This is a genomic window from Mycobacterium sp. GA-1841, from assembly GCF_001954135.1.
In the GTDB taxonomy this organism is placed as follows: Bacteria; Actinomycetota; Actinomycetes; order Mycobacteriales; family Mycobacteriaceae; genus Mycobacterium.
Window position 1 is genome coordinate 1 of sequence record NZ_MBEQ01000044.1, and the last position, 49,701, is coordinate 49,701.

General features: G+C 66.4%; 49 protein-coding genes. 27 read left to right on the forward strand and 22 right to left on the reverse strand.

Annotated elements, in window-relative coordinates; genetic code table 11:
- Positions 1 to 146: 146 nt before the first annotated feature.
- Together A5740_RS10815 and A5740_RS10820 are read right to left on the reverse strand one after the other, a co-directional pair.
- Positions 147 to 680, reverse strand: coding sequence for a dihydrofolate reductase family protein (locus tag A5740_RS10815; protein WP_076193900.1), 534 nt, complete (start codon positions 678 to 680; stop codon positions 147 to 149).
- A 50-nt stretch (positions 681 to 730) separates the two neighbouring features.
- A complete protein-coding gene (locus A5740_RS10820) occupies positions 731 to 955 on the reverse strand; it encodes a DUF2945 domain-containing protein (protein ID WP_076193981.1) in 225 nt (74 codons plus the stop codon).
- Between the two features lie 76 nt (positions 956 to 1,031).
- Between A5740_RS10820 and A5740_RS10825 the strand changes: the two genes are divergently transcribed.
- The gene (locus A5740_RS10825; protein ID WP_076193902.1) at positions 1,032 to 1,559 is read left to right on the forward strand and encodes a DUF488 family protein; all 528 of its coding nucleotides are present in this window, start codon (positions 1,032 to 1,034) and stop codon (positions 1,557 to 1,559) included.
- Positions 1,560 to 1,575: 16 nt separating this feature from the next.
- Here the strand turns inward: A5740_RS10825 and A5740_RS10830 are convergent, their stop codons facing one another.
- From A5740_RS10830 to A5740_RS10840, 3 genes are all read right to left on the reverse strand, one after another.
- Positions 1,576 to 2,403, reverse strand: a complete 828-nt coding sequence (locus tag A5740_RS10830; RefSeq protein ID WP_076193904.1) for an arylamine N-acetyltransferase — start codon at positions 2,401 to 2,403, stop codon at positions 1,576 to 1,578.
- 67 nt (positions 2,404 to 2,470) lie between these two features.
- Positions 2,471 to 2,866, reverse strand: coding sequence for a type II toxin-antitoxin system VapC family toxin (locus tag A5740_RS10835; protein ID WP_076193906.1), 396 nt, complete (start codon positions 2,864 to 2,866; stop codon positions 2,471 to 2,473).
- Complete coding sequence (locus tag A5740_RS10840; protein ID WP_076193983.1) at positions 2,863 to 3,099, reverse strand: type II toxin-antitoxin system Phd/YefM family antitoxin; 237 nt, start codon at positions 3,097 to 3,099, stop codon at positions 2,863 to 2,865. The genes A5740_RS10835 and A5740_RS10840 overlap by 4 nt, the downstream gene beginning before the upstream one ends.
- A 209-nt stretch (positions 3,100 to 3,308) precedes the next feature.
- Here A5740_RS10840 and A5740_RS10845 point away from each other — a divergent pair, with 209 nt between their 5' ends.
- The 3 genes from A5740_RS10845 to A5740_RS10855 all read left to right on the forward strand — a co-directional run bounded on the left by A5740_RS10845 (position 3,309) and on the right by A5740_RS10855 (position 6,976).
- Positions 3,309 to 4,118 (forward strand): 1-acyl-sn-glycerol-3-phosphate acyltransferase, encoded by an 810-nt coding sequence (locus A5740_RS10845; protein ID WP_076193908.1) that lies wholly within the window; start codon positions 3,309 to 3,311, stop codon positions 4,116 to 4,118.
- A gap of 61 nt (positions 4,119 to 4,179) precedes the next feature.
- Positions 4,180 to 5,760, forward strand: coding sequence for an acyl-CoA ligase FadD12 (fadD12, locus tag A5740_RS10850; protein WP_217696692.1), 1,581 nt, complete (start codon positions 4,180 to 4,182; stop codon positions 5,758 to 5,760).
- Positions 5,753 to 6,976, forward strand: a complete 1,224-nt coding sequence (locus tag A5740_RS10855; RefSeq protein ID WP_076193911.1) for an alpha/beta hydrolase — start codon at positions 5,753 to 5,755, stop codon at positions 6,974 to 6,976. The genes fadD12 and A5740_RS10855 overlap by 8 nt, the downstream gene beginning before the upstream one ends.
- An 11-nt stretch (positions 6,977 to 6,987) precedes the next feature.
- Here the strand turns inward: A5740_RS10855 and A5740_RS10860 are convergent, their stop codons facing one another.
- From A5740_RS10860 to A5740_RS10870, 3 genes are read right to left on the reverse strand one after another with little or no spacing between them, the layout of a single operon-like run.
- The gene (locus tag A5740_RS10860; RefSeq protein ID WP_076193912.1) at positions 6,988 to 8,691 is read right to left on the reverse strand and encodes a nitric oxide reductase activation protein NorD; all 1,704 of its coding nucleotides are present in this window, start codon (positions 8,689 to 8,691) and stop codon (positions 6,988 to 6,990) included.
- The gene (locus A5740_RS10865; protein WP_076193914.1) at positions 8,688 to 9,509 is read right to left on the reverse strand and encodes a CbbQ/NirQ/NorQ/GpvN family protein; all 822 of its coding nucleotides are present in this window, start codon (positions 9,507 to 9,509) and stop codon (positions 8,688 to 8,690) included. Before A5740_RS10865 ends, A5740_RS10860 begins: the two co-directional genes overlap by 4 nt.
- Positions 9,496 to 10,674, reverse strand: coding sequence for a spirocyclase AveC family protein (locus A5740_RS10870; RefSeq protein WP_076193916.1), 1,179 nt, complete (start codon positions 10,672 to 10,674; stop codon positions 9,496 to 9,498). The genes A5740_RS10865 and A5740_RS10870 overlap by 14 nt, the downstream gene beginning before the upstream one ends.
- Positions 10,675 to 10,800: 126 nt before the next feature.
- Here A5740_RS10870 and A5740_RS10875 point away from each other — a divergent pair, with 126 nt between their 5' ends.
- Complete coding sequence (locus A5740_RS10875) at positions 10,801 to 11,403, forward strand: TetR/AcrR family transcriptional regulator (RefSeq protein ID WP_076193918.1); 603 nt, start codon at positions 10,801 to 10,803, stop codon at positions 11,401 to 11,403.
- Here the strand turns inward: A5740_RS10875 and A5740_RS10880 are convergent.
- Both A5740_RS10880 and A5740_RS10885 read right to left on the reverse strand, forming a co-directional pair.
- On the reverse strand, positions 11,400 to 12,542 hold the full coding sequence (locus A5740_RS10880; RefSeq protein WP_076193920.1) for an amidohydrolase family protein: 1,143 nt from the start codon (positions 12,540 to 12,542) through the stop codon (positions 11,400 to 11,402). The two genes, A5740_RS10875 and A5740_RS10880, sit on opposite strands and share 4 nt — an antisense overlap.
- Before the next feature lie 10 nt (positions 12,543 to 12,552).
- Positions 12,553 to 14,013 carry an aldehyde dehydrogenase gene (locus A5740_RS10885; RefSeq protein ID WP_076193922.1) on the reverse strand — a complete coding sequence of 487 codons (1,461 nt, stop codon included), beginning with the start codon at positions 14,011 to 14,013 and terminating at the stop codon, positions 12,553 to 12,555.
- Positions 14,014 to 14,158: 145 nt separating this feature from the next.
- On the opposite strand from A5740_RS10885, the gene A5740_RS10890 reads away from it, so the two are divergent.
- From A5740_RS10890 to A5740_RS10930, 9 genes are all read left to right on the forward strand, one after another.
- Positions 14,159 to 15,424, forward strand: coding sequence for an SRPBCC family protein (locus A5740_RS10890; protein WP_076193924.1), 1,266 nt, complete (start codon positions 14,159 to 14,161; stop codon positions 15,422 to 15,424).
- 4 nt (positions 15,425 to 15,428) lie between these two features.
- Entirely contained in the window at positions 15,429 to 15,755 is a 327-nt protein-coding gene (locus A5740_RS10895; RefSeq protein ID WP_076193926.1) for a hypothetical protein, read from the forward strand.
- On the forward strand, positions 15,752 to 17,011 hold the full coding sequence (locus A5740_RS10900) for an amidohydrolase family protein (protein ID WP_076193928.1): 1,260 nt from the start codon (positions 15,752 to 15,754) through the stop codon (positions 17,009 to 17,011). Before A5740_RS10895 ends, A5740_RS10900 begins: the two co-directional genes overlap by 4 nt.
- A gap of 51 nt (positions 17,012 to 17,062) precedes the next feature.
- Entirely contained in the window at positions 17,063 to 17,515 is a 453-nt protein-coding gene (locus A5740_RS10905) for a MarR family winged helix-turn-helix transcriptional regulator (protein ID WP_076193930.1), read from the forward strand.
- Positions 17,516 to 17,584: 69 nt separating this feature from the next.
- Positions 17,585 to 18,652 carry a ferredoxin--NADP reductase gene (locus A5740_RS10910; RefSeq protein WP_076193932.1) on the forward strand — a complete coding sequence of 356 codons (1,068 nt, stop codon included), beginning with the start codon at positions 17,585 to 17,587 and terminating at the stop codon, positions 18,650 to 18,652.
- A 10-nt stretch (positions 18,653 to 18,662) separates the two neighbouring features.
- Complete coding sequence (locus tag A5740_RS10915) at positions 18,663 to 19,409, forward strand: SDR family NAD(P)-dependent oxidoreductase (protein ID WP_256386360.1); 747 nt, start codon at positions 18,663 to 18,665, stop codon at positions 19,407 to 19,409.
- Between the two features lie 56 nt (positions 19,410 to 19,465).
- Positions 19,466 to 20,740, forward strand: a complete 1,275-nt coding sequence (locus A5740_RS10920) for an aromatic ring-hydroxylating dioxygenase subunit alpha (RefSeq protein ID WP_076193934.1) — start codon at positions 19,466 to 19,468, stop codon at positions 20,738 to 20,740.
- On the forward strand, positions 20,737 to 21,072 hold the full coding sequence (locus tag A5740_RS10925; RefSeq protein WP_076193936.1) for a hypothetical protein: 336 nt from the start codon (positions 20,737 to 20,739) through the stop codon (positions 21,070 to 21,072). The genes A5740_RS10920 and A5740_RS10925 overlap by 4 nt, the downstream gene beginning before the upstream one ends.
- A 29-nt stretch (positions 21,073 to 21,101) precedes the next feature.
- Positions 21,102 to 21,947 carry a TauD/TfdA family dioxygenase gene (locus A5740_RS10930; protein WP_076193938.1) on the forward strand — a complete coding sequence of 282 codons (846 nt, stop codon included), beginning with the start codon at positions 21,102 to 21,104 and terminating at the stop codon, positions 21,945 to 21,947.
- Positions 21,948 to 22,029: 82 nt separating this feature from the next.
- Here the strand turns inward: A5740_RS10930 and A5740_RS10935 are convergent, their stop codons facing one another.
- The 3 genes from A5740_RS10935 to A5740_RS10945 all read right to left on the reverse strand — a co-directional run bounded on the left by A5740_RS10935 (position 22,030) and on the right by A5740_RS10945 (position 25,078).
- Complete coding sequence (locus A5740_RS10935; RefSeq protein ID WP_076193987.1) at positions 22,030 to 22,218, reverse strand: ferredoxin; 189 nt, start codon at positions 22,216 to 22,218, stop codon at positions 22,030 to 22,032.
- Positions 22,219 to 22,390: 172 nt separating this feature from the next.
- On the reverse strand, positions 22,391 to 23,827 hold the full coding sequence (locus A5740_RS10940) for a wax ester/triacylglycerol synthase family O-acyltransferase (protein ID WP_076193940.1): 1,437 nt from the start codon (positions 23,825 to 23,827) through the stop codon (positions 22,391 to 22,393).
- 27 nt (positions 23,828 to 23,854) lie between these two features.
- Positions 23,855 to 25,078, reverse strand: a complete 1,224-nt coding sequence (locus A5740_RS10945) for an alpha/beta hydrolase (RefSeq protein ID WP_076193942.1) — start codon at positions 25,076 to 25,078, stop codon at positions 23,855 to 23,857.
- Between the two features lie 123 nt (positions 25,079 to 25,201).
- Between A5740_RS10945 and A5740_RS10950 the strand changes: the two genes are divergently transcribed.
- Positions 25,202 to 27,364 (forward strand): acyl-CoA dehydrogenase, encoded by a 2,163-nt coding sequence (locus A5740_RS10950; protein ID WP_076193944.1) that lies wholly within the window; start codon positions 25,202 to 25,204, stop codon positions 27,362 to 27,364.
- 98 nt (positions 27,365 to 27,462) lie between these two features.
- Complete coding sequence (locus A5740_RS10955) at positions 27,463 to 28,365, forward strand: alpha/beta hydrolase (RefSeq protein WP_076193946.1); 903 nt, start codon at positions 27,463 to 27,465, stop codon at positions 28,363 to 28,365.
- A 246-nt stretch (positions 28,366 to 28,611) separates the two neighbouring features.
- Here A5740_RS10955 and A5740_RS10965 read toward each other — a convergent pair whose 3' ends face one another.
- Entirely contained in the window at positions 28,612 to 30,147 is a 1,536-nt protein-coding gene (locus A5740_RS10965; protein ID WP_076193950.1) for an APC family permease, read from the reverse strand.
- 185 nt (positions 30,148 to 30,332) lie between these two features.
- On the opposite strand from A5740_RS10965, the gene A5740_RS10970 reads away from it, so the two are divergent.
- Genes A5740_RS10970 through A5740_RS11015 form a run of 10 tightly spaced genes read left to right on the forward strand, consistent with a single transcriptional unit; the run spans position 30,333 to position 38,208 of the window.
- The gene (locus A5740_RS10970) at positions 30,333 to 31,613 is read left to right on the forward strand and encodes an aspartate aminotransferase family protein (protein WP_076193952.1); all 1,281 of its coding nucleotides are present in this window, start codon (positions 30,333 to 30,335) and stop codon (positions 31,611 to 31,613) included.
- Complete coding sequence (locus A5740_RS10975; RefSeq protein WP_076193954.1) at positions 31,610 to 33,157, forward strand: aldehyde dehydrogenase family protein; 1,548 nt, start codon at positions 31,610 to 31,612, stop codon at positions 33,155 to 33,157. The genes A5740_RS10970 and A5740_RS10975 overlap by 4 nt, the downstream gene beginning before the upstream one ends.
- 4 nt (positions 33,158 to 33,161) lie before the next feature.
- On the forward strand, positions 33,162 to 33,761 hold the full coding sequence (locus tag A5740_RS10980; RefSeq protein WP_076193956.1) for a BMC domain-containing protein: 600 nt from the start codon (positions 33,162 to 33,164) through the stop codon (positions 33,759 to 33,761).
- The gene (locus A5740_RS10985; RefSeq protein WP_076193958.1) at positions 33,758 to 34,321 is read left to right on the forward strand and encodes a hypothetical protein; all 564 of its coding nucleotides are present in this window, start codon (positions 33,758 to 33,760) and stop codon (positions 34,319 to 34,321) included. Before A5740_RS10980 ends, A5740_RS10985 begins: the two co-directional genes overlap by 4 nt.
- Positions 34,315 to 34,566, forward strand: coding sequence for a EutN/CcmL family microcompartment protein (locus A5740_RS10990; RefSeq protein WP_076193960.1), 252 nt, complete (start codon positions 34,315 to 34,317; stop codon positions 34,564 to 34,566). The genes A5740_RS10985 and A5740_RS10990 overlap by 7 nt, the downstream gene beginning before the upstream one ends.
- Positions 34,567 to 34,578: 12 nt before the next feature.
- Entirely contained in the window at positions 34,579 to 34,860 is a 282-nt protein-coding gene (locus A5740_RS10995) for a BMC domain-containing protein (protein ID WP_067768022.1), read from the forward strand.
- 2 nt (positions 34,861 to 34,862) lie between these two features.
- A complete protein-coding gene (locus A5740_RS11000; protein ID WP_076193962.1) occupies positions 34,863 to 35,528 on the forward strand; it encodes a microcompartment protein in 666 nt (221 codons plus the stop codon).
- 28 nt (positions 35,529 to 35,556) lie between these two features.
- A complete protein-coding gene (locus tag A5740_RS11005; RefSeq protein WP_076193964.1) occupies positions 35,557 to 36,591 on the forward strand; it encodes a phosphotransferase enzyme family protein in 1,035 nt (344 codons plus the stop codon).
- 20 nt (positions 36,592 to 36,611) lie between these two features.
- Positions 36,612 to 37,391, forward strand: coding sequence for a 3-oxoacyl-ACP reductase FabG (fabG, locus tag A5740_RS11010; RefSeq protein ID WP_076193966.1), 780 nt, complete (start codon positions 36,612 to 36,614; stop codon positions 37,389 to 37,391).
- A gap of 49 nt (positions 37,392 to 37,440) precedes the next feature.
- Positions 37,441 to 38,208: a GntR family transcriptional regulator gene (locus A5740_RS11015; RefSeq protein WP_076193968.1), complete on the forward strand. Its 768-nt coding sequence runs from the start codon at positions 37,441 to 37,443 to the stop codon at positions 38,206 to 38,208.
- A gap of 18 nt (positions 38,209 to 38,226) precedes the next feature.
- Here A5740_RS11015 and A5740_RS11020 read toward each other — a convergent pair whose 3' ends face one another.
- Together A5740_RS11020 and A5740_RS11025 are read right to left on the reverse strand one after the other, a co-directional pair.
- The gene (locus A5740_RS11020) at positions 38,227 to 40,326 is read right to left on the reverse strand and encodes a catalase (protein ID WP_076193989.1); all 2,100 of its coding nucleotides are present in this window, start codon (positions 40,324 to 40,326) and stop codon (positions 38,227 to 38,229) included.
- 52 nt (positions 40,327 to 40,378) lie between these two features.
- Complete coding sequence (locus A5740_RS11025) at positions 40,379 to 41,380, reverse strand: alpha/beta hydrolase (protein ID WP_083654038.1); 1,002 nt, start codon at positions 41,378 to 41,380, stop codon at positions 40,379 to 40,381.
- Positions 41,381 to 41,460: 80 nt separating this feature from the next.
- Between A5740_RS11025 and A5740_RS11030 the strand changes: the two genes are divergently transcribed.
- Entirely contained in the window at positions 41,461 to 42,108 is a 648-nt protein-coding gene (locus A5740_RS11030) for a UdgX family uracil-DNA binding protein (protein WP_076193972.1), read from the forward strand.
- Here A5740_RS11030 and A5740_RS11035 read toward each other — a convergent pair.
- The 6 genes from A5740_RS11035 to fadD4 all read right to left on the reverse strand — a co-directional run bounded on the left by A5740_RS11035 (position 42,078) and on the right by fadD4 (position 49,466).
- On the reverse strand, positions 42,078 to 43,535 hold the full coding sequence (locus A5740_RS11035) for an aminotransferase class I/II-fold pyridoxal phosphate-dependent enzyme (protein WP_076193991.1): 1,458 nt from the start codon (positions 43,533 to 43,535) through the stop codon (positions 42,078 to 42,080). The genes A5740_RS11030 and A5740_RS11035 overlap by 31 nt on opposite strands.
- Before the next feature lie 51 nt (positions 43,536 to 43,586).
- On the reverse strand, positions 43,587 to 44,864 hold the full coding sequence (locus A5740_RS11040; RefSeq protein WP_076193974.1) for an amidohydrolase family protein: 1,278 nt from the start codon (positions 44,862 to 44,864) through the stop codon (positions 43,587 to 43,589).
- The gene (locus A5740_RS11045; RefSeq protein WP_076193976.1) at positions 44,858 to 45,970 is read right to left on the reverse strand and encodes a CoA transferase; all 1,113 of its coding nucleotides are present in this window, start codon (positions 45,968 to 45,970) and stop codon (positions 44,858 to 44,860) included. The genes A5740_RS11040 and A5740_RS11045 overlap by 7 nt, the downstream gene beginning before the upstream one ends.
- Positions 45,970 to 46,875: an acyl dehydratase gene (locus A5740_RS11050; RefSeq protein WP_254849142.1), complete on the reverse strand. Its 906-nt coding sequence runs from the start codon at positions 46,873 to 46,875 to the stop codon at positions 45,970 to 45,972. Before A5740_RS11050 ends, A5740_RS11045 begins: the two co-directional genes overlap by 1 nt.
- 162 nt (positions 46,876 to 47,037) lie before the next feature.
- A complete protein-coding gene (locus A5740_RS11055; protein ID WP_076193977.1) occupies positions 47,038 to 47,919 on the reverse strand; it encodes an enoyl-CoA hydratase/isomerase family protein in 882 nt (293 codons plus the stop codon).
- Positions 47,916 to 49,466, reverse strand: coding sequence for a fatty-acid--CoA ligase FadD4 (fadD4, locus tag A5740_RS11060; RefSeq protein ID WP_076193979.1), 1,551 nt, complete (start codon positions 49,464 to 49,466; stop codon positions 47,916 to 47,918). Before fadD4 ends, A5740_RS11055 begins: the two co-directional genes overlap by 4 nt.
- Between the last annotated feature and the right edge of the window lie 235 nt (positions 49,467 to 49,701).

Genomic DNA, 49,701 nt, shown 5'->3' on the forward strand with positions numbered 1-49,701 from the left:
GGCCCCGCGGGCATCGACGCCTACACCCAGCCCATGAGGGGGGTGCTGCCGTTCGGCTACACCCCCTAGTTCTCCCCGCGAGCAGACGCAGTGGCCCCGAAAAACCCTGGTTTTCCGGGACATCTGCGTCTGGCGGGCAACGGGGATCAAGCGACCGGCTGCGCTCTGACCCAGCGGACGCAGACGAACTCGCCGTTGAGTACCGATTCGGCCGGTACCCATTCGGACCGGACCGGCAGCACGCGCGCACCCGCACCCAGGGAACACGGCGCATAGCTGACGATCATCTCGTCGATCAGGCCCGCCGCGACGAATTGAGCGGCGACCTCTCCCCCTCCGACCACCCAGACATCCTTACCCGCTGCGGCCGTCACCAGCTGTGGGTGTAACTCACCGACGTTTCCGCAATGAACCTGCACGGGATGCCCGGCGGCGACGATCTGTGGTCGGCGGGTCAACACCCACGTCGGCTGCTCGTACATCCATTCGCCGGGCTGGTTCTTCACGATCCACTCGTAGGTGGCCGATCCCATCACCAACGCGCCGATGGTTCCGATGAATTCGTCATAGCCGAACGGCCCGTTCTGGTCGATGTCACGTGAGATCAGCCAGTCCAAGCTGTCGTCGGTGTCGACGATGAACCCGTCCAGACTCGACGCGGTGTAGTACACGGTTTTCACGGTCAGCCTCCTCATCCACCGGGATAAGTATGGCCGCCGTCCGGCCCGGATCAGTCGCCGCTGTTTCGGATCTTCTGCAGCGCTGATCCCTTGTGCATCGCGACGTGATCGGTCTTGTCGCTTGCGATCTCGTACTGCGGCTCGTCACGACTGGCGCGACGGGTATGGCCTTTATAGTCCACGTCACGGGTATGCACCTTCAGAATCTTGCCACTGACATACCCGGCTTCCGAGTTCCATTTGACGTGGTCGCCAACCTTGAACTGGGTGCTCATGTCACCTGAGCTACCCGCGGCCACCCGCGGTGAAACCGGGTACCGCACGGGTACCACGGCGGGGAGAGGAGAGAACATGACCCATCGGGTGTGGACGGTCGGTCACTCGACCCGTGAGTTCGGCGAGTTACTCGAGATCCTGCGCACCTACGAGCTCACCTATCTGGTGGACGTGCGCTCATTCCCGGCGTCGAGAAAGTTCCCGCAGTGGAACAAAGCAGCCATCATCGACAGCCTGCCGCCCGATATCTGTTATCGGTGGCTGCCCACGCTCGGCGGGCGCCGCCACACCCCGGCCGGTACCCCGACCCTTAATACCGCGTGGCGGGTCAAGGCATTCCGCGATTATGCCGACTACATGCAAACCCCGGAGTTCGCCGAGGGCCTCGGTGAGCTGATCAAACTGTCCGGGGAACAGCGGCCGGTGATCATGTGCAGCGAGGCGGTGCCGTGGCGGTGCCACCGCCGGCTGATCACCGACGCCTTGATCGTGGCGGGGGTCGAGGTCACCCACATCATGTCCGCCACTGCCACCCGGGCGGCCACCTTGAACGACAACGCGAAACTCGAGGACGGAAAACTGATCTACCCGGCGGACGGCTGACACCGATCGGGCCGGCTCAGCTGTCCAACACCTGCGCCACCCGGGCTTCGACGTCGCCGCCGAGATCGGCGAGATCGATGCCGAACCGTTCGGCGAGCGCGTCGAGAACCTGTGCGGCGGTGTCGAACCGGATCCGTTCGGTCTCGCCGGAGCGGTGGATGGCCAGGTTCCGGCCACGGAGATTGATCCGGGCCTCATCGGTGACCAGTGCCGCCGTCAGCCCGACGACGAAGACTCCGCCGGGATGCGTTGAGGCATACCAGCTTCCGACTTCCAGGTCGATTCGCGGTTGCGGCATCGTGGTGAAGCGGTACAGCGGTTGCCACTGGCCGCGGACCTGGGCGGCCAACTCGAACTCGCCGGCGGCCGGCTCGAGCAGACGGTACGGCTCGTGCCGGGTCTGCTGCACCGCGCCGGTCTGCAGCCGGATCGGCGACGACAGCGTCTGTCCGCCGAAACCGACGTCGACCAGGAAGCGTCCGGCTTCACCGGGGACCGTCACGGCCAGCACGTTGTGGGTGAGCGCGGGCAGCGGCGCATCGGGTCCCTTCATCCAGACCACCCGGCCGGCCAGTCGGTCGACGCCGTAACCCAACTCGTCGAGGGCGTAACCGAGCAGCCCATTGTGCTCATAGCAGTACCCACCACGGTGTCGAGTGATGAGCTTGTCGACCAAGGCGTCGGCGCTGAGATCGGCCACCTGGATGCCCAGCAACGGGTCGAGGTTCTCGAACGGAATGGACCGGCCGTGTGCGGCCACGAGGTCCTGCAGTGTGGCCAGATCGGCTGATGCCGGGCCTTGATGGCCGATCCGGTCGAAATATGCGGCGAGGTCGAATCCCATGGTCGTCAATGATGCTGGCTCAACAGCGGTTGAGGTCAATGCCGGGGTCCAGCGCCCCGCCGAGGAGTCAGCGGGTGGCGATGACAGGGGTCATCGCCCCATCGCGAATGACCTTGTCGCTGGTGGCAATCGTGAGCCCGCGACGCATCGCCTGGGCGACGATCATGCGGTCGAATGGATCACGGTGTTCCCAGTTCAGTTGACCGGCCAGGGTCGCGTCGGCGGAATCGATCGGCAGATCCGTGGCCGCCATCGCCTCCAGAATGTTCGACCAACCCGACAGCAGGGCGGTGCCATCCAGCCGGCCGAGGCGGGTCTTCGTGGCGATCTCCCACGCCGAAGCCGCAGAGACGAACAACTCGTTCGCCGGGTTTTCCACGATGTCCCGGGCCGCCGGCAACACCTCCTCCGGCGACTTCACCAGCCACAGAACCGCGTTTGTGTCGAGGAGCACCCCGGTCACGAGGTGACACCGTCCCACGCCTCGAGTTCGCCAGGCGGCAGCGGCTCGTCGAAGTCTTCGGGGATATCGAAATCGGGCAGCTGGCCGAATGTCCGGCCCCGCGGTCCGACTGGGGATAGCACGGCCACCCGGCGCCCGCGGGACGTGATCGTGACGGGGACGCCAGTCGCCTCGACCTCGGCCAAGAGCGCGTTCAGCTTTGCTTTCGCCTCCGTACTGGTGATCGTCCTCATCGTCACATCGTAGAACCAGTCAGACTAGTTAGACTAGTCAAATCCAGGTGTTCGTCAAGGCCACCCGCGAGAGCGTGCAGTTTTGAAAGGATCGAGTGCGGCAATCCGGTGGCGAAGGCAACAACTTTGCAAGCGAATGGGTTTTTAGCTCGCGACCTGGGTACACTAACAAAACTAGAACACGTTCCAATCCACATCAGGGGGACCCTGTGGCCGCGACCGACACCGACCCGTCCGAAATCACGAAGTGGGACCCGGGCCTGACCGAGAAGGTCATGGGTTTCTTGCGACCGTTGATCAAGGGCTATCACCGCGCCGAGGTACGCGGTCTGGACAGCTTCCCCAACGGCGGCGCACTGGTGGTGTCGAACCATTCCGGTGGCCTGTTCGCGTTGGACGTGCCGGTGTTCGCCACGGGTTTTTACGAGAAGTTCGGCTACGAACGCCCGGTCTACACCCTCAGCCACGACATGCTGATGACCGGACCGACCGCAGCCTTCTTCAAGAAGACCGGGTTCATCCGGGCCAACCACGAGAACGCCGACGAGGCACTGCGCTCGGGCGGTGTGGTCGTGGTGTTCCCCGGCGGTGACTACGACGTCTATCGACCGACCCTGTCGGCGAACAAGATCGACTTCGCCGGACGCACCGGTTACATCAAAGCCGCGATCAACGCCGGCGTCCCGATCGTGCCCATGGTCGGCATCGGCGGCCAGGAGACCCACCTGTTCCTGTCCCGCGGCACCGGCATCGCCAAGGCGCTCGGCCCGATCGCGCGGATGGCCCGCACCAAGATCGTTCCGGTGTCGTTCGGCTTCCCCTTCGGCCTGTCGGCCGTGCTGCCGCTCAATGTGCCGTTACCGACGAAGATCGTGATGAAGACCCTGCCACCGATCGACATCGCCGCCGAATTCGGTGAGGATCCCGATATCGACGAGGTCGACGCCCATGTCCGCCAGGTCATGCAGCGCGCCCTCGACGAGTTGGCCGAACAGCGCCGCTTCCCGGTGATCGGCTGACGCCGTGGGGCCTCTTGATCTGCTGACCGGGCCGCTGGACCGGGTCACCGACACCGTCGGGATGGTCACCACCATGCGTCGGGCCGGGTTGATCGCGGCGATGCGGCCAGACAAGTATCTGCGTATCGCCGCCGCGATGGCACGCGAAAACATGAGCGTCACTTCGGGTTTCGCCGCTGCCGCCCAACGTTGCGGCAACCGGCCGGGCCTGGTCGACGAACTCGGCACGCTGACCTGGCAACAGGTCGATCAGCAGGCCGACGCCCTGGCCACCGGGCTGCAGGCGTTGCCGGGCGGTGAGCCGAAAGTGCTGGGCATCATGGCCCGCAATCACCGCGGCTTCGTGCTGTCGCTGATCGCGGCCAATCGCATCGGCGCCGACGTACTGCTGCTCAACACGTCGTTCGCCGCACCGGCCATGGCCGAGGTGGTCAACCGTGAGGCAGTCGATGCCGTCATCTACGACGAAGAGTTCGCCGACACCGTCGATCGCGCGCTCGCCGATCGGCCTTCCGCGAGCCGGATCGTGGCGTGGACCGACACCCACATCCACGACGTCACCGTCGCCAAGCTGGTCGAGCAGCACCGTGGAACTGAACCGCGCCGCTCGAGCGAAAAAAGCAAGGTGATCCTGCTGACCTCGGGCACCACCGGAACACCCAAGGGCGCCAAGCATTCCGGCGGCGGCCCCGAGGTGCTCAAGTCGATCCTCGACCGCACCCCGTGGCACACCGAGGAGCGGGTGGTGATCGTGGCGCCGATGTTCCACGCCTGGGGTTTCTCCCAGTTGGCGTTTGCCGCGTCGATGTCGTGCACCATCGTCACCCGGCGCAAATTCGATCCCGAGGCCACCCTCGAGCTCGTCGACCGGCACCGGGCCAAAGGCCTGTGTGTGGTGCCGGTGATGTTCGACCGGATCATGGACCTGCCCGAGAATGTGCTGCGCCGCTACGACGGCCGCTCACTGCGGTTCGCCGCGGCGTCGGGTTCACGGATGCGTCCCGACGTCGTCACCTCCTTCATGGACCGGTTCGGCGACATCATCTACAACAACTACAACGCCACCGAAGCCGGGATGATCGCCACCGCGACGCCGGCGGACCTGCGCGCCGCGCCCGACACCGCGGGTAAACCCGCTGAAGGCACCGAGATCCGCATTTTGGACGCCGAATTCCGCGAGGTCCCGACCGGCGAGGTGGGCACCATCTACGTGCGCAACTCGACGCAGTTCGACGGTTACACCTCCGGCACCACCAAGCAGTTTCACGACGGGTTCATGTCCTCGGGTGACGTCGGTCGTCTCGACGAGGCCGGTCGGTTGTTCGTGGTGGGCCGTGACGACGAGATGATCGTCTCCGGCGGCGAGAACGTCTATCCGATCGAGGTGGAGAAGGTCCTGGCCGGCCATCCCGATGTGGCCGAGGCCGCGGTGATCGGTGTCGACGACGAGCAGTACGGGCAGCGGCTGGCGGCATTTGTGGTGCTTACCGGGGCCGCGACCCCCGACGAGCTGAAGGCGTATGTTCGAGAGAACCTGGCCAATTACAAGGTGCCGCGGGCGATCGCCGTACTCGACGAATTGCCGCGCAACAGCACCGGCAAGATCGACCGACGCCAACTTCAGGAGAAGGTGAATGGCTGAACGCCGACCTAGTCGAAGAAGGCGGCTGCTCCTTGCTGCCGCCGAGTTGCTCAACGCTGCCAACGCGGTGAAACCACTCGGCCGCAAGGGATACAGCACCATTCCGGCCTTCGCCTTCGGCTGGCCGACATCGGAGAACGCACCGCTGGTGATCACCGTGTCGGTGCTGGACGCGGTGCGACGCGCCGTCCGGGGCGATTACCGCTCCCCCGGTGGACGAATCTCCCTGCTGTTCAAGACAATTTCCTGGGCGCTGCTGGTGCTGGTGCACCGTCGCGGTGTGCAATCCCGGCCCTATTTCGAAGATCCGGTGCACGAGGCGCTGGCCGACGAGTATCCGGCAACCCTGCGGCCGCTGCGTCGCGGCGAGGTGTATTCCACCTCGATGAGCCGGCGCCGCTACGCGCGCACCACAGTGCACTACGGCCCGCACCGGGCCAACTTGGCCGACATCTGGATGCGGCCGGACCTGCCGCGTGACGGCAAGGCCCCGGTGCTGCTGCAGGTACCTGGCGGGGCCTGGATGATCGGCATGCGCCGGCCGCAGTCCTATCCGTTGATGAGCTACCTGGCCGAGCAAGGCTGGATCTGCGTGTCGATCGGCTACCGGATCAGCCCGCGCCACCCGTGGCCCAACCACATCATCGACGTGAAGCAGGCGCTGGCCTGGGTGAAGGCCAACATCGCCGACTACGGCGGCGACCCGGACGCGGTGTGCATCACCGGCGGATCGGCGGGCGGACATCTGACCGCGCTGGCCGCGTTGACGCCCAACGATCCCAAGTGGCAGCCGGGTTTTGAAGACGCCGACACCTCGGTGGCCGCCGCGGTGCCGGTCTACGGTCGTTACGACTGGTTCTCCACCACGGGGCCCGGTCGCGCCGAATTCATGGAGATCCTGGAACGGCTGATCGTCAAGGTTCCGCTCGGCACCGACGACCAGGTGTACCGTGACGCCTCACCGATCACCCTGGTGCATCCCGATGCCCCACCGTTTTTCGTGCTGCACGGGACCAACGACTCACTCATTCCCGTGGTCGAGGGCCGTGAGTTCGTCGAAGCACTACGCAACGTGTCGAAGTCGCCGGTCATCTACGCCGAGATTCCGCACGCCCAGCATGCGTTCGATTTCTTCGGTTCACCGCGCGGGCACTACACCGCCGATGCGGTCGCCGAGTTCCTGACCTGGGCGCGGGTCTGGGCCGCGCAGAAATAGCTGCGCCGAGACTAGTTTCGGCGCGCCGGTTTGGGCGCGGCCAGCTCACGCAGGGCGGCCATGAACAGCTCGTCCATCCGTGGGCTCAACTCCCCCAGCGACGCAGCACTTGCGTGGCTGGCGGCTCCGAAAACCTCATCAAGTGCATCGACGTCGGTATCCGCGCCGATGGACAGGCACAGGCAGGCCACCCCATCGGCCCGCAGTTCCTCGAGGGCTTTGGCGGCGTCGGCCCGGGCGTAGCGGCCCTCGTAGCCATCGTCGTACGGGTAGCCGTCGGACAGCACGATCAGGAGCCGATTCGGCGTGCCGGCCTGGGTTTTGAGGATCTCTCCGGCACCCCGGATGCCGGCGCCCAACCGGGTGTAGCCGAATGGCTGCAGCTGGCTGAGCCGAGCCCGTTCGGCGGCCCCGAAGCGGTGCCCGAATGTCTTGACACCGAGCAGGTGCACCGCACGACGCCCCTGGGAGCGAAACCCGTACACCGCCACGCGGTCGCCGAGCTCCTCGAGCGTCACGGCGAGCGTCGCCGCCGCACGGCGTTGGTGTTCATGGATGGCAAGGCCGTTACCGTCGGCATCGGTCGCCGATCCCGATGCGTCGACGAGGATGAGCACCCCGAGGTTGCGAGCGAGCTTGCGGCGCTCGGTGTACACATGCTCGGGCGGTGAATAGCCGGAACGCAGATCGACGAACAGGTCGATCACGGCCTCGGTGTCCACGTCGTCGCCGTCGGCGCGAGCACGCAACACTTTAGGGCCCAGGCCCACTCGTGCCAGCCGACGCCGCAGCACCGCGTCGCGCGCCACACCAATCGCCGCGACGTCGACCGTGGCGCTGAGCGGAAAGTCGATGACGCGGCACCAGTCCTGGCGATACCGATCACCGAAAACGTCCCATTCCGGATACCACGCGCCGCCGACGGCAAGTGCCGCCCCAGGCTTCTCCGCGCCGATGAAGTGGATGGGCGTCGCTACCGGACGTGCATTCACCCCGGCACGCGTCGTCCGGCGGATCGAGCCGACACCCAACTCCGCACCGGCGCCGTCGCTTTCAGACGAGCGGGATCCACCGAACAGCGCACGCAAGAATTTCGCGGGTGCCTGCGTGCCGAGGGGAACCTCGAACAGCTTGAGAATCCAGCTTTTCTCGGCCGGCCCGTCGTCGTCCTCGCCGTCCTCGTCGTCCCCAAGGGCCTCGGTGTGCTCAGCGGTCATCGAGACGTCGGCATCGGTCGCCCGCGACCCTGACTCACCGCCGATGCGGGCGCGGATCAGTTTGGACGGTTTGATCGTGCCGAACCACTCCGGTGGTGCGTCCAGTGTGGTTCTGCCCAACGCGATCTGCAACGATTCCTCGGCGCTGGCCGACTGCACAGCGCAAGTGGGAACAACTGTGGCCGCCAGGGCGATCCGTGGACCAAGTTCGGCCAGGACACGGCGCCCTTCCAGGGCCAGGTAGCGACGGGCCGGCAGCGGCCGCGCCCGCAGCCGCTTGACGTACCGGCCGTCGACACTTCCGGCGCCCAGAAGTGCGCTCTGGACCAGCACTTCGCGACGCTGCCGGTCCGGATCAGCGCCGGCCGAGACGAAGACGGTCTGCCCGTCGGTGTACGCCAACTCGCCACCGCCGGCCACTGCGATGTCGACCGGTCGCCCGGCGAGAAAGCCCGCCAGGAACCGGAAGTGCTGCGGCTCCGGGCAACCGGTACTCACCGTGGTGACAGGACCGCGTCGACGAGTTCTCCGAGACCCCGGATCACGTCGGGATCGTCGGACAGCACCTCCACCACAGCGGACTGGACAGCGTCGCGCAGGCTGAGTCCCTCGGCGATCAGGCCGCCGGCCAGAATCAGCATGCGGGTGGAGGCCACCTCGCTCAATGCCGAACCGTCCAGACCGCGGATGGCGTTTCCGAGGTGCACCAGTGACGCCGCGGTGGATGAGTCGATCCCGGCCTCGTGGGCCACGATCTCGGTCTCGATCTCGGCAACCGGGAAGTCGAGGCTGATCGCCACGAAGCGTTGACGGGTCGAGTCTTTGAGACTCTTGAGGATGCTCTGGTACCCCGGGTTGTAGGAGATCACCAGTTGAAAACCCGGCGCCGCGGACAAGGTGGTGCCGAGCCGGTCGATGGGTAGTTCGCGCCGGTGGTCGGCGAGCGGATGGATGACCACCGTGGTGTCCTGCCGCGCCTCCACGATCTCGTCGAGATAACAGATGGCGCCGTCGCGCACCGCTCTGGTCAACGGGCCGTCCACCCAGACGGTTTCACCGCCCTTCAGCAGGAAGCGCCCCACCAGATCAGCCGATGTCATGTCCTCATGGCCGGCCACGGTGATGAGCTCACGACCGAGTTCGTGCGCCATCGCCTCGACGAAACGGGTCTTCCCGCATCCGGTCGGACCTTTGAGCAGCACCGGCGCGCCGCGGCGGGCGGCGGCCAGGAAGGTCTCGACCTCGCTGCCCGCGGCCCGGTAGAACGGCGAGGATGAACCTGTGTCGGTGATCGGACGAATCTTACTGGCCGTCATCGTTGTTCGTCCTTTGAATCGGCACGACGGGCGGGATGGTCACCCCATCCGGCAGCACGAGCACGCCTTCGTGGTCGACAAACCCCGAGTGCTTGGTCGGCAGCGGCAGATCCGGGTTCGGGCACGGCCGGTCGGTCCCCTCGCCGCAGATGCCGGGGTTGAAGTACGAGCGCTTCTGGACATCTTCGGGCCACGCATCTCCGTGCATCCCCAGCCAGGTCGCCGGAACGTTGTAGAACAGGAAGAAACATGCGCTGACACCGCCGAAGATCGCCAGGAAGCGGACGAACTGCTGCTTGACGAAACCACCACGGAGCCGGTCGATTCCGCGTTCGACCAAGGTATGTCCGCGATCATCGGTGAAGAAGCGCAGGCAGACGAGCGCCGTCTGGACACCGCCCCACATGAAGCCCTCGTAGATCGGCCACTGGTAGTAGGTCCCGGCGTTGAACGAGAGCGCCTGGATGGCACCGGGATAGGAGTAGAACCCGATCGGCAGCATGATCAGGGCTTCCATGACGAAGTCGAAGACGATGGCGATCGCATAAGTGGCCAGGACCAACCGCAGATTGCTGATCCCCGGCCACCGGTTCTTGATCTTTCGCATCAGCCAGCAGCCGACGATGGTGAGCAGCAGGACACCGTAGGCGTAGCCGGGAATGTTGGTCAGCAGCGGTTCGGGCACGGTATGGCCCGGCTCCTCGTGTGCCACCCAGCCCGGAATGTGCGGTGCCCACGAACCCTGGTTGAACAGCCAGGCGTTGTACGTGCACCAGGTGCTGTAGTAGTTGAGCATCGGATCCTGGAACATCATCAGGCCCATCGACACCAGCAGCATGCCGTCGAGGGTGATGCGCCGCTCCCGCACCCAGGGCCGAATGATGAAGAACCACAGGGCAACCGGCAGGCCGATCCAGAGCACGACGGCGTTGGCGATCAGCGGGATCTTCATATACAGCGGCGGCTCGCTCGGGCCGCCGGAGACCGGCTCGAAATAAGGGCCGGTGACCCATCGGACGAACAGATACAACGTCAGCGCGAGAACCAAACCGCCGACGGTCGCCCAGATTTTGAACGCGTTCGATGACGACGGGCCTGGCTTTCCGAGGTCAGCGATCCCGCTGACCGATTCGGTGACGACGGGTTGCTTCGACAGATCACTCATGATCGGTTTTTCCCCTTGACGATCGTGGATGCAGTCGGCGGCGCGAGGCAGGCCGACCGATGCAAATATACTCATTGGTATCTGAGATTCCAATAGGTCACCCAGATTCTGTGGCAGACTCTGGCCATGGCTGAGCGCTGGACCCGGGAACGCAGACTCGAGCACACGCGCTCGGTGCTGCTCGACGCCGCCGAGGAGGTGTTCGCCGAGAAAGGTTTTGCGCCAGCCACTCTCGATGACATCGCGCGGGCCGCCGGTTACACCAAGGGCGCCATCTACAAGCATTTCGCCACCAAGGACGATCTCTTCCTGGCCGTCAGCGACAGGTACTGGCGGCGGTATTTCGACAACTTCGCCGAGGTGATGTCGGGTGCATCCCGGGTCGGGCCGGCAGAGCTCGACGAGATCGCCAAACGCTGGCGCGAGCTGAGCCGTGACCGGGGCGCCGACCACGCCGCGCTCGGCCACGAATTCACGCTCTACCTGCGCCGCAATCCAGAGGCGCGGGAGCGGGTGGCGGCCAAGCGGGCCGAAGTCGTCGAGGCGCTGGGCAAATTCATCGCCTCCGGGATGGAGCGCTGGGGGGCCACGCTGCTGGTGCCACCGAAGACGTTCGCGCAGGTACTCATCGCCACCAGCGACGCCGTCGTGCTGGGCAGCGAGCTCGACGACGTCGACCTCTACCGGCCGATCGTCGACATGTACGTCTCAGCGATCAAGCTGCCCTAGAAGACCCGGACCTGACCTTCGAGCACCGGCACGGTCTCGGGCAGCTTGTACGTCTGAATCCCGTTGCGGAACATCACGTTTTCCCGGGCATGCTCGGGCAGGTGTTTGACCAGCCAGCGCGGATCGTCGAAAGTCCAGTGCGGATAGTCCGACGAGAACAGCAGGATCTTGTCGCACTCCATCCACTCGAAGGCCCGCGACAGCTCGGTCTTGTCCTCCGGGTAATCCAGTGGCTGGGTGGTGAACTTGATGTGGTCCTTGACGTACTCGGAGGGCTTGCGCTTGATGTCCATGTAGCGCCGCCGTGCTTGATAGATCGCGTCCATGCGCCACATCAGCGGCAGAATCCAGGTGAACGCATGCTCGACGAACACGACGCGCAGCGTCGGGAACCGGTCGAACACCCCGTCGAAGATCAAGCTCATCACCTGGTTGGCTGCCAACAGCGAGTAGGTGACCATGAAATCGTGGTTGTAGCTGGGGAAGCCGACCGGCGGGATCGGCAGCTCCTCGTACTCGCCACGGGACAGATGACAGCTCACCGTGATGTCGTGCTTGGTGGCCGCCGCCCAGATCGGATCGTATTTCGGATCGCCCCACGACGGGCGCGGCTCGGCCTTGATCAGGATCTGCGCCATGTACGGGTGGCCGGCCCACCGTTCGATCTCCTGGGCCCCGAGCTCGGGTGCTTCGACGGCCAGACAGATGGACCCGCGCCAGCGTTCGTGCCAGTTGTTGTGCGAATCGAGCCAGTGGTTGGCCTGCCAGTCGTTCAGCGCGCAGTTCATCACGTGGTTGGCCTCGGGAATGTGCGCCGAGTACGCCGCCGGTTCGAGGATGGCGATATCGGCGCCGGCCTCCATGATCAGCTGCCGGAAGGCGAGGTCCGGATCGCTGCCGGCGAACTCACCGTCGGCCGGGAAGGCATCGGTGCGCATGGCGTAGGCGTGCGCGTAGTCGGGGGCGTCGTAATAGATGAGATCGCCGACGTCGTGCGAGCCGAAATACCGGGTGCGCCACGGCTCGGGCAGGTACTGGCCCAGGTCACCACGACGGGGGACGGGATGCACGTCCGAGTCGACACAGCGGACGGCGATGCGTTCTTTGGCCGGAATCCTCGGCGATGCTGTCACGGTCATGCTCGTCTCCTCAACGTACGGTTGCGACGGCGATGGACTTGGTCTCGAGGTAACCGTCGAGACCTTCGCGGCCCAGTTCCCGGCCGTATCCACTGTCCTTGATGCCGCCGAACGGCGCGAACGGATCCATTGTGTATCCCTGGTTTACCCCGAAAGTGCCGGTTTGTACACGATCGGCGATGCTCACACCGCGATCGGTGTCGGCAGTCCACACCGAGCCGGCCAGGCCGTAGTCGGAGTCATTGGCGATCGCGACCGCGTCGTCCTCGTCCCGATAGCCGATCACGGTGAGCACCGGGCCGAAAATCTCCTCACGCGCGATGCGCATCGAGTTGTCGGCGTCGGCGAACAGCGTGGGCCGGACGTACCAGCCGGAGTCGAGACCGTCGGGCAGGCCGGTGCCGCCGCAGACCAGCCTGGCGCCCTCGCGTTGGCCGAGGTCGATGTAGTCGCGGACGCGCTGCTGCTGTCGACGCGATACGAGTGGCCCCAGTTCGGTGGCCGGATCGGCGGGGTCGCCCATGACGAGGGCACCCATCCGGGCGGCCAGGGCGTCGACGTAGTCCTGCGCCCGCGCGGCAGGAACCAGGATGCGGGTCAGCGCATTGCAGATCTGGCCGCTGTTGGACAGGCTGGCCGACCGGACACCGGCGGCAACCGTTTCGGGGTCGGCGTCGTCGAGGACGATGGCCGCCGACTTGCCGCCGAGCTCGAGGCTGACCTTGGTGAGGTTGGCCGCGGCCGCCGCCGCGACGGCCCGGCCGGCTGCGCTGGAGCCGGTGAACGAGACCTTGTCGACGGCGGGGTGCGAGACCAGGTGACTCCCGACGGTCGCATCACCCGGCACGACGGTGACGACGCCGTCGGGCAGGCCGATCTCCTTGATCATCTCTGCCAGAAGCAATGCGTCCAACGGGGATTCGGGTGCGGGTTTGAGTACGACGGCGCAGCCGGCCAGCAATGCCGGCACCAGTTTGGTGACGATCAGGAACTGCGGCATGTTCCACGGCACGACGGCGGCGACGACGCCCACCGGGCTCCTCTTGACGTGAACGTCGGAGCCGAAGAAGCCCGTGCGGACCTCGTGCCACGGATAGGTTTCGGCGAGGTCGCAGAAGGCCGACATCATCATCGTCGGCAGCCCGACCTGGGCACGTTGGGCGAAGCTGATCGGGGCGCCGATCTCGGCCGAGATCAATCGCGCCATCTCGTCGCGTCGCTCCGCGTAGAGCCCGGCCAGGCGGCGGACCGCGGCGATGCGCTCAACCGGGTCGAGCCGTGGCCACGGCCCGTGGTCGATTGCCGCGCGGGCGGCAGCGACCGCGGCGTCGACGTCGGCCGGGCCGGCGGCCGGCACGCGGGCGATGGGTTGCTCGGTGTGCGGCGAGATGACCTCGATGGCGTCGGCCGGGTCACCGCTCGGTGACCAGTCGGCCTCGATGCCGAGATACTCCCCTAGATGCTGATCCATCCGGACCCTCCCGCCTCAGTCGACTTCAGAGTATCAACTACTTGTCATTGGTGGAACTGCCGTCTACGGTCGAGCTGAAGCCCTGGCCGGCCGCCGCAGCCCATCGTCGGCGTGGTCGGCCGAATCACATCGCAGAGGAGCGGGCATGGCTCGGTTTCCCAAACCGGCTGAAGGCAGCTGGACGCAGCACTATCCCGAACTGGGCACCGGCCCGGTGTCCTATGAGGACTCGATCAGCCCGGAGATCTACGAGCTGGAACGCCAGGCGATCTTCAAACGCGCCTGGCTCAATGTCGGGCGGGTCGAACAACTTCCACGCAAGGGCAGCTACTTCACCCGCGAGATGAAGGCCGCCAACACCTCGATCATCGTGGTGCGCGCCAAGTCCGGCGAGGTCAAGGCCTTCCACAACGTCTGCCGCCACCGCGGCAACAAGCTGGTGTGGGATGACATGCCACTGGAGGAGACCAGCGGGGTGTGCCGGCAGTTCACCTGCAAGTACCACGCCTGGCGCTACGACCTCGACGGCGAACTCACCTTCGTGCAGCAGGAAGCGGAGTTCTTCGATCTCGACAAGAGCCGTTACGGCCTGGTGCCCGTGCACTGCGAGGTGTGGGAAGGCTTCATCTTCGTCAACTTCGCCAAGACACCCGAACAGTCACTGCGCGAATTCCTGGGCCCGATGATCACCGATCTGGAGGGCTATCCGTTCGACAAGATGACCTCGCGGTTCACCTATCGCTCTGAGGTGAAAGCGAATTGGAAGCTCTACATGGACGCCTTCCAGGAGTTCTACCACGCACCCATCCTGCATGCGAACCAGTCCCCCACCGCCTACTCGAAGGCCGCCGCAGAGTCCGGTTTCGAGGCACCGCACTACCGGCTGGAGGGTCCGCACCGCCTGGTCAGCACGTCCGGGGTCCGGGCCTGGGAGATGCCCGACGAGATGCGCAAGCCCATCGAAGACATCTGCCAGAGCGGGCTTTTCGGCCCGTGGGACAAACCGGATCTCGGCGAGATGCCGGCCGGGCTCAACCCGGCCAAATGCGACCCGTGGGGGCTGGATTCCTTCCAGTTGTTCCCCAACTTCGTGATGTTGTTCTGGGGCCAGGGCTGGTACCTGACGTATCACTACTGGCCGACCTCGTTCAACACCCACACCTTCGAGTGCACGCTGTACTTCCCGCAGCCGCGCACGCCGCGGGAGCGGTTGGCCCAGGAACTGGCCGCGGTGTCCTTCAAGGAATACGGCCTGCAGGACGCCAACACCCTGGAGGCCACCCAGAGCTCGATCGAGACCCGGGTGATCGACGAGTTCCTGCTCTGCGATCAGGAGATCCTGCTTCGGCACCTGCACAAGGAGACCGCGGCGTGGATCGAGGACTACCAGCGCAAGACGGCGAAGGTGTGAACCGATGAGCAAACTGCCGGCGGAATTCGCCGATCTCGAACAGTTTTCGGATTGGTGCCTGTCCAGCGAGCCGCAACGCTATGCCAAGCGACTGGGCTCGACGATGCCCCAGATGCAGGCCTTCTACGACGCGATCACCCCGCGCGCGGAGGAAGCCATCAGCTACTGCGACAAGTTCAGCCTCGATGACATGCCCGAGGACGTGCTCAACCTCATGCACCTGCTGTACTCGATGGTGACGGTCTCGTTCCCGGTGGAGTGCTGGAAGCAGCCCCGGGTTCCCGACTCGGGCGCGACCTCGCTGGACTGCGTCGTCGAGCCCGTCCCGTGACCGGCGCTGACACCCAGACCACGGTACTGCGCGCCGCCCGGTGGGTGGACGTCGCCGGCGGCGAGGTCCGGTCCCCGGCCGTCGTGGTCGTCGAGGGTAATCGCATCACGGCAATCAATCCCGAAGCCCCACTGCCGGATTCGGCCACGACCATCGATCTGGGCGATGTCACGCTGCTGCCCGGCCTGATGGACATGGAACTGAACCTGTTGATCGGCGGACCGGGCAATCCCAACGGGCTGCCGACCCCGATGCACGGCGTCCAGGACGACCCGGCGTACCGGACGCTGCGCGGGGCGGTCAATGCCCGCACCACGCTGGAGGCCGGGTTCACCACCGTGCGCAACCTGGGCCTGATGGTCAAGACCGGCGGCTACCTGCTCGACGTCGCGCTACAGCGGGCGATCGACCAGGGCTGGCATCAAGGTCCCCGCATCTATCCGGCCGGCCACGCCGTCACGCCCTACGGCGGGCACCTGGACCCCACGGTGTTCCAGCGGCTGGCGCCGGGCATCATGCCGTTGTCGGTCGCCGAGGGCATCGCCAACGGTGTCCCCGACGTGATCGCGTGTGTGCGTTACCAGATCCGCCACGGCGCCAAGCTGATCAAGGTGTCGGCCTCCGGCGGCGTGATGTCCCACAGCACCGCGCCGGGTGCCCAGCAGTACTCCGATGCTGAATTCGCCGCGATCGCCGACGAGGCCCACCGCGCCGGGGTGAAAGTCGCCGCGCACGCCGTCGGGGACAGTGCCATCCAGGCCTGCATCCGGGCCGGTATCGACTGCATCGAACACGGCTTCCTGGCCAGCGACGAGACGATCCAGATGATGGTCGACCACGGCACGTTCCTGGTCTCCACCACATATCTCACCGATGCGATGGCCATCGACCGGATCGCGCCGGAGTTGCGCAAGAAGGCGCTCGACGTGTTTCCGCGGGCAAAGTCCATGCTGCCCAAGGCAATTGCCGCCGGGGTACGCGTCGCGTGCGGCACCGATGCGCCGGCGATCCCCCACGGCGAGAACGCCAAGGAGCTGTGCGCACTCGTCGAGCGCGGCATGACCCCGATGCAGGCTCTGCAGGCCGCCACGATGGTGTCTGCCGACCTGGTCGACGCCGCCGATGAACTGGGCCAACTGGCCCCGGGCTACCTGGCCGACGTCATTGCCGTGACCGGCGATCCCAGTGTGGACATCGCCACGACGCTCGACGTCCGGTTCGTGATGAAGGACGGCAGCGTCGTCAAACGCTGTTGACCGGCGGTGCGCTAGCGTCGAGTTGACGCGCGTGTGGCAGGAGACGAGAACATGGACCTCACCGAGAACACCCTGTGGTGGCTCAAGCAGGCGTTCTACTTCTCGCTGACCGAGGTGAACGAGTCGGTCAAGGAGCACGGCGTCACCACCGCCCAGATCGGTGTCCTGCGTCAGCTGACCAGCCAGCCGGGCCTGTCCGGCGCCGAGCTGGCCCGCCGGCTGCTGATCACGCCCCAAGGCGTGCAACTCGCGCTCACCGCGTTGGAGAAGCGGGGCCTGGTCGAGCGCAAGCAGGACCCCCAGCACGGGCGGATCCTGCAGGTCTTCCTCACCGATGAAGGCCGGGCGGTGGCCTCGGCCGTCGTCGCCGATGCCGTCGCCGCCCATGAGCGAGTATTCGGCGTACTCAGTGACGACGAGCAGGAGCAGCTGAAGACGCTCCTGCGCCGGGTGATCGAACAAGGTACGGGCCACACCCCGCACTCCGATCACATCGACCAGTAACAACGCCTCGCTTCCGGAAAATATCTACCACTTGAGATTAATGACAAGTACTTGATATTGTTGGCCGCGATGGAGACATCCACGACTACGACGCCCCGCATGGAATCCGCCGACGCGATCGACGCCGACGGGTTCACCCCCGTGCGGATCAAGCAGGTGATCCGGGAGACCTCCGACGCGGTGTCCCTGGTTCTCGACATACCCGAGCCGGCCCGAGCCCGGTTCCGTTATGCGGCAGGCCAATTCATCACCATTCGGCCGAGAATCGACGGGACCGAACACCGCCGGTGCTACTCGATGTCATCGTCGCCGACCGTCGATCCCGATCTGAGGATCACCGTCAAGCGCGATCGCGACGGTCTGGTTTCCAACTGGGTCAACGACACCGTGAGCATCGGCGACGAACTGCACGTCGCACCGCCCGAGGGCCGCTTCGTCCTCACCGCCGGCGAACGCAACGTCGTCACCTTCGCCGGCGGCAGCGGCATCACCCCCGTGTTCTCGTTGGTGCAGTCGGCACTGGCCGCCACCAGCCGCAGGACTCGGATGTTCTACGCCAACCGCAATCTCGACTCGGTGATCTTCCGAGAGGCGTTGGCCGACCTCGCCGACACCCACAGCGAGCGCCTTCAGGTTCACCATCATCTCGACGATCTGGACGGCGTCGTCTCGCCGCAACACATCGCTGACTTCATCGCCAACGACAGCCACGGGGATACCGACTATTACGTGTGCGGCCCCGCCCCGTTCATGGACACCGTCGAACGCGTCCTCCTTGACGCCGGAGTCCCCAAGCAACAGGTGCATTTGGAACGCTTCAGCGTCGCCGCGGTTCCGGTACCCGACCCGGACGAGCCCGCCGTCACCGAAGAGGTGACGATCGAACTCGACCGCAGCACGGTCACCGCGCCCTACCGCGCGGGCAACACGCTGCTCCAGACCGCCCGACTGGCCGGCCTGAAGGCGCCGTCGTCCTGCGAAACCGGCTCGTGCGGAACGTGTATGGCGCAGATCGTGGAGGGTAGCGCGCGCATGCTCAACAACGATGCCCTCGACGATGACGAGGTGGCCGAGGGCTGGGTGGTGACGTGTCAGGCGTTGCCGACCAGTCGCACAGTGAGAGTGGTCTACGAGTGAGGTGGCTGACGTGACGAACAGGGTGGCCGTGGTGACCGGCGGAGCTTCGGGAATGGGCGAGGCGACGTGCCACGAACTGGGCCGGCGCGGCCACAAAGTCGCCGTTCTCGACGTGAATGCCGACGCCGCGCAACGGGTTACCGACGACCTACGGTCGGCCGGCGTCACCGCCGTCGCGGTCGGCGCCGACATCACCGATCGCACCGCGGTCGCCGATGCGTTCGGCAAGGTGCGCAGCGAACTCGGGTCCGTCGGCATCTTGGTGACCAGCGCCGGCATGTTCGGTTACGCATCGTTCGCCGACATCACCGAAGAATCGTGGTCGCAGATGATCGAGGTGAACCTGAGCGGCACCTTCCGGTGCTGTCAGGTGGCGCTGCCCGACATGGTCGACGCCGGATGGGGGCGCATCGTGATGATCTCGTCCTCGAGCGCGCAGCGCGGTACGCCGTTCGCGGCCCACTATGCCGCGTCGAAAGGGGCGCTGCTGACCTTGACGAAATCGCTGGCCCGGGAATACGCCGCGCACGGCATCACGGTCAACAACATCCCGCCGTCGGGTATCGAGACCCCGATGCAGCATCAGTCCCAAGCGGCGGGTTACCTACCGTCCAACGAGACCATCGCCGCCAACATCCCTCTCGGGAGGTTGGGCACCGGTGCCGATATCGCAGCGGCCGTGGGCTTCTTGTGCTCAGACGAAGCCGGCTTCATCACCGGGCAGACCATCGGGGTCAACGGCGGCTCCGTGATGTAGCGCTGACGTAGTCCCGGCTCGACAATTCCCAAACCACTAGTCACACGGAGGTTCACATGGCAACCAAGTGGCCCAAGCCGGCTGAGGGGTCCTGGACCGAGCACTACCCCGATCTCGGTACGGGACCGATCCCGTTCCGCGACTCCATCTCTCCGGAGTTCTACGCCTTGGAACGGGAGGCGATTTTCAAGCGGGCGTGGCTCAACGTCAGCCGGGTCGAGGAGACGCCGGAGGCCGGCAGCTACATCACCCGCCAGGTCGAAGCCGCCGATGCCTCACTGCTGCTGGTGAAGGATCACGACGGCACCGTCCGCGCCTATCACAACCTGTGCCGCCGACGCGGGCACACCGTCGTCCCCGTGGACTTCCGCGCCACCGAATTGCGCAACACCGGAACGGAATTCGAATGCCGGCACTGCGGGTGGTGCTACGGCCTCGACGGCACCCTGAAGTCACTGCCGGATGCCGACCGCTTCACCGGCCTCGACCCCGCCGACTACGGCCTGGTTCCCGTGCACTGTGACGTCTGGGCCGGGTTCGTATTCGTCAACTTCGACCCGGAACCACGCCAAAGCCTGCGCGATTTCCTCGGCCCCATGGTCACCGCGCTCGACGACTATCCCTTCGGCAAGCTGACCGAACGTTACGACTGGGTGGCGCACAACAACAGCAACTGGAAGATCTTCGCCGACGCCTTCCAGGAGTACTACCATGTGCCGTCACTGCACACCCAGCAGGTGCCACCGGAGGTTCGAGATCCCAACGCGGGCTTCACCTGTGGACATTTCCAGCTCGACGGACCGCACCGGCTCGTCTCGACGGCGGGGACCCGGCGCTGGCTGCTGGCGCCGGAATACATGTACCCGATCGAGCGGGCCACCCAGAGCGGTCTGGTGGGTCCGTGGCGTACCCCCGACCTCGGTGAGCTACCGATGCACGGACTCAACCCCGGCAACATCGAGCCGTGGGGGATCAGCAACTTCCAGATCTTCCCCAACATCGAGATCCTGATCTACGGCGGCTGGTACCTGCTGTACCGGTACTGGCCGACCTCGCACAACACCCACCGCTATGAGGCGTTCACCTATTTCCATCCGGCCCGTACCGTGCGCGAACGCATCGAACACGAAGTCGCCGCCGTGGTACTCAAGGAATTCGCCCTGCAGGATGCCGGCATGCTCGGCGGCACCCAGGCCGCGCTCGAGTACGACGTCATCGACGACTACCCGCTCAACGATCAGGAGATCCTGGTCCGCCATCTGCACAAGATGGCGGTCGACTGGGTCGAGGCGTATCAGCGCGACCTCGTCCCGGCGGGAGTCTCCCGATGACGTCCCCCGGGCTGCCCAGCGCCTTCGCCGAGCTGGAGCCCTACGCCGAAACCTGGTGTCTGGCAACGGAGACCGAGCGCTGGGAACGCCGGCTTGCCAGCACCATGCCGGAGATGCACGAGTTCTATGACGCGTTCTTCCCGCGGCTGGAAGAGGCGATCGAGTACTGCGACAAGTTTCCGCTCGACGAGATGCCCGACGACGCGATCAACCTGCTGCACCTGATCTATTCGTTGATCATGGTCGCGATGTCGGTGGAGATCATGCACCAGCCGGCACCGACCGACTCCGCCGATGCCGTCATGGTCCGCACCGGAGATCCCTGGCCGTAACCGCCACCGAACACGAAAGGGCACACGGAATGAGTGTGTTGACCATCAACAAGCTGACCACGTCGGTGGGCGCCGAGGTTGTCGGCGTCGACCCCGAACGCCTCGGCTCCGACGACAGCCTGGGCGCCGCCATCCTGGACGCCCTCGAAGACAACGGCGTGCTGGTCTTCCACGACCTGCACCTCGACCCGGAAGCCCAAGTTGGCTTGTCGCGACGTCTCGGCGAGATCGACCACTCCGCCGACGGTCATCATCCCGTGGCGGGCATCTACCCGATCACCCTGGACAAGACGAAGAACAAGGCGGCCGAATACCTCAAGGCCACCTTCGACTGGCATATCGACGGCTGCACGCCCACGCACGACGAATGCCCGCAGAAGGCCACGGTGCTGTCAGCGGTCGAGGTGGCCGCGCGCGGCGGGGAAACAGAGTTCGCCAACGCGTACGCGGCCTACGAATCCCTGTCCGAGAGCGAGCAAGAGCGGTACGCCACGCTACGGGTGGTGCACTCCCTGGAAGCCTCACAGCGTCGGGTCTACCCCGACCCCACCCCCGAGCAGCGCGCCCGGTGGGCCGCTCGCCCGACGCACGAGAACCCGCTGGTGTGGACCCACCGCAACGGACGAAAGTCGTTGGTGCTGGGCGCATCGGCCGACTACATCGTCGGCATGGACCGCGACGAGGGCCGGGCGCTGCTGGCCGAACTCCTCGCCCACGCCACCACACCGGACAAGGTCTACAGCCACAAGTGGTCGGTGGGTGACACCGTCATCTGGGACAACCAGGGAGTGCTGCATCGCGCCGCGCCGTATGAGCCCAACTCCCCTCGGCACATGCTGCGCACCACGGTGCTCGGTGACGAGCCGATCCAGTAGGCGCTAGCACCGCGAACGTGCGCGTCTGTCGCCCGACACGCCGCGCAACAGCAACCTTCTGCGCACGCTCGCGGGCTGCAGGCTAACCGCGCCGCAGTGCCGCGCGCGGGCACTCCTCGATCGCACGGGCGGCAAGCTCTTCCAACTCCGGCGGCACGGGATCGAGCTTGACGACGGAGTAGTCGTCCTCGTCGAGCTCGAACAGTTGCGGCGCGAGCTTCTCGCAGATGGCGTTGCCTTCACAGCGATCCAGGTCAACTTCGACGCGCACGGCAGCCTCCACAGGGTTTATCCAAGTCCCATTTGGAGAAAGCCTACGTCAAGAGTCGCCGGATAGACAGGCCATACGGAATCTCGACGCGGCCGGGCGCCCGCGACCGTGCGCCAACTGCTGACGTTTGACGGCGGGTGGGCAGCAGACACGCACGCTCGCGGCGCAGAAATTACTGCGGCAACGCGGACTCGACGACGGTCAGCTCCTCCGAAAGCCCTGCCACCCGGCGGATTTCACGGAACTCCTCGAGCATGCCCTCGGTGACCTCGTGTGGATCGTCGACGGTCGCATCGTCGGAGAGGACTGAGATGTTGATCTGGTCGACGTAGCTCCACACCGTGATGTTGAGCCCGCTGCCGGTGGTGATCGGCCCCACCGAATAGATCTCGGTGACGGTGGCCCCACCGACCTTCCCGCGCTCGCGCGGGCCCGGCACATTCGAGATGTTGAGGTTGAGGACCTTGTTCTGGCCGTCCTTGTTGGCCAGCCACTTGAACACCGCTTCCACGGGCGCCGGCGGCATGTAGGCCGCCCACCGGGCGATCAATTCGGGGCCGATCAGTTGGTGGCTTTCTTTCGCCAACGCAGCCGCTTCGTGCGCACGACGAACCCGCTCGGCGGTATCGGCGACATCGACCGGCAACGCGACCAGTACCCCGCTGAACCGGTTGCCCGAGATGCGGTCCGGTGAAAAGTCGAAACTCATCGGCACCGACGCCAACAGCGGATGGTCGGCCTGGCCGTCGTATTTGAGGGACAGTTTGCGCAGCGCCCCCGACGACATGGCCAGCACCATGTCGTTGATCGTGACCCCGAGCGCCTTGGCGGTCTCCTTGACTTCGGCCAAGGCCAGGGTGGCCGTGGCGAACAACCGTTTCTCCGCGAGGATGTGGTTCATGAAGCTGGGCGGCGGGGTGAAGGGCCGGGTCAACTCCGGTGACAGCTTGCGGTGACTGCGTCGCACCCGCCCGAAGCCCTGGGCGGTGTAGCGGAAGGTGCCGGGCAACCGGCCGAGCTGGCGCATGTGGTCGGTGAACGCCGAGCGCACGAGTTCGGTCTTGGACGGCGCCGGATCGGCTGCGTAGCAGGCGTCGTCGTGTTTCGGTCCGTCCTGCAGGTCCATGCCACGGGCCAGCAGGTTCGCCGAGGCGATCCCGTCGGCCAGCGCGTGGTGGATCTTGTTGACCACCGCGATGCGCGGGCCGGCGTTGTCGGGGCCGGCGGCCAACCCCTCGACGAAGTACATCTCCCACAGCGGCCGGCTGCGATCCAGTTGCGTGCTGGCGATCTCGCCGATGGCCTCGTCGAGTTCGCGGCGACCGCCCGGCTCGCGCAGCCGCCACGGCCGCACGTGGTACTCGAGGTCGACGTCGCAGTTTTCCCGCCACATCGGATGGTGGAACTTGAACGGGATGTCGACGAGCTGGTAACACAGCGGTTCGAGTTTGCCCAGCCGGCTGCGGATCACGTCCCGGAAATCGTCGATCCCGAACTTCCGGTCCCCCAGATCGTCGAGCGCAATCACGGCGATCTTCAATGTGTGCATGTGCACGGTCGGCGCTTCGGTATACAGCAGGAACGCGTCCCACCCACTCAACCGCTTCACGGTGTCCCTCCCCAGGTGTGGAGGCGTCTATATAACCGCTTTAGTCCGGTCAATCGCCCTGTTTCGGTGAATTTGGTTGAGGAACAAGCCAATTGCGGTGGCCATGGCACCGGTACGGGCCCCGTCGGTCATGTCGAAGGCGTGCCCGGCGCCCGGGAGCTCGATGTAGCCGACCGGCGATCGGGACACGGCCTTGAGCCGGTCGACGAAACTGCGGGCCTGGGCGACCGGGATGACGCTGTCGCCGGTTCCGTGGATGACGAGGAACGGTGGCGCATCCGGGTGAATCTGGGCGATCGGCGAGGCCAACCGGTAGATCTCGGGGTGGCGGTCGATCTTGCGACCCACCACGACCCGCTCCAGGAAGTCGACGAAGCGGATGCGCTCTTCGGTGGAGCGGTCCTCCCAGTCGTAGCGTCCGTAGATACCGACGACGGCGTCGACGCTGGTGTCGGAGCCGTCGGGCAGATCGCCCTGCAGGTCCGGGTGGTTCGGGGTGAGACCGGCCAGTGCCGCCAGGTGGCCGCCGGCCGAGCAGCCCGCGACGGCGACGAAGTTGCGGTCGCCGCCGAACTTGTCGACATTGGCCCGCGCCCACGCGATCGCCGCCTTGACGTCGGTCAGATGGCGCGGCCAGCGGTGGTGCGGGGCCACCCGGTAATCGATCGACAGGCACACCCACCCCTGACGCGCCAGGTGGGACAACAGGGCGTACCCCTGCAAAATCCGGCCACCGTGTACCCAGGCGCCACCCGGGACGAACAGCAGCACCGGAGCCGGTTCGGCGGGCAGGTGCCGGGGCCGCCAGACATCGAGCAGCTGCGCCGGGTCGTCGCCGTAGCGCACCGAGGTCCGGTAGACGTCGCGGCGGTACTCGCGGCTGCGCCACACCGGCGGCATCGTGTCCGGCACCGGCCAATCGATGGCCAGGTCAGCCGCTGACACCACGGCACGCATGGCCTCTTGCACCACGGCGTTGGTCTGCTCGCGCTCGGACTTGCGAATTCCACCGGCGCCCGGGGCCAGCCAGGACTTCGCCGAAGCGGTGACGAATTCGGGCAGGTTACGGAAGCCCCACACGCCCATCGCGGCCATGGCGCCGAACGGTTCCAGGTGCTTGCCGACCACCGGCAGCGAAGCCGATGCAACGCTCAGCGCCAGCATATGGTCAGCAGGCTTGGCAGTCAGCAACCATCGCGCCCGATCGGCGAGACTCGGTGCGGGGTACCGGTTATCCGGTCGTGCCGTCATTTTGCGAGCCTACCGCGCCATCGATGGGCACAGGTGACAACTTCGCCGAGTTGTTCACTCGCTGTCGGAATGTGATCTGGATCACGTCGACGTGGGCAGCCGTCCCGGTTAGCTTCGCCAACCATGACTAAGTCTGCGCTGGCCATCACCGAAGAGCACCAGGACCTCGCCGAGTCGGCGCTCGGACAACTGAAGCGACTCGACAGCCGGGCCGCGGCGCGCGCCACCCTGGAGGACGCCGGCCGCTACCCCGCCGACATCTGGTCGGCCGGCGCCGCACTTGGTTGGAACGGCCTGGCCGTTTCCGAGGAGTACGGCGGCTCGGGTTTCGGCCTGCCCGAGCTGGCCGTGGTGGCTGAGGTCGCCGGCCGCGAGCTGTGCCCCGGGCCGTTTCTGCCGACGGTGTCGGCCGCCGTGGTGATCGACCGTTTCTCACCGGATTCCGTTCGGGCCGAGCTTCTTCCGGGTCTGGCTCAGGGGTCGACCGTCGCCGCACTCGGCCTGGCCGGCTCGGTGGCCATCGGCACCGACGGCCGGCTCGGCGGGCAGGCGCGTGCCGTGCTCGGGGCACCCGACGCGCAGGTGCTCGTGCTGGCCGCCGGAGACGACGTCGTCATCCTCGACGCCACCGCCGACGGGATCACCGTCACCGCCGAGGACTCCCTGGACACCACCCGCAGCATCGGCGTCGTCGACCTGAACGAGGTGGCCGTCGACGAGAGCCGGATCCTGCGGGGCGCGGCGCGCGGGGCCCGCACGGTGTTCCGCATCCTCGGCGCGGCAGAAGCCGTCGGAGTCTCTTGGGCCGCACTGGACATGGCCGTCGAATACGCCAAGGTGCGCGAGCAGTTCGGCCGCACCATCGGGACGTTCCAGGCCGTCAAGCATCACGCCGCCAACATGCTCGTCGACGCCGAACAAACCACCGCGGCGGTCTGGGATGCCGCCCGCGCCGACGACCTCGACCGGGCCTCGTTCGCCGCCGCCGTGGCCGCCGCGCATGCCATCCGGGCACAGATCTTCTGCGCGCAGAACAATGTTCAACTACACGGCGGCATCGCGTTCACGTGGGAACACGACGCACATCTGTACCTGCGCCGGGCCCGGACGCTGGCTGCGGTGCTCGGTGACGGCGCCGATCCGCTGATCGACGTCGTCGAAGGGCAACGCACCGGGCAGGCGCACGGGGCCTCCTTCGCGCTCCCGGACGAGGCCGAGCAGTACCGCCAGGACGCCCGGGCGGCGGCCTCGGCAGTGCGCGCGCTGCCCGAGGACAAGCGCCGCGACTACCTGGTGGACTCCGGCTATCTGGTGCCGCACTGGCCCAAGCCGTATGGCCGGGCCGCGGATGTGTTGGAGCAGTTGGTGATCGAAGAGGAGTTCACCGACATAGAGCGGGCGGACATGGGTATCACCGGCTGGGTGACCCTGACCATCGCCCAGGCCGGGACCGACGATCAGCGCGAGCGCTGGGTGGAGCCGGTACTGCGCGGCCAGGTGATGTGGTGTCAGCTGTTCTCCGAGCCGGGCGCGGGTTCGGATGCGGCCGCGGTGCGGACCGCCGCCAAGAAGGTCGACGGTGGCTGGCGGGTCACCGGCCAGAAAGTGTGGACCAGCCTGGCGCAGCACTGCCAGTGGGGGTTGGCCACGGTACGCACCGATCCCGACGCTCCCAAGCACGCCGGTGTCACGATGATGGCGATCGACATGAAAGCGCCTGGGGTGACGGTCAATCCGTTGCGCGGCCTGACCGGTGACGCCCACTTCAACGAGGTGTTCTTCGACGACGTGTTCGTTCCGGACGCCGATGTGGTCGGCGACGTGAACAAGGGCTGGCTGGTGGCCCGGGCCACCCTCGGCAACGAGCGGATCTCGATCGGTGGCGGCTCGGCGGCGCCGACCGGATTCGATGCCGACGAGTTGGTCGCCCTGATCGACGCGGATCCCGACGGCGCCCGCTACGTCCGCCGCGCCGGCGAGGTGATCGCGGTGGGCCACACGCTGCGGCTGCTGAACCTGCGCCGGGTCAGCCGCGCCATCGCCGGTGCCGAACCCGGGCCCGAGGGCAACGTCACCAAGCTGCTGGTGGCCGAGCACTCCCAGCATCTGACCGAACTCGGCATGGATCTCGTCGGGTCGGCCGGGGTGACCGGGCAGACACCGAAGCTGACCCGGGCCTATCTCGGCAACCGGGCCATGACGATCGCCGGCGGCACCTCGGAGATCACCCGGAACACCATCGCCGAACGCATCCTGGGCCTGCCCCGCGACCCGCTGTTGAAGTAGTTCGCCGCTTTCCACGTCAGGGCTGTGCCCGCGTCGGATCTACGACCCTGACGTGGAAACCGACGTCGCCAGTTCCGGGGCACGGTAGAAAAGTATTTGTGACCGCGAACACTGAGCCTGCTTCCACGTTCCATCCGGACCTCGCGCGCATCGCCCGCTTCCTCCCGCGCGGAATGGTGAACCAGCGCTCGCTGCCGCTGTTCCAGCGGCTGACCAGCCTGCAGAACCGGCAGACGCCCAAGGATGTCGAGGTGCTCACCTTGAGCTCCGGCGCCGGCGTCCGACTGTTCCGCCCTGAGGGTGTCACCACTCCGACGCCGGCGCTGCTGTGGATCCATGGCGGCGGTTACGTGCTCGGTAGCCCGGCGCAGGATGACGCGCTGTGCCGGCGTTTCGCCCGGGAACTCGGCGCCACGGTGGCCGCGGTCAAGTACCGGTTGGCGCCCAAGCACCCGTACCCCGCCGGGCTGGAAGACTGCTATGCCGCGCTGAAATGGCTCGCCGGGCTGCCCGCGGTCGATCCGGCCCGGGTTGCGGTCGCCGGGGCGAGCGCCGGCGGCGGGCTGGCCGCGGCTCTGGCGCTGCTCGCCCGCGATCGCGGCGAGGTACCGGTGGCCGCCCAGATCCTCGTGTACCCGATGCTCGACGATCGCTCGGTCGGCCCGGAGCTGGAGGATCCCGGCCACCGGCTGTGGACCCAGGGCAGCAACAGATTCGGTTGGTCGGCCTATCTCGGCAAGGCAGATCCGGCCGTCGCGGTCCCCGCTCGGCGCCAGGACCTGGCCGGACTACCGCCGGCCTGGATCGGCGTCGGCACCCTTGACCTGTTCCACGACGAAGACCTCGCCTACGCCGAACGCCTGCGCGCCGCCGGCGTCGACTGCCAAGTCGAAGAGGTTCACGGAGCCTTCCACGGTTTCGACCAGATCGCAGCGAAAACGCCTGTGGCCCAAGCCTTTCTGGCCAGCCAATGCGCCTACCTACGCACGGCGCTGGGCTGATTCGCGTTGGTGACGTAGATACCGGCAGGCCCGCTCCAACAGGCAGCGATCATCGGTCGACAGCGTCCTGGCCCTGGGCACCAATCGGGAAACGGTCCGGGCGAACCGGAGGCACAACTGTTCGGCGGTCATCCCGAACTCGAGCCAGACATCGTCCTCGCGTGGACCCCCATAGGGAGCCCACGCGAGGACGAACTTCAGCAGGAGACGTTCGAAGGTGTCCATCTGCCAGTTTTGTCCGTCGACTCAGTCGCGAATCACGGTGTCCTCGAACACGACCCGGCCGATCAACTCATAGCGGCGTGGATCACGCAGCTTGAAGTACGTGGCCATACCCGCACCGAGGACGAAGATGCCCACCACGATCCAAGGCGTCAGCTTGAACAGCAGCGTGCCCGAGGCCGTGCCTGCCGCCGCGTCTTTGTGCTCCCACAGCAGGTACACGACATAGAGCATGCCGATCCCGCCGAGGCCCGGGGCGACCAACGTCTTGAACCAGTGCTTGGAGACCGGGTGGTTCTTGCGGATGTGGAAGTAGCTGATCACCGAGAAGGCGCACAGCGACTGCACGATCAGGATCGCCATGGTGCCGAGGATCGCCAGCAACGTGTACATGTGCACGTACGGATCCATGCCGGCGAACAGGAAGGCCAGGATGATCACCAATGCGATCCCGCTCTGGGTGAACGAGGCGATGTGCGGTGAACCGTGCGTGGGATGCGTGGCGCCCAGGGTCTTCTGCAAGTTCTTGGACAGGCCTTCACGCCCGAGCGCGTACAGGTACCGCGAGGCGCAGTTGTGGAACGCCATACCGCAGGCGAACGAACCGGTCACCAGCAGGATGTTGAACACGGTGATCGCCCACTCGCCGTAGGTGTCGCGGACGGGCCCGAAGAAGATCTCGGAGGATGTCGCGGAATCCTGAGCGAGTTCCACCGCATGCTGCGGGCCCGTGCCGGCGATCGCCATCCAGGACACGAACACGTAGAACACGCCGACACCGACGACGCTGAGCATGGTGGCCCGCGGGATGATCTTCTTCGGGTTACGCGACTCCTCGCCGTACATGGCGGTCGATTCGAAGCCGACCCAGGACCAGAACGCGAAGAACAGGCCCAAACCGGCACTGGCACCGGCGATTCCGGCAGCCGGCGAGAACGCCCCGATGGGGTTGATGGTCTCGGCGACGGCGAACCCGTCGGGACCGCCTCCCTTGAACAGCACGGCCACCGCACCGAGCGCGAGCATGACGATCTCGGTCACCAGGAACACACCGAGCACCTTGGCGGTCAGGTTGACGTCGAAGTACGTCAACACCGCGTTGGTCACCAGCATCAGCAACGCCGGGATGATCCAGTGGATGTGGATGCCCAACTGGGACTGCATGAAGTTCTGGAAAAAGAACGAGAAGATCCCGATCAACGAGGCTTCGAACACCACATACGCCATGGTGATCAATCCGCCGCTGGCCATGCCGACGATACGGCCGAGCCCGTGCGAGATGTAGCCGTAGAACGCGCCGGTGGTGGTGATGTGCTTGGCCATGGTCGCGTAGCCGACGGCGAAGAGGCCCAGGACCACCGTGGCCACGATGTAGCCGGCCGGCGCATGCGAACCATTTCCGAATCCGACTGCGATCGGGACGTTGCCGACCATTGCGGTGATCGGGGCAGCGGTCGCCACCGCCATGAAGATGACGCCGACGGTGCCGACGGCGTTGCGTTTCAGTCTCTGGACGTCATGAGCTGCAGTTTCGCCCGGAGCGACAGCTTGATCGGTCATCTAGTGGAATACCTTCCAGGTTACAGTGGTAGTCCGTTTGTGGCCTGCGCCACATAACGAACCTTACGCATATTGGCATGACCAAAACCGGTTCGCAAGCGATTCCTGCAACCATTGACACAAATGGTTGCAACCGTTTACGGTGAGGGCCATCACAGCTACCGGATAGCTGGAGAGGGAGCCGCATGTACGACTACGGCACGTTCACGTTCGATTCCAAAGCCGAAGTGCTGGATCGAGCCAAGACGTTCTGGAATCCAGACAAGACACAGTTCTGGACTGACACCGGTGTCGATCTGGTGATCGACCGCCGCGAGGGATATTTCCTGTGGGACATGGGCGGACGCCGCCTGATCGATATGCACCTCAACGGGGGCACGTACAACCTCGGTCACCGCAATCCCGAAGTGATGCAAGCGATCACCGACGGTATGCAGCACTTCGACGTCGGCAACCACCACTTTCCGTCGGTGGCGCGCACCGCCCTGGCGCAGCGCCTGGTGGAGACCGCGCCGGCGTCGATCAAGAAGGTGGCCTACGGGTCCGGCGGCGGCGAGGCGATCGACATCGCGCTCAAGAGCGCCCGCCACGCCACCAAACGCCGCAAGATCGTCTCGATCGTCAAGGCGTATCACGGCCACACCGGTCTGGCGGTCGCCACCGGTGACGATCGGTTCGCCAAGTTCTTCCTGGCCGATCAACCCGACGAGTTCCTGCAGGTGCCGTTCAACGACATCGACGCGATGGAACGCGTACTGGCCCCCGGTGATGTGGCGGCGGTCATCATGGAGACGATTCCGGCCACCTACGGATTCCCGCTTCCCGCACCGGGTTACCTGGAGGCGGTCAAGGCGGCCACCGAGAAACACGGCACGCTCTATATCGCCGACGAGGTGCAGACGGGGCTGATGCGCACCGGCGAACTGTGGGGCATCACCAAACACGGCATCGAGCCCGACATCCTGGTGACCGGCAAGGGCCTGTCCGGCGGCATGTATCCGATCACCGCGGCGCTGCTCGGCGATCGCGCGGCGCAGTGGCTCGACGAGGACGGCTTCGGCCACATCTCCACCTTCGGCGGTGCCGAACTGGGCTGTGTGGCCGCCTTGAAGACGCTGGAGATCTCCACCCGTCCCGAGGTCCGCTCGATGGTGCACTACATCTCCGACATCTTCGAGCACGGACTGCGCCGCATCCAGGCCGACCATCCGGACTGGTTCGTCGGCATCCGGCAGAACGGTGTGGTGATCGGTCTGGAATTCGATCACCCCGAGGGTGCCAAGTTCGTGATGCGCGAGCTCTACGAGAACGGCGTGTGGGCAATCTTCTCCACCCTGGATCCCCGGGTGCTGCAGTTCAAACCGGGCCTGTTGCTCTCGCGTGAGCTGTGCGAGGACGTGCTGGACCGCCTCGCCGTCGCGGTGGCCAGGGCCGAGACCGTCGTGAGAGGACGTAAAGCATCATGACCAACACCCCACAAGCCGGCCACATGCTGGAGCGGGCCCGCTGGGCCGCCGCGGCATACGCCGACTACGACGCCACCGCGGTGGCCAACATCGTCAACGCAGTGGCCGATGCCGCTTACGCCAATGCCGAACGGTTCGCCACCGAGGCCGTCGTCGAGACCGGTATGGGGGTGGCCGCCGACAAGGTGACCAAGAACCGGGCCTGCTCCCGCGGAATCGTCGACTACTACGCGGGTGAAGACTACGTATCGCCCCGCGTCGACACCGCTCGAAAGATCGTCGAGCTGCCCCGGCCCGCCGGCGTGGTGCTGGCGCTGACCCCGACCACCAATCCCGTTGCCACGGTCTATTTCAAGACGATCCTGGCGCTGATGACCCGCAACGCCGTCGTCATCGCCCCGCACCCGCGGGCCAAGCGGTGCTCGGCCGACGCGGCCCGGGTCCTGGCCGAGGCGGCCGTCGCCGCAGGAGCCCCCGACGGCATCGTGCAGGTGATCGACGAACCCTCCATTCCCCTCGTCCAGGCCTTGATGGCCGATGAGCGCACCGACGTCATCGTTGCCACCGGCGGCACCGGGGTGGTGCGGGCGGCGTACTCGTCGGGCAATCCGGCACTGGGCGTCGGGCCGGGCAACGTGCCGGTGTTCGTCGAGGCCAGCGCGGATATCACGGCGGCGGCCAAGCGCATCGTGGACAGCAAGGCCTTCGACAACTCGGTGCTGTGCACCAACGAATCCGTGCTGATCGCCGAGGACGCGATCGCCGACAAGCTCAGCGGGGCACTGACCCGCGCCGGGGCGCACATCCTCGACGAGGACGCGACGCGACGGCTACGGGCCTACATGTTCGCCGACGGCCACCTCAACACCGAGGTGGTGGGCCGCGACGCCGCCTGGATCGCCGGGCAGGCGGGGCTGCGGGTCACCCCCAAGACCCGGGTGCTCATCGCGCCGTTCAGTGACGTGATCGCCGAGGAGATGCTGGCCCACGAGAAGCTGTCGCCGGTGCTGGGCTTGACCACCGCGGCCGACGCCGCCCGCGGTATCCGGGCTGCCCGGGCCGTGGTCCGGATCGGCGGGGCCGGCCACTCGGCCGCCATCCACAGCGAGAACGCCTCGGTCATCACCGATTTCGCTGCCCAGGTGCCGGTACTTCGGGTGGCGGTGAACGTCGGCAACAGCACCGGTAGTTCCGGGCTGGACACCAACCTGGCACCGTCGATGACGATCGGCACCGGTTTCGTCGGCCGCAGCTCGATCGGTGAGAACCTGCAGCCGCAGAACCTGATCAACTGGGCCCGCATCGCCTACAACAGCGATTCGGGGGTTCCCATGGGCAACTTCGCGGGCATCGACCCGTGGCACTCGCCCGCCGGACCGGTGCCGGAGTATCCACGCGCATCCAACGACCGCAACGGCATTGCGGTGCCGCCCCGCCGCTCCTATGCCGCGGCCGGCCGCTCGAATGACCCCGGGCTGGACGCGTTGCGGGCCGAACTGCGCGCGTTGGTCGTCGAAGAACTCGCACAACTGATCAAGAGGTAGGGCTGTGGCCGAACTACGTTCCTTTATCTTCATCGACCGGCTGCAGCCGCAGACCATGTCGTATCTGGGCACCTGGATCAAAGGTGCCCTGCCGCGGGCAAACCACGCGGCCCAGATCATCGAGGTGGCCCCCGGCCTCGACATCGAGGGCGTCACCGACGTGGCACTCAAGCATGCCGAGGTCAAAGCCGGAATCCTGGTGGTCGAGCGGCAGTTCGGCTACCTGGAGTTCCACGGCGAGACCGGTGCGGTCAAAGCCGCCGCCGACGCCGCGCTCGACGAGCTGGGCGGTGACACCGGGAACGCGAAACGACCGGAAATCCTGGCCTCGCGGATCATCTCCAGCGTCGACCACCAGCACGCATTTCTGATCAACCGCAACAAGATCGGCTCGATGGTGCTGCCCGGGGAATCGCTGTTCGTCCTCGAGGTCCAGCCGGCGTCCTACGCGATCCTGGCCACCAACGAGGCCGAGAAAGCCGCCGACATCAAGGTGATCGACTTCCGGATGATCGGGGCCACCGGCCGCGTGTACCTGTCGGGTACCGAGGCCGACATCCGCACCGCGGCCGAGGCTGCTCGGGATGCATTGGCCAGGGCATGAATATCAACCATGACGAACTACGCGCCCTGGTGCGTGAGGTGGTTCGCGAAGCCGTCTCGGGCCTGTCGGCGGCGCCGACGCTCGCGGGATTGTCGGCACCCAAGATCCCGGGGCCGGTGGCTGTCCCCCCACCACCGGCCCCGGCTCCGGCTCCGGCTCCGGCCCCGGCTCCGGCTCCGCCGACGACGGTCGCCGAGCAGATGGGACTGGAACCCACCGGTCCCCGCGCCGCAGACGGCAAGAACCGCACCGAGACCGTGCAGCTGGCCAACGACAAAGACCTGGACAACTTCGTCCGGAAGTTGTTGCGGCTATTCGAAAGCCCGAAGACCCGCGCCGACCTCAAGGCTGGGCGGCTCGGCTTCCGGTTGACCGGCGCGGCGTCGGCCGGCGGTCGCGGCGCCGTGCATCGCATCGAGACGGGTGCGGTGACCGAACGTCAGATCGCCGACCTGGCCGGTGGCACCTTGGTGCTCGGCCGCAAGGCGGTGCTCACCCCATTGGCCCGGGAGAAGGCGCGCACTCTGGGGATCACGATCGAGAAGGAGCGAAAGTGCTAGCAGCGACTGTCACCGGCAACGTGTGGTCCACCCGTCGGATCGACGGCATCCCCGCCGGCGCGTTCCTCGAGGTAGAGGTCGACGGGAGCAGCTCCCGGATGATCGCGTTCGACGTGCTCGGCACCGGCGTCGGCGAACGCGTCCTGATCGCGCAGGGTTCCGTGGCCGCGAACTGGTTCACCGGCACCCCGCCCCCGGTCGATGCCCTCATCATCGGTTCCATCGATTCCAACCCCAACAAATAAGGAGAAACACCCATGTCCAGCAACGCAATCGGACTGATCGAGACCAAAGGCTACGTCGCCGCGCTGGCCGCCGCCGACGCGATGGTGAAGGCTGCCAACGTCACCATCACCGACCGTCAGCAGGTCGGCGACGGTCTGGTCGCCGTGATCGTGACCGGTGAGGTCGGCGCGGTCAAGGCCGCCACCGAAGCCGGCGCCGAAACCGCCTCGCAGGTCGGTGAACTGGTCAGCGTGCACGTCATCCCCCGCCCGCACGGTGAGCTCGGCGCGCACTTCGCGGTCGCCAGCAAGTAACCATGCCGACCACAGCTGAGGACAGCACGCGGATTCACACCCAGATCCGCGTCTACCTGTTGGTGGAGGACCTGCAGCGCCAGTTCGCCGCCTACCTCGGAACCCCGACCCGGGCACGGGGATACCCGCCGTACGAGGGCGAGCACGCCCTGATCGTCGAGGTGTCCCCCGCCCTGGCCATCGAGCGGGTAATCGATCTGGCCCTGCGTGAGGTGCCCGGCATCCAACCCGGAATCCTCTACGTGGAACGCCAATTCGGGGTGCTGGAGATCCACTCGGCCGATCTGGAGGATGTGAAGCGGGCCGGCGAGGCGATCCTGGTCGGCACCGGCAACAAGGCCTCCGATCAACTTCGGCCCCGGGTGCTCTACCACGACATCATCGAGAACATCACCGATCAACACGCGGTGATCCTCAACCGCAATCGGCAGGCATCGATGATCCTGCCGGGCCAGTCACTGTTGGTCTACGAGATGACGCCGGCGTTGTTCGCCGCGGTGGCGGCCAACGAGGCGGAGCGGGTGGCCCCCGGGCTCACCGTCGTCGACGTGCAGATGATCGGCGCCGCGGGCAGGCTGTACATCGGCGGCAGCACCGCCGACGTGACAGTGGCCCGCGACCGGATCACGGCGGTGTTGGATGGTATTGAAGGACGCGATCATCAGTGATCGCTTGCGCTGAGAAGAGACGGTACTGATGGTTATCACCGACGAGATCGATGTCGCCCGACTGGCCCTGCGCCAGTACGACATCGGGGCGGATGCAACACTGCGGTTGCTGAACCTGTCCGAGAATGCCACTTATCTCGTCGAGGATGCCGGCACCCAATCGATCCTGCGGGTGCATCGGCAGGACTATCACCGGCCCCATGAGATCGAGTCGGAACTGGACTGGCTGCAGGCGTTGCGGACCGACAGCGACGTCACGGTGCCCGCGGTGCTGCCGACCCGTGACGGCCGGCGGCTGGTGACCGTCGTCGGCGGTGCCGACAATCCGGCCAAAGCGGGTGAGGAGACCGGCGGGGTGCCCCGTCACGTCGTGCACTTCGGCATGGTGGCCGGAGCCGAGCCCGACGAAGGGTCCTTGACCCTCGACGATTTCCACACACTGGGCCGGATCACCGCCTCCCTGCACGAGCATTCTCAGCGGTGGCAGCGCCCGGCCGGCTTCGGCCGCTTCGCCTGGGACTGGGACCACAGCCTGGGCGCGACACCGCGCTGGGGGCGATGGCACGATGCCTCGGGGGTCGGTGCGGCCGAGCGGCAGGTGTTGGAGCGGGCCCAGAAGCTGCTCCAGGAGCGGCTCGGGGCCTACGGCACCGGACCCGAGGTCTACGGCCTGATCCACGCCGATCTTCGACTGGCGAACCTGCTCGTCAATCCCGACGCAGGCCCGTCCGGACCGCAGATCACCGTCATCGACTTCGACGACTGTGGATTTGGTTGGTACTTCTATGATTTCGGCACAGCCGTGTCCTTCATCGAAGATGATCCAGCGCTGCCGGACTGGCAGGACGCCTGGGTGAGCGGCTACCGCACCCGACGCGACCTGCCCGCCTCGGACGAGGACATGCTGGCCTCGTTCGTGCTGCTGCGCCGGCTGCTGTTGCTGGCCTGGATGGGCAGCCACAGCCACTCCAAGGAATCGGCTACCAAGGCGATCAGCTACGCCGCCGGCAGCTGCGAACTGGCCGAACGCTACCTGCGTTCCGCCGGCCACACCCTGACCTGACTTCCAAAGGACCCCACCCCATGTTCACATCGCTTCAGGGCCGTTCGGCCATCGTCACCGGCGGCAGCAAGGGCATCGGCCGCGGCATCGCCGAAACCTTCGCCAACGCCGGCGTGGACGTGCTGATCACCGGGCGGAACCAGGACGACCTCGACAACACGGTCACCGCGCTCGCCGGCGCCCCGGGCCGGGTGAGCGGTGTTCGCGCCGACGTGACCAGCCCCGAGTCGGCCATTTCTGTGGTCGACGAGGTGGTCAAGCGACACGGTGGACTCGACATCGTCTGCGCCAACGCCGGCATCTTTCCGTCCGGGCGCCTCGAAGAGCTCACCCCCGACGACATCGAACAGGTGCTGGCGGTGAACTTCAAAGGCACCGTCTACATCGTGCAGGCCGCCCTGGAGGCGCTGACGGCGAGCGGGCACGGTCGCGTCGTCATCACGTCGTCGATCACCGGGCCGATCACCGGGTACCCCGGCTGGTCGCACTACGGCGCCTCCAAGGCCGCCCAGTTGGGCTTCCTGCGCACGGCCGCAATGGAACTGGCGCCCAAGAAGATCACGGTCAACGCCGTGTTGCCCGGCAACATCATCACCGAGGGCCTGGACGGCATGGGTCAGGACTACCTCGACCAGATGACCTCGGCGGTGCCTGCGGGCCGGCTCGGATCGGTCGCGGACATCGGCAACGCGGCACTGTTCTTCGCCACCGACGAAGCCGCCTACATCACCGGACAGTCGCTGGTCGTCGACGGCGGGCAGATTCTGCCCGAATCGCACATGGCGATCGCTGAACTGTAGTTCAACCCGGATAGAATTGGCTGTACCAATACACGGTAAGGGGGCCGGGGTGGCACTTCACAGCGAGGAGTTGCGCAGGCGCATCGTCGCCGACATCAACGCGGGCACCCCCGGCGCCAAACTGGGCAGTGAACGTGACCTGGCCGAACAGTACGGCACCAGCCGCTCCAGCCTGCGCCAGGTGTTGGCCGCGTTGGAGGAAGCCGGTCTGGTACACCGGGTGATCGGCCGGGCCGGCGGCATCTTCATCAGCCACGGACAGGTGGAGCGTCAGCTGTCGGACGTGGTCGGGGTGCCCGCATTCCTGGCCAACCAGGGCTACGTCGCGGGGACGCGCGTGCTCTCGACGCGCATCACCACCCCCGACGACGCCACCCGGACCGCGCTGCGCCTCGGACCGGCTGACTACGTCATCGAGATTCAGCGAGTGCGGCTGGCCGACGGCTTCCCGATCTCGTTGGAGCACGCACAGTTTCCGGCGGACGCCTTCCCCGGCCTGCTCGATCAGCAACTGGGTGGGTCGCTCTACGAGATCCTGGAATCCCGTTACGGTCTGGTCACCGGCCGGGCCGACGAACGCATCGAAGCCGTCAACGCCACCAGCAACGAGGCGACACTGTTGGGCATCAAGCCCAAAGCAGCACTGCTGTTGATCACCCGGGTCACCTACGACCAGAACGGCACCCCGTGCGAGTTCTCCCGCGACCTGTTCCGCGGGGACCGCACGGCGTTGGCAGTGACGGCCAAGGGTAGCGGTATCGCCACCCACGCCGATGCCAACACCGCCTCGGTCACCCTGCAGCGTCAGGCCGGCTGACCCGCTTCGGCGGTACCGTCAGGCCGGCACAGCGTCGGTATCGCGGTCCCAGACCCGGTGCTGGGCCATGACCGCCACCGCCGCCTCGATGAACTCGGACGGCAGGTCGCCGCTCGGCGCGGTGATCACGCCATCCGTCGAGCTCACCTGATCCGCAGGCAGCGTGGCGACGACGCCTGCAGCGCGCAGCATCTCGCCGCCCTCACCGAAGGCGAGCACGGCCTTGAGGTGCTTGTAGGCCTCGGCGACGAAATGCACCGCGTAGCCGTCTTGCAGCAGACTCTGGACTGATTCGGACCCGCCGGCCACCGCAACGGCGTCGTAGAGGACCGACGCCATGGTCGTCATGCCCTTGTCCACCTTGAGCTCGCCGCCCGAGGCACCCCGCAGCGTGCCGCCGCCGGTGGGTGCGAGCACCTCGACGATCGCGCCGCGCTCGGTCATCGCACTCTTGAATTGCTCCGCAGTGTCGACGTCGACGCCGTCGGCCGCGAGCAGGGCGATCTTGCGGGATTCGATGCTGTCGGTGGCGGTGTTGAGCTGAGACAGCGCCGGGGACGCCGGCTCGTCGCGCTCGATCGGCACGGCCTCCGGCGCGGGCAGGCCGAGCTTGGCGGCCACCTGGGCGGCCAGGGCGTTGTCGATCAGATTGAGCTGATCGACCACGCGCTCCCGAATCCCGGTCTCCGCGTTCACCTTCCCGAGTTCGAAGGCGAAAGCGGACACGATGTGCTTGGCCTCCACCGCGGTCATGCTCTTCCAGAACACCCGGGCCTGGCTGTGATGGTCCTTGAAGGTCTCGGCGCGCTTACGCATGGCCTGGCCCTCGATGCGCTGCGTGTAATGCCGGAAGACATCTTCATCGGCCAACGCCGGGCAGCCCCCGCCGAGGGTGTTCTTGAAGTAACTGGTCTTGCCCTGCGGAATCCGGTGCTGGGAATAGCCGTCGTGCTGGTTGGTGTGTACCTCGGCGATCGGGCGGTTGACCGGGAGATGGGCGAAGTTCGGCCCGCCCAACCGGATCAGCTGTGTATCCAGATACGAGAAGTTGCGGAACTGCAGCAACGGATCATTGGTGAAGTCGATACCGGGAACCAGGTTGGCGGTGTGGAAGGCCACCTGCTCGGTCTCGGCGAAGAAGTTGTCCGGATTGCGGTTGAGCACCATCTTTCCCACCGGCCGCACCGGCACCGTCTCCTCGGGGATGATCTTGGTGGCATCCAGCAGGTCGAACGGGAAGTTGAACTCGTCGGACTCCGGCACCAGCTGCACGCCCAGTTCCCACTCGGGATACTGCCCGGATTCGATTGCCTCCCAGAGATCGCGGCGATTGAAGTCGGGGTCGGCGCCGGCCACCTTCTGGCATTCTTCCCAGATCAGCGAATGCACACCCAGTTTGGGCTTCCAGTGGAACTTCACGAACGTACCCTCACCCGCGGCGTTGACGAAGCGGAAGGTGTGTACGCCGAAGCCTTGCATCATCCGGTAGCTGCGCGGCAGCGCGCGGTCCGACATCAACCACATGATCGTGTGCAGGGTCTCCGGTTGCAGACCGACGAAATCCCACAGGGTGTCGTGTGCGGACTGCGCTTGCGGAATCTCGTTGTGCGGCTCGGGCTTTACGGCATGGACGAAGTCGGGGAACTTGATGCCGTCCTGGATGAAGAACACCGGGAAGTTGTTGCCGACCAGATCGTAATTGCCCTGCTCGGTGTAGAACTTGGTGGCGAAGCCGCGGACATCGCGCACGGTGTCGGCCGAGCCGCGCGAACCGGCCACGGTCGAGAACCGCACGAAGACCGGTGTACGGGTGCCCGGGCTGGTCAGGAACTTCGCCGCGGTGTATTCACTCAGCGAATCGTCGTACGGCTCGAAGTAACCGTAGGCGCCGGCTCCGCGGGCATGGACGACACGTTCGGGTATCCGCTCATGGTCGAAGTGGGTGATCTTCTCCCGGGCATGGAAGTCCTCCAGCAGGGTCGGCCCCCGTTCACCGACGGTCAGCGCGTCGTCGGTGTCGTCGACGCGCACGCCCTGCTGGGTGGTCAGGTATCCCTCGGCCCGCGTGAAACGGAACTCGTCGAGCTGCTGATCCTTGGGGTCTGACTTATCGGCCACCACGCCTCCTCATTGCACATGAAGTTTCCCGGCACGTTCCGGACATGCCAGGTCAACTGGCATCTGCCGCCGAGTACCCGAGCCGGGAGCCGGGCAAACGCCGGGCCGTCGGCGTCGCGCCGGAGGTCACGCTTTTCACGAAGTCGCCCACGTAGCTGATCGCGCGCCGTCCCTCGGGCAGGATGTCGGCCGCGAGCGGGAAATCATGCACCTGCCCTCGCCACACATGCAGTTCGCACGGGGTGTCCGCCTCGGCCAGCCGTTCGGCCATCAACTCCGAGTCCACCAGAAGTGACTCGTCCGCGCTGACATGGATCATCACCGGCGGCATGCCCGACAGATCGGCCGTGGTCGGATCGATCAGCTTTCCCTCACATTGACTTTTTCGTAACAGCCGCGCGAACGCCGACAACGCCGGCCCGGTGAACATCGAGCACCGACCGATGTTGTGGTGGGCCAGCTTTCGGGCCGGATCGAGATCGATCAGCGGGGACAGGGCGACCAGCCCCGACGCCGGAACCTCCCCGCGCGCCAGCGATTTCAGCATAGCGGCGAAGGCGAGATAGCCACCGGCCGAATCACCGGCGATCACCACCCGTTCCGGGTCGTACCCACTGCGCTGTAACCACGCCAAACCTGCCAGGGCATCGTCGATCGCGTCACTGAGCCCACAGGTCGGCAGCATCCGATAACCGACGTTGAGCACCATCGCATCGGCGGCCGCGGACAATCGAGCGGCTAACGCGCGGTGTGTGTTGAGCCCGCAGGTCAGAAAGGCACCGCCGTGCAGGTACAGGATGGCGTTGCGGGTCGACGCGCCCTGTGCCCGGACCACTTCGGCGGGGCAGTGCGGTAGCGACACCGGACGCACCGACGCCGTCAACCGGCCCGGTACCAGACCGATGACCCGGTCGATCGAGCCCAACGGCCAGGCCAGATTCGGCTGTAACGCCCACGCGCGGACGGCATTCTTCACAGCTACACGGCAGCCGGCCCCCAGTGCCCTGGCCTCCAGGCTCCGTTTGCGGTGAAGTACCCGCTTGACCCCGGTCATGTGCACCATCTCCTGTTGTAAGGAACGACCGAATACCCGTAAAAGGCTTGGCGAAACGCCCCGCGGGGTATCCGGTCGCCATGAGTGGTGCCGAGGAATTCGTACCCGCTACAGATGATCTCGCCGAACTCGCGAAGGCGGCTCGACACTGTGAGGGTTGTCCGCTGTACCGCGACGCCACCCAGACCGTGTTCGGCGCCGGTAAGCCGAACGCCCGGGTGATCCTGATCGGTGAACAACCCGGCGACCGCGAGGACCGTGCCGGTGAACCGTTTGTCGGTCCCGCCGGGCGTGTTCTGGACAATGCGCTGGCCGCAGCGGAGATCGACCGAGCGCAGCTCTATCTGACCAACGCCGTCAAGCACTTCAAGTTCACCACCAACGAGCGCGGCAAGCGACGGATCCACAAAACTCCGAGCCGCACCGAGGTGGTGGCATGTCGGCCCTGGCTGCTGGCCGAATTGGACGCGGTATCACCGGATGCCGTCGTTCTCCTCGGCGCCACCGCCGCCAAGTCGTTGCTGGGAAACGACTTTCGACTGACGCGTCATCGCGGCGAGATCATGCACGTCAGTGGTCTGGTGGCGGAGGGCGATCCGGCCGTGGTGGCGACGATCCACCCGTCGGCGGTGCTGCGCGGACCGTCGGCCACCCGCGACGAGGCGTTCGACGGCCTGGTGGCCGATCTTCGTACCGCCTATGCAACCACCCGGACGGTACGCAGTTGAGGATCGGCCGGATCCGGCAGATTCATCCCCGCGGTCAGCCCGCTCCGCAGATAGTCCAACACCGGCTGGTTGATCCGCTCACCTGGGACCACAGCGGGGATTCCGGGCGGATACGGGGTGATCTGTTCGGCGGAGATCCGTCCTGCCGCCTTTTCCACCGGGACGTCCTCGACCTGGGCGAAGAACGCGTCGCGCGGCGCGATGACCGTCTCGAGTTGAAGTTCGGCGGGCGAGGGCAGGTCGACACGTGCGGGCGGGTCGAAATCGTGGGCGGCCTTGCGCCACAACTTGAGCGCCTCGACCAGTCGGCCCGCGGTATCGGCTCCGTCGGCCAGCGACATGGTCGCCAGGATCCGACGGTGATCGGTCATCCCCATGTCGAGCTGGCAGTACTCCCGCAGCCAGTCTGAAGCCTGATATCCCGAGGTGCCCGTCCCCGACACGTCGATCAGTACCTGCAGCCGGTCCAGGTCATGCGAGGCCTCTTTGCCCAGCAACTCCTTGTCCAACACCTCGATGCCATCAATGTCCTCGATTTCACGACGGGTGTCGTTCGCCAACTCCAGTGCGGCACCCATCATTTCGTGGCCATGCTGCACCATGTTGCGACGCCAGCCGTCAATCGCCGAGTACACCAGCACATTCGGGCTTGTCGTCATGAGTAGATCGGCACACGCCGACAGCCGGTTCTGATCCACCAGATCGCCCTGCAGATGGAAGACCGATCCCTGTTCGAAGCCGGCACCCATCTTGTGCACACTCACCACACAGACATCGGCACCGGCATTCATCGCCCAGGTCGGCAGGTCCTCGTGGAACGGCAGATGCGCCCCCCAGGCCTCGTCGACGATCAACGGCTTGCCCCGCGCGTGGCAGACCTCGGCGATGCCTTCGATATCGGCGCAGGTGCCGTAGGGGCTCGGGCTGACGATCAACGCGGCCGCGGCGTCGGGATGGCGCTGCCAGGTCTCCTCGACCTGCTCCGGGGACGGCGGGTGCGACAGGTGCCGTTCGGTGTCCCACTGCGGCGTGATCCAGCGCGGCACCAAACCGGAGAAGATCAGGCCGGCCACCACCGACTTGTGGCTGTCCCGGCTGAGCAGCAGGCTGCCGTCGTGCCCGGCGACGGCCAGCATCGCGGCCTTGACCGACAGCGAGCTGCCACAGGTGGAAAACCACGCCACTTTGGCGCCGACGGCCTCGGCCATCAGGTCCTCGGCCCGCTTGAGGTACCCGTTGCTCATCTTCCGGTCATCGAGCCCACCGCTGGCCAGGATGTCGCTGAAGAACGGTTCGCGACCCAGCACCTGCAGCGTCCGCTGGTCGACACCGCGACCCTGCCGATGCCCGGGCGGCGAAAACCCGTAATGGTTCGAATTGTGGTAATCGTTCAGCGCGTCGAGCAGCGGCGCTTCAGCCTGGTCCATACCGGTCATGGCGGGGGAATACCCATATCGGCCCCACCCCCACACTCGGGCTCAGCGCTGGAACACCACCGCGCCGCCGATGATCGTGGTGGACACCAGGCCCGCGTCGAGCTCATCGCACACGCGCTGCGGGGACGCCGCCAATAGACACAGGTCACCGGGTTCACCTGGGGCGATGTGGCGTGGGACGGCCGGATGCGCGGCATTGCCAGAGAACAGCGTCAGCGCCCGGGCGCCGCTGATGCACTCGACCGGGTTCAGCACCACACCGGCCGGCGTGCGCCGATGCACCGCCGCACGCATGGCGGCCCACGGGTCCGCCGCACCGAACGGCGCGTCGGTGGACAACGCCACCGGAATACCGGCGGCGAGCAGCGTGGCCAGCCGCCACAGTTGATCGTGCTCCTCGGCAGGCACGTCGGTGCGGTACTGGTCGCCGCGCTCGGCGACGAAGTTGGGCTGGGTCACGACCGTGACGCCGAGGGCGACGAGACCGTCGATGACGTCGGTGGGCACCATCGCGGCATGTTCGATCCGGTCGCCGGGATGGACACCCGCGGCCCGCAGGGCGGCGATCGTGACGACGAGTTGCGCGGAGGTCACGCAATGCACGGCCACCGGTGCGCCGGCCCGGTGCCGCTGGGCGATCCACGCCGCCAACGCCTCCAGGTCGAGACCATCGTCATGCAAGATGCGCTTACCGGGAGCCAGGTAGTGCACGCGTTGCCGCAGACCGACCGGGCGGTCCTCGGGTCGCAGGTCGGGGGTGGCATCGGTGACGCCGGTGACGCCGTAGCCGGCCAGGCGGGCGCTGAACTGGGCAACCGCGGCAGGCCGCCGCTGCAGCGCGTCCGACCACGTGTGGTCTGCGCTGTGCAAAATGCCGTCCGGGTGATCGGCCAACTTCAATGCCGCCAGCCCCGGAGAGTTCACCGCCCACAACACCCCGCTGCGATGTTGCACCCGCACCGGGACGTCGCGGGTCAAGCGGTCGAGCCGGTGGCGGTCCAGCGGGCCGGCCACCGCCTCGTGATACCCGACGGCGCGGATCCAGCCGTCACTGCCGGGCACCGCCGCGGTCAACACCGCAGCCAGCGCGACTGCGTCGGCCACCTCGGAAGGGCCGACGCGAATCGAATCCTGTTCGGCCGCAGCGGAGTGCACGTGCAGATGGTGGTCGTGGAGTCCCGGGATCACCGTGGCGAATGCGGCGTCGACGACATGTTCGTCTGGTTTCGGCGGCAGTGATTCGGCGACCGCTGCGATCGTGTCCCCGAGCCGGATGTCGGTGACCCGGCCGTCCAGGAGCGTGGCGCGGCGAATCAGCATGGGGCCGTGCCCCGTTGCGCCACCAGTGCCCGCACGGCGGTGTTGTCGGCGCCGAGTTCGGGGCCGGTTGAGGCGACAGTCGGAAGTTCGGGCGTCACCTCGATCTCATCTCCGCCGTGGCACCGGTAACCGGCGGCCACCGCCGCCATCGACAACTCGATGAGCTCACCGCCGCCGCGCTGCCGTGAGGCCGCAACAACGGTGGCGGCCTGCAATCCGGTGAGCGGATCGGCAAGGGCATCAGCGAGGAACACCGGTGCGCCGTCACGATATCCGACCAGCCCACCAGACACCGCGGCATCATCACCGAACGCCACCCAGTCCGCCTGCTCACCTTCGGCGCCGTGTCCGGTGATGCGCAGCCAGATGCGACCGGGCCGGGCTGCGACAGTGTCGGGGCCCAGCCCGCGCCGGGCCAGCGCGGCCGGGCGAGAGGCCTCGATCACCAGATCAGCGGCGGCCAGTAGGGCGGCCACATCGCGGGGCGTGTCGAAATCGGTGACGTACGACAGCTTTCCACCGTTCATCCAGTCGAAGAACTCCGGCGACCCGGCGCGGGTGCCGTCGGGTCGAGCGGCGCTCTCCACTTTCACCACCGTGGCCCCGGCCTGCGCCAACAGTTGGCCGCACAACGGGCCGGCCCACATCGACGACAGGTCGACCACCAGTATCTCGCTGAGTGGACCCGCTTGCCGGGGGCCCAGCGGCCTCACCACCGGGGGCGCCACTGGCGTCTCACCGAGCACGGCCGCCGGCAGCCCGAGCAGCCGGGCCCGTTCCGCTGCCGTTGCTGCCGTGATCGCCGCCGCCCACATCCCGATCTCCGGCCACGGATCCTCGTCAACCGAATCGGTCTGCAGCAAGGCAGGAATGGCGTCGATGTCGTCGGCACGGGACAGGGTCAGGGCCAGCCAACCGTCGCACGTGCCGAGCAATCGTGTCGCCCCACCGGCCGAAACCTGCCCGGCGGGGGCGATATCGAGTAGCGCGGCGCGGCCGGTGATCAGTTCGGTGGCGTCCACTGCCACTCCGGTGTGGTCGGCGAAGTCGTCGGCGACCGCCTGGGCCTGCCTCAGCAGGGCCCGCGGGATCGCCAACGAAGTCATCAGAATTGCAGCGCGCTGAACCGCCAGTCCAGCACCTGGCGATCCTCACCGCCGTCGGGTCCACCTGCCGCGTACACCAGCGACCGCAGGCGCAGCACCCCCGCCTCGGCCGATTCCACGTGCAGCTCGCTGAACAACGTGTCGCCCTCGTGCACCGGACCGGTGTGATCACACGACTCCCAGCCCAGCACGGTCACCAAGTTCGGCAACAACCGGCCGGCCTGGGCCAAGGCCAGGCCGATGGTGTGCCCGCCGTACACCAGACGCTGACCACCGGCCCGCCAATCATGGTGGGTGGCAGCGATGTTCAACGTCAGCCGGGCCAGTTCAGGGGCACTGCTGACCACGTCGGCGGTGCTGTGCAGCACCGCGCCGGCCAGGTCCGGGTCGAAATGCGGCCCCGGTACCCGGGATCGGAAGGCCTCGGCGTCCCAGCCGGCAGCCGGATCCGGGGCCGGCACGTCGGCCCCGATTGTCGACAGGTCATCGGAATGGCCGGTGTCGACGGCATCGTCTGACAGCGGCAGCATCGCACAGCGGTAGAAGTCGAGAACTTTGCGGTCCTGCTGGTCCACGGTGGTCATCCGCAGCGCGGCCAGGCCGGTGGCGGCGCGTCCCGGCTTCGACGAATTCTGTTTGAGACCAACCACTTCGGTACGGGTATACAACGTGTCCCCGATCACCGGGTAGCGGTGAAACGCCAGCCCGCGATAGAACAGGTTGGCTTTGACGCGCTGGGTCACCAGCGTGCTCTGGCCGATCGCCACATCGCAGACCAAGGCGGGGTGCGCGAGCGGACCCGGCTCGCCGGTCACCGCGGTGGCAAGTTCGGCGTCCAACGCCAGCCGCAGGCGGTCACCGTGGATCGCCTGATGGGTCGCAGCGGCACCGGGGGTCAGCGTCATGGACGGTGCGGTGTCGAACACCTGGCCAACCGTCAGGTCATCGAAGTAGGGACCACCCTGTTTCACATCTGGCACCTTATGCCACTCACCCACGTTGATCCTGCGGCCAGGGCGCAGAAGTGTGAGTGCGACAGGCCCTGAGCGCAGAGTCAACGCGCGTGCTCAGGCGATCTCGTCGACCAGGCCCCAGGCCAGCGCCGTGGCCGCACCGATGGTGCGCCCGGACAGCACGAGATACGCCGTGCGCCACCGGCCGATGCGTCGGGTGATGCTCACCGTGCCTCCTGCCCCGGGAACCAACCCCAGTTCCAGCTCCGGCAGGCCGATGACCGCGTCCGGGTGGCAGCTGACCCACCCGCAATAGCAGGCCATCTCCAGCCCACTGCCGAGCACCTGACCGTGTATCTCGGCGCGGCAGCGGCGCCCGAGCCGTCGGGTGATCTCGTCGAGGACCAGGGCGGGACTGTGCCGTGTCCGAGCCAGATGAGCGCTGGCCGGGTCGGTGAACGATCCGAATTCGGCCAGATCTCCCCCGCTGCAGAAGGATCGGCCGTTGCCGCCGAGCACCACCTCGTCGACCGAATCATCGAGCCGGGCCACCTCGAGTGCCTCCAGCAGGGCGGCCCGGGCGTCGGTGGAGAACGCGTTGTGCCGTTGTGGACGGTTGAACCGGACGTGCAACGTGTTGCCGTCGCGGCGGGCCAACACCGGATCGGGTAGCTGCGGCGCGGTGGCCGGGCCTCGCTCGGCCACCCACCGGGCGAACTCCGGCCCGGACTGCAGGGTCGAGTAGGCCAGGGATTCGGTGACCAGCCCGGCCCGGGTGGGACCGGCCGGATCGAACGAGCGCAGTACGTCGTCACAGACCGCCGCCGCCTGAGGCCACCGTCCGCACCGCGTGGTGAGCTCGGCCAACGAGTCCTCGACCGAGTCGACCGTGATCATCCGCCGGTCTGTACTCGGGCGCTCGGTCAGCGTGAACGTTGCCGCATCTGTCGGGGTGTCGACCCCGACGAGGATCCCTCCGGGCAGCTCGTGGCTCACGAGTACTTGTTTATCAGCCCCTGCTTGAACAGCTTGCCGGTGTCGGTGCGCGGCAGCTCGGCCTCGAAGGAAATCGAGCGCGGACACTTGTAGTGGGTCAGGCGCTCACGCAACCAATCAAGGAGCTCACGCTCGAACTCCGGGGTGGCGTCGGCCGGATCGACTGTCTGCACCACACCCTTGACGCTCTGCCCCATCTCGTCGTCGGGGATACCGAACACCGCGGCATCCATCACCTTGGGGTGCACGACGAGCATGTTCTCGGCTTCCTGCGGGTAGATGTTCACCCCGCCCGAGATGATCATGTGGTGCCGTCGATCGGTGAGGTACAGGTAACCGTCCTCGTCCAGATAGCCGATGTCGCCCACCGTTTTCCAACCGTGTGAATCGCGTGACGATGCGGTCTTCTCGGCATCGTTGAGGTACTCGAAGTCCTGGCCGCCCTCGAAGAAGATCTCCCCGGCCTGTCCGGGCGGCAGTTCGTTGCCGTCCTCGTCGAGGATGTGCACGACGCCCGTCATCGCCCGGCCCACCGAACCGGGATGGGCCAGCCACTCGTCGGCGGAGATCAACGTCGCGCCGATGGCTTCGGAGGAGGCGTAGTACTCGTCGACGATCGGGCCCCACCAGTCGATCATCTGCTTCTTGATCTCCACCGGACACGGCGCGGCGGCATGCATGATCCGCTGCAGGCTCGACACGTCATACGAATCACGTACGCTCTCAGGCAGTTTCAGCAACCGGGTGAACATCACGGGTACGAACTGGCCGTGGGTCACCTTGTGCTTCTGGATCGCCGCCAGACATCCCTCGGCGTCGAACTTCTCCAACACCACAGTGGTGATACCGCCGGCCTGCGTCTGCATCGACCACACCGACGGCGCGGTGTGATACAGCGGCGCGGGGCTCAGGTACACCGAATCCGGCTGCATCCAGAAGCCGACCAGGGCCGCCATCATGCCGGGAGTCTCCGACGGCGGTAGATGCGGCAGATCGCGCTTGATGCCCTTGGGCCGGCCCGTGGTGCCCGACGAGTACTGCAGCAGGTCGCCGTCCATCTCGTCATCGACCGGGGTGGCGGGCAGGTCGGCGACCGCCTCCGGGTATCGCTGCCAGCCCTGCAGCTCGCTGGAGGCGCTTGTCGCCGACGATTCGGCTCCGTCGGCAATCAGCAGGGTGCCCGGCAGGCCGTTGGGCAGCTCCTTCTCCAGGCCGGCCAGCACGTCTTTGAGCGCAGCCGAGCCGACGATGGCCTTGGCCCCGCTGTTGTCGATGATGTACGCCGCCTCGGCCGGGGTGAGGTGGGTGTTGATCGGCACGTAGTAGAGACCGGTGCGCCGGGCCGCCCACATCACCGCGTGGATGTGCTCGTTGTTCTCCATGAGGATCGCGACGACGTCGCCCTCCTGCAGCCCCTGTCGGCGGAAATGATGAGCCAGCCGGTTCGCCCGGGCCTCAAGCTCACCGAAGGTGACGACAGTGCCCGACGGATGGAGGATGATGGCCGGCTTCTCGGGGTTGGCCTCGGCATGCTCACGGATCTGCATGAGGGCACTGTAACGGGCGCCACTTGACAGGTGTCAACTAGGGCGGGGTTACCTGTCCTGAAGTTGTGGGTGAGCCGGTTGCGTTCCGACGTGGTCAGTCGCCGGCACACTCACCCGGCACGCCACACGCCGCGTTCGTAACGCCATGGCGGAGATCCGCGTCGAGAATCGCCATCACGTTACAAACGTGGCGCGCAATGACTTTCAACAAAAACGCGCGCCCTCGTCGATGAAG

Bases quoted from the DNA above. Each gene is read 5' to 3' on its own strand.
- A5740_RS10930 (WP_076193938.1), top strand. From the start codon at position 21,102: ATGAGTGTGTTGACCATCAACAAGCTGACCACGTCGGTGGGCGCCGAG.
- A5740_RS10985 (WP_076193958.1), top strand. From the start codon at position 33,758: ATGAATATCAACCATGACGAACTACGCGCCCTGGTGCGTGAGGTGGTT.
- A5740_RS10875 (WP_076193918.1), top strand. From the start codon at position 10,801: ATGGCTGAGCGCTGGACCCGGGAACGCAGACTCGAGCACACGCGCTCG.
- A5740_RS10995 (WP_067768022.1), top strand. From the start codon at position 34,579: ATGTCCAGCAACGCAATCGGACTGATCGAGACCAAAGGCTACGTCGCC.
- A5740_RS10970 (WP_076193952.1), top strand. From the start codon at position 30,333: ATGTACGACTACGGCACGTTCACGTTCGATTCCAAAGCCGAAGTGCTG.
- A5740_RS10820 (WP_076193981.1), bottom strand. From the start codon at position 955: ATGAGCACCCAGTTCAAGGTTGGCGACCACGTCAAATGGAACTCGGAA.
- A5740_RS11035 (WP_076193991.1), bottom strand. From the start codon at position 43,535: ATGGACCAGGCTGAAGCGCCGCTGCTCGACGCGCTGAACGATTACCAC.
- A5740_RS11045 (WP_076193976.1), bottom strand. From the start codon at position 45,970: ATGACTTCGTTGGCGATCCCGCGGGCCCTGCTGAGGCAGGCCCAGGCG.
- A5740_RS11025 (WP_083654038.1), bottom strand. From the start codon at position 41,380: ATGACCGGGGTCAAGCGGGTACTTCACCGCAAACGGAGCCTGGAGGCC.
- A5740_RS10925 (WP_076193936.1), top strand. From the start codon at position 20,737: ATGACGTCCCCCGGGCTGCCCAGCGCCTTCGCCGAGCTGGAGCCCTAC.
- fabG (WP_076193966.1), top strand. From the start codon at position 36,612: ATGTTCACATCGCTTCAGGGCCGTTCGGCCATCGTCACCGGCGGCAGC.
- A5740_RS11030 (WP_076193972.1), top strand. From the start codon at position 41,461: ATGAGTGGTGCCGAGGAATTCGTACCCGCTACAGATGATCTCGCCGAA.
- A5740_RS10965 (WP_076193950.1), bottom strand. From the start codon at position 30,147: ATGACCGATCAAGCTGTCGCTCCGGGCGAAACTGCAGCTCATGACGTC.
- fadD4 (WP_076193979.1), bottom strand. From the start codon at position 49,466: ATGCAGATCCGTGAGCATGCCGAGGCCAACCCCGAGAAGCCGGCCATC.
- A5740_RS10905 (WP_076193930.1), top strand. From the start codon at position 17,063: ATGGACCTCACCGAGAACACCCTGTGGTGGCTCAAGCAGGCGTTCTAC.
- A5740_RS10870 (WP_076193916.1), bottom strand. From the start codon at position 10,674: ATGAGTGATCTGTCGAAGCAACCCGTCGTCACCGAATCGGTCAGCGGG.
- A5740_RS10895 (WP_076193926.1), top strand. From the start codon at position 15,429: ATGAGCAAACTGCCGGCGGAATTCGCCGATCTCGAACAGTTTTCGGAT.
- A5740_RS10950 (WP_076193944.1), top strand. From the start codon at position 25,202: ATGACTAAGTCTGCGCTGGCCATCACCGAAGAGCACCAGGACCTCGCC.
- A5740_RS10855 (WP_076193911.1), top strand. From the start codon at position 5,753: ATGGCTGAACGCCGACCTAGTCGAAGAAGGCGGCTGCTCCTTGCTGCC.
- A5740_RS10945 (WP_076193942.1), bottom strand. From the start codon at position 25,078: ATGACGGCACGACCGGATAACCGGTACCCCGCACCGAGTCTCGCCGAT.
- A5740_RS10885 (WP_076193922.1), bottom strand. From the start codon at position 14,013: ATGGATCAGCATCTAGGGGAGTATCTCGGCATCGAGGCCGACTGGTCA.
- A5740_RS11050 (WP_254849142.1), bottom strand. From the start codon at position 46,875: ATGACGCTGACCCCCGGTGCCGCTGCGACCCATCAGGCGATCCACGGT.
- fadD12 (WP_217696692.1), top strand. From the start codon at position 4,180: ATGGTCACCACCATGCGTCGGGCCGGGTTGATCGCGGCGATGCGGCCA.
- A5740_RS10890 (WP_076193924.1), top strand. From the start codon at position 14,159: ATGGCTCGGTTTCCCAAACCGGCTGAAGGCAGCTGGACGCAGCACTAT.
- A5740_RS11005 (WP_076193964.1), top strand. From the start codon at position 35,557: ATGGTTATCACCGACGAGATCGATGTCGCCCGACTGGCCCTGCGCCAG.
- A5740_RS11000 (WP_076193962.1), top strand. From the start codon at position 34,863: ATGCCGACCACAGCTGAGGACAGCACGCGGATTCACACCCAGATCCGC.
- A5740_RS10840 (WP_076193983.1), bottom strand. From the start codon at position 3,099: ATGAGGACGATCACCAGTACGGAGGCGAAAGCAAAGCTGAACGCGCTC.
- A5740_RS10880 (WP_076193920.1), bottom strand. From the start codon at position 12,542: ATGACCGTGACAGCATCGCCGAGGATTCCGGCCAAAGAACGCATCGCC.
- A5740_RS10910 (WP_076193932.1), top strand. From the start codon at position 17,585: ATGGAGACATCCACGACTACGACGCCCCGCATGGAATCCGCCGACGCG.
- A5740_RS10830 (WP_076193904.1), bottom strand. From the start codon at position 2,403: ATGGGATTCGACCTCGCCGCATATTTCGACCGGATCGGCCATCAAGGC.
- A5740_RS10920 (WP_076193934.1), top strand. From the start codon at position 19,466: ATGGCAACCAAGTGGCCCAAGCCGGCTGAGGGGTCCTGGACCGAGCAC.
- A5740_RS10975 (WP_076193954.1), top strand. From the start codon at position 31,610: ATGACCAACACCCCACAAGCCGGCCACATGCTGGAGCGGGCCCGCTGG.
- A5740_RS10865 (WP_076193914.1), bottom strand. From the start codon at position 9,509: ATGACGGCCAGTAAGATTCGTCCGATCACCGACACAGGTTCATCCTCG.
- A5740_RS10825 (WP_076193902.1), top strand. From the start codon at position 1,032: ATGACCCATCGGGTGTGGACGGTCGGTCACTCGACCCGTGAGTTCGGC.
- A5740_RS11040 (WP_076193974.1), bottom strand. From the start codon at position 44,864: ATGCTGATTCGCCGCGCCACGCTCCTGGACGGCCGGGTCACCGACATC.